Source organism: Gordonia sp. ABSL11-1 (assembly GCF_030315685.1).
Taxonomy (GTDB): domain Bacteria; phylum Actinomycetota; class Actinomycetes; order Mycobacteriales; family Mycobacteriaceae; genus Gordonia.
This window is the reverse complement of the sequence record NZ_JASXSI010000020.1, coordinates 1-57671: the sequence shown is the minus strand read 5'-3', so window position 1 is coordinate 57671 and position 57671 is coordinate 1. Positions and strand designations below refer to the sequence as shown.

Below are 57671 nucleotides of genomic sequence, written 5' to 3'. Positions count from 1 at the left end.
GTGTCCGCGCCGCGGCCGTGCTCGCCGCCGACGACGACGGATGTTCCTGCTGTTCGTCGCACGAGACATCGGCCACCGACGTCGCGCACGAGTCGTCGCCCGCGGATGATTGCGGCACTTCCAGCTGCGGTGCCTGCAGCCTGCGCGGTGTCTGCTCCAACGAGTCCGCCCAGGCCTGACCCGCGGTGTCGTCACCGCTGTCGGTCGCGCGTGCTCTGCTGCGCCGATCCCCTATCGACGGCTTCATCCTCGCCATCCTGGCCGCGGTCGCGCTCGCCGCGCTGCTGCCCGCCCGCGGGTCGGCTGCCGACATCCTCGACTGGGCCGTCGTCGCGGCGATCGCCCTGCTGTTCTTCCTCTACGGCACCCGGCTGCATCCGCGTGAGGCGCTCGACGGTCTGAAGCACTGGCGGCTGCACCTGACCATCCTCGCGTTCACCTTCGTCGCGTTCCCGGTGATCGGTCTGGCCATACGCCCGATCGTGACACCGATCGTCGGTGCCGACCTCGCTGCCGGGCTGTTGTTCCTGTGTCTGGTCCCGTCGACGGTCCAGTCGTCGATCGCGTTCACGTCCATCGCGCGCGGCAACGTGCCCGGTGCGATCGTGAGCGCGTCGGCGTCGAACATCATCGGGGTGTTCCTGACACCGGTACTGGTGGTCGCACTCATGAGCACCGACGACGGGGTGCACATCGACACGTCGGCGGTCCTCCGGATCGTCGGACAGATCCTCGTGCCGTTCGTCATCGGCCAGATCGTCCGCCCGTGGGTGGGTGGGTTCTTCGGCCGCCATGCGCGGGCGACCAAGTTCGCCGACCGTGGATCGATCGTCCTGGTCGTCTACGTCGCGTTCAGTGAGGGAGTCCGGGACGGCATCTGGTCGATCGTCGACGCCGACGAAGTGATCGCGGTCATGGTGATCTGCCTGATCCTTGTCATCGTGATGCTGGTCGTCACCCGGTGGGTGCCGCAGCGTCTGGGCTTCGAACGAGCCGACCTCATCGCCATCCAGTTCTGTGGGACCAAGAAGAGTCTCGCCACCGGGTTGCCGATGGCCACGGTCCTGTTCTCCGGCACCACGGTCGGGCTGATCATCCTGCCGCTGATGATCTTCCACCAGATCCAGCTGATCCTGTGCTCGTGGCTGGCCACCCGATACGGACGGGACGCGGACGACGTCGACCGCTTGTCCACTGCGAGGAAACGATAGTTCGTTAGACTACGCCCATGAGTGCCGACGTTTCGAAGACGGTCCGCGACACCGGAGACCCCGCACCCGTCCAGCGGGAGGTCGTGGGTGACGCCCCGACGGGCGGCGACCTCGAGGCCGCGATCGCTCATCAGGTGCGCCTGCTCCGACGCAATGCCGGGATGTCGGTGGCCGACATGGCGACGAAGGTCGGCATCTCCAAGGCGATGCTGTCGAAGATCGAGAACGCCCAGACCTCGTGCAGCCTCTCGACTCTGGCACGGCTCGCGGCCGGTCTCGACGTCCCGGTCACCTCCTTGTTCCGCGGCGCCGACGTCGAACGCGAGGCCATCTACACCGAGTCCGGCAAGGGCGCGGTGATCGTCGGACGAGGCACTCGGGTAGGCCATCACTACGAGCTGCTCGGCGGGCTGCGTGGCCAACACAAACGATTGGAACCGGTGCTGGTCACCCTGACCGACGACAGCGAGGTGTTTCCCCGCTTTCAACATCCGGGCACCGAGATGCTGTACATGCTCGAAGGTGTGATGGTCTACGGGCACGGAAACGCCGAGTACACACTGCGTCCCGGCGACTGCCTGCTGCTCGACGGCGAAGGCATCCACGGCCCGCACGATCTCGTCCGGCTGCCGATCCGGTTCCTCGCCGTCACCGCCTACCCGGACAATCACGAGTCGGAGTAGGCACCCCTACTTCGCGACATCACCCACGATGGAACAAGGGTGATGTCACACAATCGGGGTGCGTGCGTCGGCCGCCCTTTTTCCTCCGCTCGCACACCGCGCCGAACTACGCTTCGCTCATGACCCGGTGGTTCGAGCACACGATCGTCGATACCGGGCGTCTGCCGCTGTTCTTCCTCCTGGTCGCCTTTGTGCTGACCTTCCTCTTCATCAGGCTCAGCGTTCGGATGATCCGGGCGGAGGTGAGCTGGTGGCCAGGCAATGTGACCCCGGGCGGGGTGCACATGCATCACGAGTTCTTCGGCATGATCCTGATGCTGATCTCGGGATTCTCGTTCGTCGCGCTCGCGAGTTTTCACACCCCGGTGGCCAACTGCGTGCTGGCGTCGGTGTTCGGGATCGGTTGCGCCCTCGTGCTCGATGAGTTCGCGCTCATCCTGCATTTGCGCGATGTGTACTGGGAAGAGGAGGGTCGTTCATCGATCGACGCCGTGTTCGTGGCGATCGCGATCGGTCTGCTGTTCCTGATGGGCCTGCGCCCCATCGGTTTCGGTGAGTTCACCGAGTATCAGGAGGCGGCCGACACGACGACGCGGATCGTGGTGCTGGTGTTCCTGGCCGGGGTGGTCACCCTCGCGGTCATCACCCTCCTGAAGGGCAAGCTGTGGACGGGCCTGATCGGCCTCTTCTTTGCTCCGCTGCTGTTCTTCGGCGCCCTGCGGATAGCGCGGCCCAAGTCGCCGTGGGCGCGGTGGCGGTACGTCGAGCGTCCGGCCAAGCTGGAGAAGGCGATCCGCCGCGAGCGGCGATATCGCGAACCGGTCGTGCGCTGGAAGGTCGTCGTCCAGGAGGCCGTCGCCGGACGATTCGGGGTGCCCGAGCCGGACCCGACCCCTGCTGTCCTGCCTCACACGATCGTCCCGCAGCGGACTGCGCCGAACCGCATGGCCGCAGCGCTGCGCTGGCGGCGGACGCGCCGAGAGCTGAAGCGGGACCCACCCTGGCGGCTGCCGACCGCGATGGTCGTCGTCGCGATCGTCGCGGGCCTGATCTCCGTCGGCATCGACGACTCCTTCGGCATTCAGGCCCTCGACGCCGACACCACGGCAACCCTGCTGGGCGTCATCGCCGGCGCCATGGCGACCCTCACGGGTCTGGTGTTCACCGCGGTCACCCTTGCCATGCAGTTCGGGGCATCGCAGATCTCCGTGCGTGTGATCCCGATGTTCCAGCAGGACAGGGTGATGCGCGCATCCATCGGCCTCTTTCTCGCGACGTTCGCGTTCGCCGTCATCGTCGCGGTCGACCTCGCGACGGTGGCCAACGAGCAGGAAGCACCGGTGATCTCGACAGTGATCGCCATCGTCCTCACCCTCGCGAGCACATTCATGTTCATGGTGCTCGTGGCCAAGGTCGGCAGCATTCTGAACTCGTCGCAACTCCTACGCTGGATCGAGTCCGAAGGCCGAGCGGCGGTGCGCAGGCTGTACCCGGATCTGCCCGGCGAGGTCGCCACTCAGACAGCTGTCAGCACCGAGGACGTCACTCGGGATCCCGGTCCGGTGAGTCTCGTTGTGACGCTGCGCGACACGCCCTCCCAGGGGCGCGTGCTCCTCGCCATCGACTTGGCGCGCATCCAGCGTCTTGCGATCCGGTGGGATGTGCGGGTGGATCTGCTCGTCGGCATCGGTGACTACGTACCGCACAATGCCGGAGTCTTCGAGATCGTCGGCGATGATCGGTTCGTGCGAGCGCACCAACTGCTGTCGTGCCTGCTCTTCGGGGACACACATCGACCGTCCGTGAGCCCGGCCGCTGCGCTGCAGGCGATCTCGGATGTCGCTCTCAAAGCTCTGTCGCCGGCCATCAACGACCCCAGCCGAGCGGTGCAGGCTCTCGACCACACGGAGGACCTCCTGCTCTTCATCGCCCCGAGGGTCCGGGCCGAGGCGCAGAACAACTCGCTGACCCTGATCGGCGGATACCGTCGCACATGGGGCGATTACGTCGGTATCGGCACCGATCAGATCCGGCACTACGGCCGAGGATCCATTCAGGTCCAACGCAGGCTGCGGGCCCTGTTCGAGACCCTCGCCGACCAATGTCCCGGCGACCAACAAGGCCCGCTCGTGGAGCGCATGGCCGCGCTCCACGACGAGGTGGCCGACTGGTCCACCTCGCTGGACCGACGACTCGCGGAAGCCGCCGACCGTCAGGGCTACGGATCGGAATCCGGACTCATCCGTCCACGCAGACTGCAGATCAACACACGACAGACAGGAGCAGACCGATGATCATCGTCACCACCAACGACATCCCCGGCTACCGCATCGCCCACACCTTCGGGGAGGTCTTCGGACTCACCGTCCGGTCACGGCACATCGCCTCGAACATCGGCGCCGGCCTGAAGTCGCTTGCCGGCGGCGAGCTCAAGGGCATCACCAAGCTCCTGCACGAGTGCCGCCAGGAGGCGCTCGAACGTCTCGCCGCCGAAGCGCAGCAGCGAGGCGCCAACGCGGTGGTCGCTTTTCGCTTCGAGACCACGGAGTTCAGCGACTCCGCGATCGAGGTGTGCGCCTACGGCACCGCAGTCGGGGTGGAGCAACTCGCGCCGGGCAACTGACCCACGGTCCGCCGAGCCCTATCCCACCGGCCGCGACAGCGGCAGGTTCACGAAACTCGGCCGGTTCGGGTCGAGCTGAATGTGCTGCGGACGCAACTGGGACTCGTTCAGCAACGGGCGCAACGGGAGTCCGCGCGGGAAATTCATCGCGAAGACGTCGACGCGGAGTCGGTGCCCGGGCCGGACCAGCGCCTCGGTGGGCAACAGCCCGATGTCGAGGGTGACCGGCCTGCCGGGCGCGACGCGCTGCCGCGAGGCGAGGGTCAACGTGTAGAACGGGTCGATGACATCACCGTTGGGCGCGAACTGCGACCGCTGCCGGTCGTAGCCGCGCAGCGAGGCCATCACCTGTCCGGAACTGATGACCTTCGACGTGCCGTCGGGCGCGACATCGTTGAGGGTCGCGGTCCAGTAGCCGTCGGTGGCATCCATAACGGTGTTCAGGTGCAGGTTGGTGTACCCCGACACGCTCCGGGTGGTCGCCATGGGTGCCGTCGTGAAGCTGAGCGCGTTGCGTTCGGAGATGCGGGCATCCTTGGCGCAGAACGGGAACAGCGCGAGGGCGCCGGCCAACTGTTGCGCGGCGTCACGGGAACACACGGTGGCCAGGCCGGGCGAGACGGTCAGACGTCCGCGTGAATCGGGAACGCCGGTGGTGAGGCTGCCGTCGCGGACCGCATACGGTGCGGTCCCGCTGCGACGGTCGTCGAGGTAGAGACGCTGCCGCGACATCCCTGCGCGCGGGAACTGCTGGGCGGTGATCCAAGGGTCGCCGACCTGCTTGAGGTTGACGGGACCGTACGAGTCGATGCCGTTGTCGATCCCCTTGAGCCACTTGTCGAACCAGGCCTTCTGCAGCACGTCCAGCCGAGGTGGGGTGTTGGCCCGGCCCTGCTGCCCCCCACCGACGGTCAGGTGATAGCCGTCGCCCATGATGAGCTGCTTACGGCCGGGTGGCAGCGGAATCGAATTGTACATCCGCACTTCACTGTTGGTGAAGAGATCGAACCATCCGCCGTAGATGAACGTCGGAGTGGTGATCCGTTCGGCGTGGTCGACCCACGCCTTGCGTGGTTCCGAGTTGGTCGTGAGCAGCTCGTCGAGTTCCGGCGGTACCGAGGGGATGTCCGGGGTCAGCAGCGCCGCGAACAGCTGCGGATAGAACGTGAGAGGGTCGGAGATGCGGTCCGCCAACCACTTCCAGTCGAAGGTGCCGTTCAGCATCGACGCCACGTTCGGCACCATCTTGGTCGTGTTGACGAGGGTGAGCCACAGCGGCAGGAAGCCGACGCCCAGGGCGCCACCGGGCGCCACGATGTCGCGGATCAGGTCGCCCCCGGGCTCGACCGGGAAGATCGCCTTGAGGGCCGGCGGGTTCTTGTTGGCCGCCTGCAGCTGATTGATCGCCGAGTAGGACACACCGGACATGCCGATCGTGCCGATCGACCACCTCTGACGTGCCGCCCAGTCGATGACCTCGACCGTGTCGGTCTGCTCCCGGCTCTGGAACACATCCCATTTCCCCTGTGAGAAGCCGGTTCCACGAACATCGACCACCACCTGTGTGTAGCCACTGCGGACGAGATCGAGATCGGCGAGGAAGGTACGGGCACCGCCGTCGCGGAGGGTGTCGGTGAGCTGGGCGATGTCGAGCGCCCCGCTGATGGGCTTGCTGACCTGCCCGACGGTCGTCGCGATCTGGGTGAGCAGCGGTTCGAGCACGGGATGCTGGGTGACGGCCGTGCCGAGGGCCGTGATGAGTTTGGTGTACGGCGTCATGTTCACGATCACCGGGTTTCGCTTCGCGGTGGCCCGTCCCCCACGATCGGCGGGACGATACACGTTGGCGCGCAACACTGTTCCGTCACTCATCCGGATCGGCACATCCCACGTGACAGATACGCCCGAATAGGGCTGCGGGCCGTCGTGCGACGCCGCCCACCGCGCGGCCGGCACTCCACCCGACGGAGTCGCCGGCGCCGCGTCGGACGAGGGTACCAGCACGAACGACACCATTGTCACCGACAGGAGGACACCGATGGCCCCCGTGATTCTCCCCAGTCGCACGTCCAGAACCCCCCGGGTTTGTGTGGGACAAGCGACCGTAAAGCTAGCAGATATTGTGGTCTGCGTCACCGGCGGATTCTCGTGGGCCTGGCAGAACGACCGCGTGGCACCTCGCCCCGGGGGTGGACGGATGCCACGCGGCCGGGTGACCGTCGTCGTCATCCGATGCCGTTGGCGACGTCGCGATCGGTCTCGATGCGGAGGTTGCCACCCCAGTGCTTCGAGATACCCGCGGTTACAGTCGCGCTGGCCGGCGCGCAGGTCTGCTCTTCCCAGACCCGGCGTCGAACATGATCTGCGCCCTGATGTTCGGACAGTGACTGCGATCCGCGGTGGACTCCACCACGATTCGGCCCTGGTTGGTCGGCACGTTGAGAATCTTGTTCCGCTTGCGCAGCCGTGTGTACGGCTGACCGCAGTCGTGGATGTCGATGCGATGGCTCTGCACCGCCGCCGACGACGGGGGCAACGAACGTACGATTCCTGCCCTGGCGGCCGACTACCCGACTCGGTCGCGGTCGCGGTCGAGCTCAGTTGCGGGACACGTCCAGCGGGTGACTCGCGAACAGCGGCATCGGCCACGGCTGGCGGCGCAGGACCTCACCCCAGAGGTCGGCGGTCGGCGGGGCGAGGAGATCCTTGGCCAACGCCGAGGCGAGCATCCAGCTGTTCTGTTCGAGTTCGCCGTCGAGCTGGCCGATTCCCCACCCCGAGTACCCGGCGAACACGCGGACGCCCTCGATCACCTCCGACAACTCCTCCGGATCGCCGTCGAGATCGACGAGCACGACCCGGCCGTCCACCGGACGCAATGCCTCGTACCCACTGATGTCGGCGCCGAGTTTGACGACACCCAGACACAACGCGGCGTCCTGCTTGACCGGTCCGCCGACGAACAGCGCCCGCGGCGATGCCGCGAGATCGGTCCATTGAGGCAGCAGATTGTGCACCGCCGTCTGGCTCATCCGGTTGATCACCACGCCCAGACTGCCGCCGTCGTTGTGTTCCATCACGTAGATGACAGTACGGGCGAACGTGGGTTCGAGGAGGTCGGTGGAGGCGAGGAGAAGGGTGCCCGGCCGGACGCGACCGGCGGCGGGAACGGCGCGCTGCGCGTCCCGTGCCCCCTCTGGGTAGAACTCGGGGGTCGGGTCCTCGGAGTCGTCGCCGGCCACCACCACATCATCGCATGGCCGGGCGGCGGAGGTCGGTAGTCTGGATCAGTGATGTCATCGGATCGTGGCACCGCCGGATTGCGGGGTTTCGTCCGTTCGCTCGGACATTCCCCCGGTCTCGGCCGACTGTTGGCGGTCAGGCTCACCAGCCAGATCACCGACGGTGTCTTCCAGGCTGCGCTCTTCGCGTCGATCCTGTTCAACCCCGAACGGCACGCCGATCCGTTGGCCGTGGCGGGCGGACTGGCGGTACTGCTGCTGCCCTACTCGGTCATCGGTCCGTTCGCCGGCGCACTGCTCGACCACTGGGACCGACGGCACGTCCTGATGTACGCCAACGTCATTCGTGGCGTCCTGATCTCGCTCGTCGCCCTGGCGATCGCGACGGGCGCCACCGACACGGTGGTGCTCATCGGCGCGCTCGCGGTGACCGGTGCGAGTCGGTTCGTCGCGTCCGGACTGTCGGCGTCACTGCCACACGTCGCCCATCGAGACGTCATCGTGGCGACCAACGCACTGTTCACGACGCTGGGCGCGGGCATGCTCGCGGTCGGCGCCGGCATCGCGGCGGTCCTCCGCGCGATCTTCGGCCCCGACAACTCGGGTAGCGCGCTCACCACGCTCGGCGGTGTGGTCATCGCACTCATCGCCGCTGCGCTGGCGCACGGATTCGGCCGACTGCAACTCGGGCCCGACGAACCCGATGATCCGGGGCGATCCGCGGTGCACGCGGTGACCGTCGGCCTGCTGCACGGCGTCCGGGCGGTCGCCGGTTCGCGGACGGTGTCCGCGGCGTTGTCGGCGATCGGTGCGCACCGACTCGTGTTCGGCGTCAACACGCTCATGTTGCTCGTGCTGAGCAAGAATTCGGGCCTGGGCGACGGTCTCGCCGGGGTGAGTGTCGTCGCCGGGTTCACGGCGGGTGGCGCGTTCCTGGCCGCCGTCGTGACCCCGTACTCGGTCGACCGGTTCGGGCGGCGCCCGACGCTGATCACCGCATTGCTCGTCGGCGCGGTCGCAGAGCTGTCGCTGCTCACGTTCAACGCGATCGTGTTCTGTGTCTCCGCATTCGTCCTCGGTCTCATCGGGCAGATCGCCAAACTGTGCGGCGATGTGGCGATGCAGGTGGACATCGGCGACGCCGTACGCGGCCAGGTGTTCTCCGTCCAGGACGCCGTCTTCAACATCGCCTACGTCGGGTCGGTGACGCTGGCCGCGCTGGCCATCCCCGCCGACGGACGGTCACACGTTCTGCTGATCCTGGGCACCGTCGTGTACCTGATCAGCGCGGTCGTCGTGCGTTTCCTGCACACGCCGCCCTATCCGCAGCATCATCCGGTCACCGACGATCGAATCGAGGCGAACGGTCGTCATAACTGACGTCGGCGCGACCGTCCCCGTCCTCGTCGACGAGGACACGGTCGAATCGTCCGTCGCCGTCGGAGTCGACGAACAGGCGCTGCGCCACCGGCACCCCGGCGCGGCGGGTGCCGACCAGTTCGACGTCCGCGGTCCCGTCACCGTCGAGATCCTCCGAACGTCGCACGACGACAGCATCCCCGTCCGACGGCGGTGTCGTCGGCATCCTCACCGGCGGATCCGCGACGCGTCCGGGTGCCGGCGGAATCTCCGGCGGTCCCTCTGCAGACCCACCCGGTCGACGATCATCCGCCGGCGGGGTGTGCGGATCCGTCACGCGCTCTCCCCACACACCCGCACCGGAGTCCCGGTAGAACTCGTCGGGCCGGCCGTCGTCGTCACGGTCGATCGCCACCACGTCCGCGGTGCCGTCACCGTCGGTGTCCCACATCGCGTCGTCCCGACGGCCGTCGCCGTCGAAGTCGAGGCGCACGGCATCGGCGTGACCGTCACCGTCGAGGTCGGCGTCCGGGGCCGACACCCACGACGACGTCTGCCCGTCGCCGGTGCCGAACAGATACTCGATGGCCGGGTCCATGGTCTTTCGACGCACGGGAGGGCCGATCGGTTCCGTCCGGGTGCGTCACCGATGCCCGGGCACGTGATCGGTCTCGATCGTCATCCGCGGCCATGGGGGCTGACGCAACACCGCGGCCGTCCCGAGGGTCGCCGCGATCAGGCCGGTCAGCACGCCGATCATCGCAATACGGCCCTGGTCGACGGCGGGTGTCCACGTCGTCGTCCCGTCGGTCACGGTGTACGCGCCGACCGGAACGCGCGTGCCGCGAAGGCCGCGGCGCGTCACCGGGATCATGGTCGTGTGATCGTCGATGGTGATCGGGTCACCGAAGTACTCGCCGCGACGGGCCGTCGGGGTGTCGGGAACAGACATCGCATCCTCTTTCCTGGGTGGCGGTCTCGGGCCGTCCGGGACGACGGTCACCTCGCCCCTCGAGTATCGGCGTCGGTGTGCGCCCACGGTAGGTCCGTGACCGGGTGGGCCGGGCGAGGGCCGCCGACCGGCCGGGCGCCGAGGGCCGGTAGGTTCAGGGTCTATGTACGTGAGCGAACTGGGTGAACAGTGGCGCCGGTCCCGCCTCCGCCCCGAGATCGTCCACCTCGACTCCGCGGCCGCGGGCCGGTCCTCGAACGCCGTCATCGGTGCCATCTCCGCCCACCTCTGGCGCGAGACCGAACGTGGTTCGTACATCGCCGCCGAGGACCGTGCGGAGGAGATCGCACGGGACAAGCGCGATCTCGCGTCGCTCATCGGCCACACCCCGGACGAGCTCGCGTTCCGCGAGAGCGCGCGGGCGGCCCTGCGCGCATTGCTGACCTACTGGAACCTGCCGATGTCGACGACGGTGTGGGTGGCCAAGAACGAATTCGGCCCCAACCTCGTGGAATTCGAACGGCGCGGGTACGCGGTCCGGCCGCTTCCCGATGCCGACATCGCGGGCCACGTCGACACCGATGCCCTCGAGAACATGCTGCAGTTCGAGCAGCCCGACTTCCTCCACATCTGCCACATCGGCTCCGCATCCGGTGTGGTGCAGCCGGTCACGCGCATCGTCGAGATCGCGCACGCCGCAGGTGTACCCGTCGTCGTCGACATGGCGCAGTCGGCGGGACACACGCCGACGGTCACCGGCGCCGACGTCGTCTACGGCACCAGCCGCAAGTGGCTGGCCGGGCCGCGCGGAGTCGGGTTCGTCGCCGTCCGCAAGGACGCGCTCCGTGCGGTGAGCATCGAGAGTTCGGAGGCGTTCGTCGCCGGCCGGCTCGGTCTGGGTGTCGCGGTGTCCGAGTTGCTCGCGATCGGTCAGCAGCGGGTGTTCCGCGAACTCGCGGCCATCGGCCGGGCGACCCGCGAACGTCTCGACGGCATCGGCAGCTGGGAGGTTCTCGAGCCCGTCGACGAACCGTCGGCCATCACCACCCTGGCCCCGCCACCCGGGTGGCAGCCGTCGGATGTGCAAGCGGCACGCGACAAGCTGCTGTCGGCGGGGATCCTCGTGACCGGCGCCGACTCGTGGCGTGCGCCGCTGGCAACCGAGCAGTCGGTGCTACGGGTCAGTCCGCACCTCGATGTCGAACGCGAGGATCTCGATCGACTGGCCGACGCGCTGCGCACGATGGGCTACTGAGGCGGCCGACGGCGCTCAGCCGCGCAGGCTCCCTGACGCGTCCAGGATCTCCTCGATCGCCGGGCGCGCCAGGTCGGCGTCGCCGGTCACCAGCCCGATCCGGGTGCGACGGTCGAGCACGTCCTCGACGGTGAGTGCACCCTCGTGGGTCACCGCGAACTCCGCCTCCGCCCGCGTGACGTCGAGGGTTCCGGCGATCGGATCGAGCGGGCGGTCCACCCGCGCCGACGACACGACTTTCGCTGCCTCCGAACCGAATCGCGCGACCAGGGACTCGGGGAGGTCGCCGCGGTGACGAACTCCCGCAGCGCCGATGAGCGGGGTCATCGTGGTGATGCAGGCGCCCGCGGTCAGGCCACCCGCGCTGACCGCGGCGTCGACGGCGTCCTGCGCCATCCGGCGGTACGTGGTGAGTTTGCCACCGAGCACACCGATGAGCGTGCCGTCGGCCTGCACCCGGTGTCGTCGGGAGACGTCGGCGAGATCGCCTGCACCAGAACCACTCTCCGCACCCGTGTCGACCAGGGGACGCAGCCCCGAGTATGCCCCGACGACATCTGCGCGTGAGACAGGTCGGGCGAGTGCGACATTCACCGCGTCGATGAGGAAGTCGATCTCGTCGTCGTCGGGCTGCGCGACGTCGGGGATCGGGCCGGGCGCGTCGACATCGGTGAGTCCGACATGTACACGGCCGAGCTGTTCGGGCAGCGCGAACACGAACCGCGAGATGGATCCGGCGATCGGGACGGTCAGGGCGCCGGTCGGATGACCGAAGGTGGCGGCGTCGAAGACGAGATGCGTGCCCCGGCTGGGCCGCAGACGCACCGACGGATCCACGGCGCCCGCCCACACACCCGCGGCGTGGACGACGGTCCGCGCAGAGACGTCGAAACCCTCACCCGTGCGTGTATCGGTCAGGCGCGCACCGGTTCCGGTCACCTGGTCGGCGCGTGTCCGGGTGCAGATGAGTGCGCCGAACGCGGCAGCCGTGCGCGCGACGGCGACCACGAGACGGGCATCGTCGATCAGCTGTCCGTCGGTGCTGGCGGAGCCGCCGCGCAGCCCCGTCGTCGACACCGTCGGACACAGGCCCACGACCTCGTCGACGCCCAGTCGCGACGGTCCGGCGAGGACCGACGACGGCGTGCGGGCTGCTCGCCGCAGCACGTCACCGGCCCGGAACCCGGTCCGGATCAGCATCGACGAAGCACGAGAACCGTTGTCCGGGACCACCTGTCGCAGGGGCCGGATGAGGTGTGGGGCGATCGACGTCATGAGGTGATGGCGTTCCACGGCGCTCTCGTAGGCGATCGGCAGGTCGCCGCCGGCCAGGTATCGGAGGCCGCCGTGCACGAGCTTGCTGCTCCACCGCGACGTGCCGAAGGCGAGGTCGTTCGCCTCGACGAGCGCGACCGAGAGTCCACGGGTCGCGGCGTCGAGAGCCACACCCGCGCCGGTGATCCCGCCGCCGATGACGAGGACGTCGAGTGTGGTGACGCCGTCGGCGAGGGCGGTGAGGGCCGCATAGCGCTGCTCCGCGTTGAGAGCGCTCATCAGGTCGCCGTCGGCAGCAGCTCGGGTCGGCGTAGATACGACGACAACGCGTAGTGCAACTCCCGGCTCCACTCGTCGCCGAGGATCGACTCGACCAGCGCGCGCGACTGGATCGCCGACTGCGTGATCAGCAAGACCATCGACGCCATCTTCTCCGGGTCCCCGTCACGGACCTGCCCGCGCTCCTGACCGCGCGAGATCGAGTCGGACAGGATGGTGAGCACGCCCTGCTGGCTCGCACCCAGACGGTCGAAGACATACGGCATCATGAACTCGCGCTGTTCCCGCCACAGAGCGGCGACGAGTTCGTCGTCGCGCAACGCGGCCGCCACCCGGACGACGAGGTCGATCGTCGCGTCGAAGTCGGCGGTGCGCAGGGGTGTCGCGTCGGTCACCGCGGAGATGATGCCGAGGACCTCGCGGGTGAGCAGGGCACGCAGGATCTCGGACATGTCCGGCCAGCGGCGATACACAGTCGGGCGGCTGACGCCGGCCTCGCGGGCGACCTCCGCGACGGTCACCTTGCGGCCGTCCTTACGCACCAGACAGTCGCGGGCGGCGTCCAGGACCTGATCGGCGATGTCCTCTTTACAGATTGACATGATGTGTAACACTGTAACCCATGGGCGCTCCCACCCACGACCCGTCCCGCGACAGCGTCGTCGACAACCATGTCGACATCCCCGCCGACACCGCTGTGCAGACCGACGCTGTGCAGACCGACGCTGTGCAGACCGACGCTGTGCAGACCGACGCTGTGGAGACCGACACCGCTGTGCCGACCGACGCTGACGCCGCCACTGCCGGCCACCGCTCCGGCGGTGTCTCCCGCGTCCCAGGCCACGTCACGGTCCTGGCGAATCCGCATGCGCGCCACGGCGCCGGGAAGATGATCGCCGACGAGGCGGTCGCCGCCTTCCGCTCGCGAGGGGTCGACACCGAACTCATCGTCGGACGGGACGCGGCCGAGGCCGCCGAGCGCGCCGGCAAGGCCGCGCGCGGTGACACCGACGCCCTCGCGGTGGTGGGCGGAGACGGCAGCATCCGGCTGGCGCTGGAGGCCGCCTTCGGGACCGGCACGCCGATCGGCGTGATCCCCGCCGGATCGGGCAACGACGTCGCCCGCAACCTCGACATCCCCATCGAGGACGTCGACGCCGCCGTCGAATTGATCAGCCGTGGCCACACCCGCACCATCGACCTGGGGCGGGTCACCTTTCCCGACGGTCGCTCCGAACTGTTCTCCACCGTCGCCGCAACGGGTTTCGACGCCTCCGTCACCGCGCGGGCGGTGGGGATGTCGTGGCCGAAGGGTCAATCCCGCTACACCCTGGCTGCCCTCCGCGAGCTGGTCGGTCTGCGGTCGCGGCACTATCACGTGCGCGTCGACGACACGAAGCTCGACGGCGACCTCGTGTTCGCCGCCATCGGCAACACCGCCTCCTACGGCGGTGGCATGCTGATCACCCCGAACGCCTCCATCACCGACGGTCTGCTCGACGTCACGATGGCGAGCAGACCCTCCCGATTCGCCCGCCTCACCGTCGCCAAGGTGTTCCCCACCGTCTTCACCGGCCGCCACCTCGCGCACCCGATGGTGCGCACCTTGCGCGGCAGGGAGATCGAACTCTATTGCGACCCAACGGCTCTGGTGTCGATCGACGGTGACCTCGTCGGCGAGCTGCCCGCGGTGTTCGAGGTGGTGCCGTCGTCGGCGGAGGTATTCGCCCCTTCGTGACGCTCGCGGGCTCACTCCTCTCAGGGAGCAGGTTCCGCTCGCGGGCTCGCTCAGCGCTCGGAGGTGGCCGCCCACCATTCCCGCAGAGCCTGCTCGGCCTCGTCGCGGGTGAGGGGACCGCGGTCGAGGCGCAGTTCCTTGAGAAACCGCCACGCCTGACCGACCTGCGGGCCCGGCCGCAGGCCGAGGAGTTCCATGATGGCGTTGCCGTCGAGGTCGGGCCGCACCCGGTCGAGATCCTCGGCCGCCTTCAGGTCGGCGATCCGGTGCTCGAGGTGGTCGTAGTTGTCCTGCAGGCGGCGGGCGCGCCGCTTGTTACGGGTCGTGCAGTCGGCGCGGACCAGCTTGTGCAGCCGGTCGAGGAGATCGCCGGCATCGGTGACGTATCGGCGGACCGCGGAATCGGTCCAGGTGCCGTCGCCGTATCCGTGGAACCGCAGATGCAGGAACACCAGCTGTGACACGTCGTCGACGACGGCCTTCGGGTACTTCAGTGCGCGCATCCGCTTGCGGACCATCTTCGCGCCGACGACCTCGTGGTGGTGGAAGCTGACCCCACCGCCCGGCTCGTGGCGTCGTGTCGCCGGCTTCCCGATGTCATGCAGCAGCGCAGCCCATCGGAGGACCAGGTCGGGATCGCCGACCTCGAGGTCGATCGCCTGCTTCAGCACCGTCAGCGAATGCTGATAGACGTCCTTGTGCTGGTGATGCTCGTCGATGGTGAGCTTCATGCCCGGCACCTCGGGCAGGACACGTTCGGCGAGACCGGTGTCGACCATGAGATCGATGGCCTCGAGCGGGTGCTCGCCCAGGATCATCTTGTCGAGCTCGGCGCGGACGCGTTCGGCGGTGATCCGCTCGATCTGCCCCGCCATGTCCGTGATGGCGTCGAACACCCGGGGCGCGACCCGGAATCCGAGCTGGGAGACGAATCGGACCGCGCGCAGCATCCGCAGCGGGTCGTCGTCGAACGACTCCTGGGGCGTCGCGGGGGTGTCGATGACGCCGGCGAGCAGTGCGGCGAGTCCGTCGAGCGGATCGCAGAAGTCGGCCGGTCCGTCCGGGCCGATCCGGACCGCCATCGCGTTGATGGTGAAGTCGCGCCGGACGAGGTCGTCGTCGAGCGTTTCCCCGAACACCACCTGGGGATTCCGCGACACCCGGTCGTAGGAGTCGGCGCGGTAGGTGGTGATCTCGACGATCTGATCGCCCTTGCGCGCGCTGATGGTGCCGAAGTCGATGCCGGTGTCCCATTGTGCGTCGGCCCACCCCGCCAGCAGCGCCGACACCTGGTCGGGCCGGGCATCGGTGGTGAAGTCGAGGTCGCCGGACAGCCGGCCGAGGACCGCGTCGCGCACCGAGCCGCCCACGAGGAAGAGTTCGTGTCCGGCGTCGGCGAAAGCGGCTCCCAGCGGCACCAGAACGTCGGAGAGTCCCCGCAACGTCACGGCCGCCGATGCCAGCAGGCGAGTACGGCGTTCGGGGTCGGTCACGGCATGTCAGCCTACCGTCGGGGTCTCCCCCGGCCACAAATGCCGATTCGGCCATGCGGGTGTCGTCGGCGGCTCGGGGTCGGCACAGGGTCGCCGCGTGGTCGCCGACGACCCGCCGCCCTGGTCGTCGGGTGGCCCGTTCGGCCGACGTCACCGCGCCGCGGGCGCCCCATCAAGGCAAACGGCAGGTGACCAACGGCTAGCATCGAGAACGTGTCCGTCGATCCGTCCACCGACCCCTCTGACGTCTCTTCCGACGTCACAGCGGGTCGCGGTCGTCCCGGTGACGCATCCCACAGCTCGTCGTCGGACCGCACGGACGGTCCCGGCGGCCGTCGGATCACCCCCGCGGACCTGGCTCCCCCGGGTGCACTCCGGAAGTCACCGGCCCCTGACGACTCCGGCAGTGGTACGTCGCGCGGCGGTCGCCGTGGCCGCCGACGGCGGGGGCGTCGCCCGTCCCCGACACCGTCGACGACGGCCGATGTCCCGCACGCCGAACCCGAGCAGAGCGCACCGCTGAGGCCGGCCGAACGCCGGGACAACCCCAAGCCGGGTCCGATGCCGAAACGCACCACCGAGCCCGACCGGGTGGACTCCGACGACGACCTGCAGCCGACGCACACGCGCGTCTCGCCGCCGAAGCCCTCCGACCTGGTCGCGGTCACCGCGAAGATCACCAAGACCGGACTGACGCACACCGCCGGCGCCGACGGCACGCCCAGTGGCAAGACGAAGGGTCGTCGTCGCAGCGGCGGCAGCCGCCCCGAACGGGGGCAGGAACGCCTGCGGACCGTGCGCGAGACGTCCGCGGGCGGCCTCGTGATCTCCGACCTCGACCTTCCCGTCGACCAGCTCGCGGCCGCGCTCATCGGCCGTATGGATCGTCGCGGCCGGATGATGTGGTCCTTGCCGAAGGGCCACATCGAGACCGGCGAGACCGCCGAACAGACCGCGATCCGCGAGGTCGCCGAGGAGACCGGCATCGAGGGCACCGTCGTCGCGCCGCTCGGCAAGATCGACTACTGGTTCGTCAGCGAGGGTCGGCGCATCCACAAGACCGTCCATCACTATCTGTTGCGCAGTATCGGGGGTGAGCTCTCCGACGCCGACTACGAGGTGAGTGAGGTGGCATGGGTGCCGCTGGCCGAACTACCCCGGAAGCTCACGTACTCTGACGAGCGGCGACTGGCCCGGATGGCCCGCGGCGTCATCGCCGATCTCGCCGCCGACCCGAACCGGTTGGCCCAGTCCGAGGCCGAGAGCATTCGCACCGAACCCAACGCCTATGAGAGAGCCGCAGCCGCACGCAACCAGCGCCGCAACGAACCGCCGCCCCCGGCGCGGTCCCGTCGGCGCCGGAGGCGTCCCCGGCGTCCACCGGCCGACGATGCCTGACGGCCGGGTGTCACGTCGGCCGGTTCTGCTCACCTTCATCCCCGGGCCCCGAGGTCCCGGATCCCGGATCGTCCGGGCGTGCGCCGCGATCCTGACCGTCCTCACGATGCTCGTGTTGTCGTCGGCACCAGCGGCCGCCGACCCCTCTGCCACCGACCCCTCTGGCACCGACCCCTCGAGCACCGACTCCGGGACCTCGGCCACCGGCGCGACGGCCGACGCCGGCTCCGGCACCGACGAAGGGGTCGCCAGCAACTTCCTCCGACTCTCGGTGACCTCGACGTCCCCGTCAATGGTGACCAGCAGCGGCTCGAATGTCGTCACCGTCACGGGCCGTCTGGAGAACATCGGCGACCGGATGCTGCGGAACCTCTCGGTGCGTCTCGAACGCGGCGATGCCGTGTCCGACGCCGCCGGCTTACGCAGCAGCCTCGCGGTCACGCCGGTGCCCGTCAGCGCCGCGACCCCGTTCCGTCCGATCTCCATGGAGCTGCAGCCGGGATCATCCATCTCGTTCACCGTGTCGGCATCCTTGTCGGGCGAGGACGGTCTCGACATCCAGCGCACCGGTGTGTTCCCGCTGAACGTCAACGTCAACGGCCTGCCCGACTACGGCAACCGCGCCAAACTCGCGCAGTCGCGCACGCTGCTCCCGGTGCTGTCGTTGCCTCCGGACCGCGCCCGGGCCCAGCAGTACGTCGATCCCAGCGAGGGTGAGGGCGAGACCGCCGACACCGACCTCGGGGCCGACGGTTCGGTGTCGGCCGACCTGTCGAGTCCGTCGCGGCTCACGATGCTGTGGCCACTGTCGGCTCCCCCGCAACTCACTCCCGGCGTCCTCGGGGGCAGCACGCAACCGGTTCGACTCGTCGGCGACGACCTGTCGCGGTCGTTGTCGCCGGGCGGGCGCCTCGACACACTCCTCGCGGCCGCACGATCGGTGACCGGTGACGACGGTGACGACGACGACGACGGCGACTCCGACACCTCACTGCCATCGGGTTCCGAACCCGCTACCAGCCGCGACGGCGCCTCGCAGCCACCCGAGTCGTCGGCGCCGTCATCGGGGCAAGCATCGTCGGGGCAACCGTCGTCGGGGCAACCGTCGTCGGGGCAACCGTCGTCGGGGCAGCCTGCGGCCCCGGCCGGGAGGCAGCCGTCGAAACTCCAGCAGAGCATGTGCCTGGCGATCGATCCCGATCTGCTGGTGACGGTCCGTGCGATGTCGCTGGGCTACGAGGTGTCGTCGGATCCGATGGACCCGACGTCACCGGCGACGCCCGGCACCGGGCAGTCGGCGGCGGCCGACTGGCTCGCCGAACTGCGCGACGTGTCATCGCGCATGTGCACCGTCGCGTTGCCGTTCGCCCAGGCCGATCTCACGTCGCTGTCCCGGATCGCCAACTCCGGCCTGACCGACGCGGCGCTGTCCACCCCCTCGGATGTCGTCGACGCGATCCTCGGCGTGCGCAGCGTCCGGGGACTGACCATCCCGGCGCTGGGCACGATGGACGCGACCGGCGCGAGCGTGCTGTCGTCGGCGGGGATCGGCAAGGCCGTCACGTCGACGACCGGTGTCGATCCCACCCGTTCGACCCCGACCGGCGACTACCGGGTCGGTGACCTGAGTGTGCAGACCAGCGATCCGTCAGTGACCGCTGCGCTCGCCGCCGCCGGCGACGCACCCGCGACGACGCCGCTGACACCACCCGCCCAACGGGTGTCGTTCAACGACGAGTCGCCCGCGGCGCGCCGACAGGCCGCCCTCTCCGCGCTCGCCTACCCGTCGATCGCCTCACCCGGCCGTGGTGAGGGTGCGCGACCGCCGCTGCCCGTGGCCGGGCGCAGCTCCTTCGTCGTGCCGCCGACCTACTGGGCACCGTCGACCGACGATGCCAACGCCCTGTTCACCACCGCCACTGTCCTGTTGGAATCCGGCGCGGCCTCCCCCGGGCCGCTGTCGGACGTCGTCGGCGGTCTCGACAGGACGACCGCGGACGCCCGTTTCGTGCCACCGCCGGGCGTCGATCCGCTCGCCTCGCTCGGCCTGGCCGTCGACGAGCGCACCGCGACCACCATCCGCGACCACGCGGACCTGTCGTTCCAGTTGCAGGCGTCGCTGATGAGCTCTGCGGATGTGGCGGCGTCGCCGGAGCGCTACATGGCCCCGCTGCGTGAGGACCTGCTGCGGGCGGTCCGCAGTCCCGACCGCGAGGCGCCTGCCGTGCGGGCGCAGATGCGGACCCAGCGCGACGGCCGGATCGCCGCCGTCGACACCACGCTGGCGCGGATGCGGAACTCTGTCACGATCCTCGACCCCGGCGGCCGATACACCCTCGCCTCCGAGCGCAGTCCCCTGCTCCTCGTCGTCCGCAACGAGCTCTCACTGCCGATCCGGGTACGCATCGACGTGTCGGCGCCGCCGGAGCTCGACGTCGGCGACCTCGGCGTGATCGAGATCCCCGCCAACGGGACCCGGCAGATCCAGCTGCCGACACGCGCGGAGAACTCCGAGGCGATCACCGTCACGATCGGGATGTCGACGTCGAGCGGCATCTCGCTGGGTTCCCCGATCAGTCTCTCCGTCCATGCGAACGCCTACGGGAAACCGCTGTTCTACGTGACGATCGTCGCCGGGATCGCGTTGGTGCTGCTGACCGCACGACGGTTGTGGCACCGATTCCGCGGTCAGCCCGACCCCGCCGACGAGGACCGCCCCGACCCCGATGAGCACGATCGACTCCTCGCGGGCAGCACGTATCAGCAACGTCGCCGTACCCTGCATCAGGAGCACCGGGCGCTCGAGGATCCCGTCGACGAGGATGCGCCGGACCCGTATCGGTCGGAGACCGGCCGGGCGGATGCGGGACGAGCAGGACCGGAGCGAGCCGACCAGACGCCCACGCCGGGCACGACCGACCGAGAAAGGCCATGACCGACCAGGGACCACGCGAGCCGCGTCGAGCAGCACCCCGCCGGATTCCTCCGGGCGGGGCCGATGGCCCTCGGCGCCGTTCCCCCGGCGGTCCGGCACCGCTGTCCGGTCCGGTGGCCGACCAGCCGCCGCTGGCCGGCCGTGGCGGGCCCCCGCCGCCACCGCCGCGCCACATCCCCTCTCGCCCCGCTGCGGGTCCGGCGCCTCGGGGTGCCGGCACCGCGACCCGGGCGCGCGCCTCGAGCGGCCCGGACCAGATGACGAGCGGCCAGAAACCGAGCACCGAGAAACCGACCGAGCAGGGGCCGTCGAACGACCTGGCGCGCGATTCCGACTCCAGCATCCTGAGGACCAGCGGTTCGATCGCGCTGGCCACGCTGACGAGCCGCATCACCGGGTTCATCCGCACCGTCCTGGTGCTGGCCATGCTCGGCCCGGCGATCGCCTCTGCGTTCCAGGCCGCGTACGTGCTGCCGAGCATGATCGCGGAGGTCGTCCTGGGCGCCGTGCTCACGGCGATCGTCATCCCGGTGCTCGTCCGCGCGGAGGCCGAGGATCCCGACGGTGGGCGCGACTTCATCAACCGGATCTTCACGCTCGCCGTGGTGACGCTGGGCACCGCCACGGTCGTGGCGATGATCGCCGCACCGCTGCTGACGTTCCTCAACGTCGGCGACGGCGACGTCAACCGGTCCCTCACCACCGCACTCGCCTACCTACTCCTGCCGGAGATCCTCTTCTACGGCATGTCCGCGCTGTTCATCGCGATCCTGAACATGAAGGGGTTCTTCAAACCGGGCGCGTGGGCACCGGTGCTGAACAACATCGTGCAGATCGCGACCCTGGTGCTGTACGCGCTGATGCCGGGTGAGATCACGCTGAACCCGGTCCGGATGACCGATCCGCAGCTGCTGGTCCTCGGCATCGGCACCACACTCGGCGTCGTCGTGCAGGCCGGTGTCCTGCTGCCGTGGATCAGGCGCGCAGGCGTGCGGTTGGCGTGGAAATGGGGCATCGACGCCCGACTCCGACTCTTCGGCAACATGGCCCTCGCGATCGTCACCTACGTCGCGATCCTGCAGGTCGGGCTCATGATCACCTACCGTATTGCGGCGCACGCCGACGCCTCCGGCATCAGCGTGTACGTCACCCACTGGCAGTTGCTGCAACTCCCGTACGGCGTGCTGGGTGTGACGATCCTGACCGCGATCATGCCGCGACTGTCCCGGCACGCCGCCGCCGACGACGACCACGCCGTCGTCGACGACCTCTCCCTGGCCACGCGGCTGACGATGGTGGCGCTGCTGCCGGTGGTCGCCTACATGACGTTCTTCGGCCCGGTCATCGGCATCGCGGTGTTCAACTTCGGAAAGTTCGACGCCGAGCATGCCTCCCAACTCGGTTCGGTGCTCGCCTGGGGTGCGTTCACGATCATCCCGTACGCGATGACGCTCGTGCAGCTGCGCGTCTTCTACGCCCTCCAGGACGCCTGGACACCGACCGCCATGGTCCTCGGCATCACCGCGGTGAAGGTCGTGTCCTCCTATCTCGGGCCGGTGCTGTTCGACGATCCGGAGATGGTGGTCCGCTGGCTCGCGTTGTCGAACGGTCTGGGATATCTGGTCGGCGCGATCGTCGGTCACTTCCTCCTGCGCCGACGCCTGCACAACGAGAAGCTGACCGACGTCTACCGCACCACCCTCGTGACATTCGGGGTGTCGATCGGTGTGACCGCGATCGTCTGGGCCGTCTCGAATCTCTCGGGACTGCACCGCCTCACGAGTGAGGTCGGCAAGTTCGGATCACTGGTGTATCTGATCCTGACGGCGGTCGTCGTGCTCGGCGTCACCTACGCCGGACTGGCCGCCGCCCGCGTCCCCGACGTCGTCTCGATCGGGATGTCGGTGCGGCGCATGCTCGGCCGCTTCATCCCCGCCTTGGCTCCTCCTGAGCGTCCGGTAACAGAATCGGCACCGACCATCACGGTTCAGTTTCCGCGGATCAACACCGACGAGTCGCTCCCGTACTCTGGACAGGTACAGGTGCTCCGGCGATTCGACCGGGGCACCGCCACATGGCAGTCGTACTCGGTTCACAGCGGCGGGGCCGCGCGTTTGCGCGACGGCGGCGAGATGCGTCTCCATGCACCCCGTGACATGCGATATCGCAGGAGAGGAGCTCGGCGCGTGAGTGAGAATGAGATCGGGTCCACCGGGGACACCGAGATCATCCCGGACGCTCCGGACAAGGGCTCGGTGACGGTCGACGACAGGTCGCAGGCCACCCGGGTGTCGCGGGGCGACGGTGTCGACCCGGCGACCGAGCAGCTCTCCGACCCGTCGACCGCCCCGACGTCCGATACGCCCGAATCAGCCTCCGAGACAGACACTTCCGCGACCGGTTCCGATCAGACGGGTCCCGGTCCGGCAGCTGCCGGTGGGGCACGGTCCGGCACCCCCGGGCCGACCGCGCGTCCCCGGCCACGCGGTCCCCGACTGGTCCCCGGCGCGGCCGTGGCCGGCGGACGGTATCGCCTGCTCGATCACCACGGCGGCACCCGCGGACTCCAGTTCTGGCGCGCACTGGACATCAATCTCGACCGTGAGGTGGCGTTGACGTTCGTCGACGCCGACCAACTCGCGCCACCGCCGGAACGTGGTGAGTCGGCGAAGATCACCGACGAGGGTCCGCAGGGCGTGCTGTCGCGGACGCTTCGCCTAGGACAGATCTCCTCCGCCGGAGTGGCGCGCGTGCTCGACGTCGTCCGCGGTTCGTCGGGTGGCATCGTCGTCACCGAATGGGTTCCGGGATCGTCGCTCACCGAGGTCGCCCGGTCCCAGCCGTCCCCGATCGGTGCCGCGCGCGCTGTCCGCGCGCTGGCCGCCGCCGCCGAGATCACCCACCGCTCCGGCGGTGCACTGTCCATCGACCATCCCGACCGGATCCGGATCAGCACCGACGGCAACGCCGTCCTCGCCTTCCCCGGCACCCTCGCCGGCGACGACAAGTCGACCGACGTCCGAGGTCTCGGCGCCGTACTCTACGCGCTGCTGCTGGCCCGCTGGCCGCTCGATCCGGAGAACGGTACCGATCTGGTCACCACCGACGACACCACCGAGCCGGTCGGCGGGTTGCCGATCGCCGAGCCCGACGACAAGGGCAACCCGATCGAACCGCGCAAGGCACGGCCGGAGACGCCGTTCGAGATCTCGGCGGTGGCCGCTCGGGCGCTCGACGGTCAGCGCGGAATCCGCACGGCCGGGACGGTCCAGCATGTCCTCGATCAGGCGACCGTCGTCGACCTGAACACCGACATGCTCCCGGCGATCACCGGCGACGCGCCGCCGATCGCCATGACGTCACCCCAGCAGGAGAAGGCGCCCGAACAGCAGGGCCGACGTAACGTGGCACTCCTCGTCGGCGCCGGCTTGCTCACGCTGTTCATCGTGATCGCGCTGATCGTGTGGGCCACAAACATCTTCGGCTCCGACGGCGACAACACCGACATCGACTCGATCCTCACCACGTCATCGGCGCCACCGGCTCCCGGGACCGCGAGGGCCGCGGCACCTCCACCGGCCGCTCCGGCGCCGATCCCGTTGCAGGGGGTCAGCCTGGTCGACCTGTCCAATCAGCCGCCCGACAGCACGGCCAACCTGGGCAACGTGATCAGCGGCGCCGCCCCACCGTGGCGGACCGACACCTACCGTGGCTCAGCGGACTTCGGCGGACTCAAGCCCGGTCTCGGGCTGATGTTCAACCTCGGCGGTCCCAAGGCCGTCAAGACGGTGACGATCTCCTCCCCGACGCCGGGATTCGCCGTATCGATCCGTACGTCGGCGACCGCCCAACCCACCCTCGCGCAGACACGTGAGATCGCTGCGGGCACAGTGAATCAACCGCGGACGACCATCACCGTGCCCGATCCGCAGCAGAGTCCGTTCGTGATGGTGTGGCTGACGTCTCTGCCGCAAGCGCCCAACGGTTATCAGGCCCAGATCGGGCAGATCTCTATGACCGCCTGACACCGGAGGGGTAGACATAGGTGTGCTCGTCCGCCGCCGACCTGCCCCATCTCCGCCCGGCACCCGGGATCACCTGACCGGTGCCACCGTCGGCCGCTATGCCATCGGATCCGTCGGCACGGCCGGCTTCGCCACCCTCCCCGGACTCGTCCTCGTCTACTACCTGACCGACACGCTCGGGGTCGCGGCGGCCGCAGCCGGTGCGATCGTCGCCGTCGCGAAGATCTGGGATGTCCTCATCGACCCGGTCATCGGGACGGCCAGTGATCGCAGCCTCCGACGACACGGGTCTCGACGCCCGATGATGATCGTCGGGGCGGTGGCGCTGCCGATCTTGTTCGCACTGACGTTCGCGGTTCCCGCTGCGCTCGCCACGCCCGCTGCGGCACTCTGGGTCGCCGCTGCATTCCTGCTCACCGCAACGGCATTCAGCCTCTTCCAGGTCCCCTACATCGCGCTGCCGGCCGAGCTGACCGACCGCTACGACGAGCGGACACGACTTCTCACCGCACGGGTCGTCGTGCTGACCGTCGGCATCCTCGCCTTCGGTGCCGGCGGTCCCGCGCTGCGAGAAATCGGTGGATCCGATCGCGTCGGCTACCTCGTCATGGCCGTGGTCGCAGGGTGCGTGATCGGCGTCAGCCTCCTCATCGCCACCCGCAGCGCGCCCCGCGCGGCCGGCCCCCGTGGCATCACCGTCGGTGCGCAGCCGGACGCGGACACTGATTCGACGCCGCTCGCCGCGTATCGCGCCGCCGTCACCGTCCTGCGCCGCAGCCGTCCGCTTCGACTCCTCGTGGGCGCATTCCTCCTGCAGGGTCTGGCCACCGGCCTGATGCTCGCCGACGGTCAGTACATCGCCACCTGGATCCTCGACGACGAAGGTGCGGTCTCCGTGTTGTTCGCCGCCCTCATCGCTCCGGCGCTGGTGTTCGCCCCGGTGTGGGGTGCCGTGGCCCGACGCATCGGAAAGGAGTCCGGATTCTTCATCGCGACAGTCATTTTCGCCGTCGCCACCATCGGTCTGTGCGGGCTGCGGTGGTCACCCGGCTGGTGGGTGTACCCGGTGATCGGCATCGCGGGTGCCGCGTACGCCGGGATGCAGTCCCTCCCGATGGCGATGATCCCGGACGTCATCTCCGACGACGAGCGGCGGCACGGGCCGGGCTCGGCAGGCATCGTCGGTGGGGTGTGGACAGCGGGGGAGACGACCGGCATGGCGCTCGGCGCGGTGGTTCTCACGGTGTTCCTCACACTCGGCGGCTATGTGTCCTCCGAGGCGGACACCGACATCACCCAGCCTGCCGCCGCGACGACGGCGATGATCGTCGCCTTCAGCATCGTCCCTGCGGCGCTCGCGGCCGGGAGTCTCGTGCTCATACGCCGATATCCGTTGCGCCGCAGCGATATCGACAGCGATCAGCCCAGGGACAGCGATCAGGCTGGAGACGGTATCGGTGAGGGAGGGCCCAGTGCCGGATGAGATGACACCCGGCGAGACTCCTGCTGGTCGGGTCGCGGAGATCCTCGCGCGGCTGGCAGACCTGCGCGCCGACGACGCCCCCACGCACGGAGGTCGGGTGCTGTCCTACGTGTACGACTCGGGGCTGGCCGAAGTCGACGACCTCGCTCGTACCGCTGCCGCGTCGGTGCAGGCGGTCAACGGTCTCGACCCGACCGCGTTCCCGTCGGTGGCCCGCATGGAGGCCGATGTCATCGCCTTCGCCGCCGACCTCGCGCACGGTGAGGCCTGCGACGCGCAGGTCGTCGGACTGGTCACCAGCGGTGGTACCGAGAGCTGCCTGCTGGCGGTGAAATCCGCGCGCGATCGCTGGCGGGCGGGAGGTGGTACGGGCGTACCGACGATCGTCGCACCCGTCACGGTGCACGCCGCCTTCCACAAGGCCGCACACTATTTCGGCCTCGAACTCGATCTCGTCCCGGTGGACGAGCACGGAGTCGTCGACGCCGACGACGTCATCGCCCGCCTGACGCCCCGGACCGCGATCGTGGTCGTGTCGGCACCGTGCTATCCGTTCGCCGTACTCGACCCCGTCCCCGAGATCGCGGCCGCCGCCTCCCGACAGCGCATCGCCTGCCACGTGGACGCCTGCATCGGCGGGTGGGTTCTTCCGTTCTGGGCGTCGTCAGAGGCGCTGTCGCCCTGGGATTTCCGTGTCCCCGGTGTCACCAGCATCTCGCTCGACGCGCACAAGTACGGCTTCGCACCGAAGGGAGCGTCGGTCCTGCTCTTCGCCGACCGCGACGCCAAACGGTCCGCCGCCTTCGCGACCACCCGGTGGCCCGGGTATCCGGTGGTCAATCCGACGATGCTGGGCAGTCGATCGGCGATGTCGCTTGCTGCCGCGTGGGCCGTCATCGAGTATCTCGGTCCCGACGGCTTCACCACACTCACCGACAGAAGTCGATCGGCGACCGACACACTCCGGCAATGTGTTTCCGGCATCACCGGCCTCCGTGTCGTCGGCGAGCCGGTGGGACCGCTGTTCGCGGTCACATCGGACATCGCGATCCCGGCAAGCGATCGCGTCGATCCGCACCTGTGGGCCGACGCGGTGGGGGAGCGGGGCTGGGTGCTCCAGCCCCAACCGGGGCTCGCACAACAGCACGGTCCGGTCCTCCCACGTACCACCCACCTCACCATCACACCGGTCACCGCAGACGAGATCGACGGTCTCACAGCCGCCCTCGTCGCCGGCGCGGATGAGGTCCGCGGTGTGGCACCGATCGATCTGGGCGAGCTGTGCACGGTGTTCCCGTCCCTGGCCGCCGACGACGGGCTGGACGCGTCGTCGGCGGGTGCACTGCTCGCCGATCTGGGACTGGCCGGCGACGACGACGCGAGCCCGCTGCCCGATCAGCTCGCCCCCGTCATGGCGCTACTCGACATCGTGCCCCATCGTCGCGCCGAGGCGCTGCTCACCGAACTGCTCGCCCGGCTGAACGAGCGCCCGCGCTCGGAGTAGGAGACCGACATGGCACGCTTCGCAGGGTTGTCGTCACACTCGTCGTCACGCTATGCGCAGCGGCCGGCGCCGTCGCGGCCAGAAACACCGGAAACGCCATGGCGGCAACCCATCACACGGTTGCGACCTCGACCCTGGCCACCACATGTGACCACCGGCCGACGTCGGTCCCGGTGCGCTGGCACATCCCGACCGGCACGCCCACCGGTCTGGTCTGGCTCCAGCACGGATTCGCTCGCACGGCCGACCATCTGCGCGTACTCGCGTCGTCGTACACCGACAGCGGGCTCCTCGTCGCGGCCACCTCCCTCGACGCCATCAGCGTGTCCGGGTGCGGCGTCGCCGTCAACGCCACCGACAACACCGAGTTCATCCGCGACCCGTCGCTCACCTTCGCACACGGGAACCGGCCGCCCAGCGCGGTGGAACGCAGCCTCGCGGCAGCGGCGCGGACCACCGGACGTCTCGCACCGACCGTGCCGGACAGCCTGCTCTTGTCGGGCCATTCCGCGGGTGGGGAGTTCGCCCTCACCGCAGCCGACGCCGTACGCACGGCGGATCCCGCCGACTACCGTCGTCTGCGCGGACTGATGCTGTTCGATCCGGTGAATTCATTCCTGGGGAACAACTTCCACAACTCGGCGCGAGAGCTGGGAGAGGCGGGACTACGGATCCGGGTCATCGCCTCACAGCCGTCACTGTCGAACACCTTCGGTCACGGTGTGCGGTGGATCGTGCAGACGACGCGGCAGGACTTCCTCGGTGTCGCACTCACCACCGGCATCCACATCGACGTCGAGGGCGACTCGACCGACCTGATCTCCGGCCACCGTACCGCCGCCTACTACCCGGGCGGCAGCTACTACACGCTGCTGCTGTCGTCGGGCACGGTGACCACGCTGCCCGTCCGGTGAGACCTGGTGTCCACGCGAGTCGCGGTCGCCGGCGCCCATCCGGGCGGGCCGAACACCAGGCCGAGGCGGGTGCGCAGACCACGCGCCCGTCGGACATCGCGTGCGATCGCGGCGTACTCGTGGGTCTGCAGCCGCCAGATGTTGTATGTCTCCACGGGTTTCGTCAAGCCGTAGGTGGGGCGGTGTGTCTCCGGCGCGAAGGTGCCGAACATGCGGTCCCAGATGATGAACGTGCCACCGTAGTTGCGGTCGAGATACTCCGCGTCGCTGCCGTGATGCACGCGGTGGTGGGACGGTGTGTTAAACACGAATTCGACTGGTGCCCAGAGCTTTCCGATGTGCTCGGTGTGAATCCAGAACTGGTAGATCAGGTTCAGTGAGTAGACCGCGAACACCAGGGCGGGTGGAACCCCGAGCAGTGGTAGCGGCAACCACATGAGGATCCCGGCACTGTTGTTCCATTTCTGTCTCAGTGCCGTCGTGAAGTTGAAGTACTCGCTGGAGTGATGCGCCTGATGGGTGGCCCAGACCAGCCGCACCCGATGCGCGATCCGATGCTCCCAGTAGAACAAGAAGTCCAGGCCGACGACGGCGATCACCCAGCTGTACCAGGAGTCCGTCGGCAGCTGCCATGGCGCCACGTACGCGAAGATCGCCGAGTACGCGAGCAGCGCAAGCGCTTTCCACCCGGCACTGGTTGCGATCGAGACCAGCACCATGAGCAGGCTCGCACGCGAGTCCCGCGGGTTGTACGAACCGCGCTCTGACAGAGTGTCATCGGTGCGCGACGACGGGCGGTCGATGTCGGTGTGATCGAGCTTCCACGCGGCGAGCCACTCCAGCGCGACCATCGTCACGAAGAAGGGGATCGCGACCACGGTCGGCTCACGCATCGCCTCCGGGAGGAAGTCCAGCATCTCGGTTCTCCTGCTTCGGCCATCTGACACGAGAACATGTCAGATCAAGATTTCTGACACGATAGCGTGTCAGATAGAGTCCTGTAAAGGCATCCGTCGCCACCACCAGCACGGACACACCGCCGACGACCCTGGGGAGCCGATCGCATGTCCACGCCCGAAGGCCGCCGCTACGGCGGAGCCGACGCGGACGAACGTCGGGCGCGGCGTCGCGCCGACCTCGTCGCCGCGGGCGTGGACCTGTTCGGGTCGGTGGGATTCGCCGGCGTCACCATCAAGCGCATCTGTGATCACGCGGGCCTCACCCAGCGCTACTTCTATGAATCGTTCACCGATCGTCATGCGCTGCTGGCCGCGGTGTACGACGACTGCGTGGCCGTCGCACGGGCGTCGACGGTGGCTGCGGCATCGGGGTATGTCGCCGATCGCGCCGGAGCCGGTGTCGCCTCGATGGATGCGCCTGCCGTCGCCCGTGCGACACTCGGCGCCTTCGTCCGCACGTTGGCCGAGAATCCCCGGCGCGCACGGATCATGCTCGTCGAGGTCGTCGGCGTCCATCCCGACCTGGAACGGTTGCGGCTCACCGCTATTCACGGGTGGGCCGACCTGATCCTGTCACTCGCGCTCGGCGACCGCCCCGCGGAGCGATCGCAGCGCCTGACGGCGATCGGGCTCGTCGGCGCGGTGACCCAGCTGCTGGTCGACTGGCATACCAGTTCGGCGGGCGAGTTCGCGGGTTCCGACACGGCCGATGGTGTGCTGCCCCCCGACCTGTTCGAGCTCGACGCGATCCTCGACGTCTCCGTGGCCTTGTTCGTCGCCGCATACGAACGACTGCTGGACTGATCGCGGCGCCCGGGAGCCGGGTGCACGCGGGACCGGCTCGCCGAGCTCTCCGGCGCGATCCACAGGCAGGCCGGTGTCCCCAATTCTGTGGACAACGCGCAGGTCAGTGGCACTGCGAGGCGTGTGGTCGATTAGGGTTGCGCGCATGACTCGGGGGAGCGTCGACGCGCGCAGCGACGAGGACTTACTGCTCGCCCACGTCCGCGGAGATCCCGGCGCCTTCTCCACCCTGATCGAACGCCATCAGGACTATCTGTGGGCCGTCGCCTGCCGCACGAGCAGCAACGCCGACGACGCGGCCGATGCGCTCCAGGACGCCCTGCTCAGCGCCCATCGCATGGCAGATCGGTTCCGGTCCGATGCCAAGGTCACCAGCTGGCTGCACCGGATCGTCGTCAACGCCTGCCTCGATCGCATCCGCCGCAATCGCCTCCGGGCGACCGTGCCGCTGCCCGACTGGGACGTCGCGCAGTACGCCGACGAGCACGATCACATGGCCGCCGTCGACCTGTCGCTGTCGATCGGCCGGGCTCTCGACGAACTCCCCGCCGACCAGCGCGCGGCGATCGTCGCCGTCGACGTCGAGGGTCTCTCGATCGTCGAGGCGGCCGAGCGACTCGGGGTCCCCACGGGGACCATCAAGAGCCGATGCTCACGCGGTCGGCTGCGGCTGTCGCAGATCCTGGGGCACCTTCGCGACCCCTGAGGGCCACCCGGCAGAATTCTCCGCGACACCGATGGAACCGGACCGCGGCCCGGTGCGTCCTAACTGTGACGATCGACGACATCAGTCGCAGAGCGAGCCCGGTATCCACCCTCGTGGGGCGGATCCGGTCGGGGGGAGAAGTGGGAGAGTGGAACGATGATCCCGCCGGGAGCAGGGGACGATTCCCGCGAGAAGGGAACCGGTCGTGGCAACGCGACCGGTCGCGAGGACGAGCCCGGCGATAGTGGACCAGAGACGGGATCGACGAGCCTTCCCGCGCCGCCGTTCGCCCCGGAACTGCTGGCCGATCTTCACGCGGGTCTGCTGCCTCGTGATGTCGCCGACCACTTGTGGTCGCACCTCGACGACGACCCCGACGCCCGCTCGATCCTGGCCGCACTCGACCGCACCACCGAACGACTGCGCTCCACACCACCACCGGCTCGGCCCGTGCCTCCGGACGTCGCTGCGCGGACCCGCGCCACGCTCGATCGGATCAGCGCCGAGGTGTCGGCGGCCGGCGATGATCGAGTCGTCGCGCTGGGCGGTGACCGCAGCAACGCGGGGAACCTCCGCCGCACGCATCGGACGGCCTGGTGGGCGGCCGGTGGTGTCGCGGTGGCCGCCGCCATCGCCGTCGTCGTGGTGATCTCGACCGGTCTGCTCCGAACATCCGACGGCGAGTCGGATCCGGGGAGATCCGACCCCGCGATACAGGCCCAGCCGTCGGCCCCGTCGACCGTCGACGACCTGGACGCCGCAGACCGCGTGACACTGCTGTCGGTCCTCGGCAAACAACAGTTCGCGCCGTTCCCGTCGGCGGCCGCACTGCGAGAGTGCATAGCGGCGAACGGAGTGCCCCCCTCGATCGCGGTTCTCGGAACCGGTCCGGTCACCATCAGCGGGCGCGAGGGCGTCGTCATCCTGTTCGCCACCGGGGTGGCCGGACGGTTCGATGCGCTGGTGGTGGGTCACGACTGTGCGACGGGGAACCCGGCGACGATCACCCGGACGGTCATCGGTGGCTGACATCACCCGCCGACCCATCTGATCTGGTCACAGCCGGTACGTGCGTCGGCCCGCCGGGACTCACCCGGGAACATCTGCCTCTACCCTGATGTTGAGACAGCCGAGACACCGATGCCGCCGAGACCATGGCAGGCATCGTCGAGCACGGAGGACGGATGACCCAGCACGACAGCCAGCAGATCCACGACCTGATCATCGTCGGTTCGGGCCCTGCCGGATACACCGCGGCGATCTACGCGGCCCGCGCGGAGCTCGCCCCGATCGTCTTCGAGGGCACCCAGTTCGGCGGCGCGCTGATGACCACCACCGAGGTGGAGAACTTCCCCGGATTCCAGAACGGCATCCAGGGTCCGGCTTTGATGGACGAGATGCGTGAGCAGGCGATCCGCTTCGGCGCCGACCTGCGCATGGAGGATGTCGACACCATCCGCCTGGCCGGACCGGTCAAGGAGGTCGAGGTCGGCGGTGAGGTCTACCGCGCACGCGCGATCATCCTGGCCATGGGTGCTGCGGCGCGCTATCTCGGTATCGAGAACGAGCAGACGCTTCTGGGCCGCGGTGTGTCGGCATGTGCCACCTGCGACGGCTTCTTCTTCAAGGATCAGGACATCGCCGTCATCGGCGGTGGTGACTCCGCGATGGAGGAGGCGACGTTCCTCACCAAGTTCGCCCGGAGTGTGACCCTGGTACACCGTCGCGACGAGTTCCGCGCATCGAAGATCATGCTCGAACGCGCCCGCGCCAACGAGAAGATCCGGTTCGTGACGAACTCCGCGGTGACCTCGGTTCTCGGCGATACTTCGGTCACCGGCCTGGGCCTGACCGACACCGCGACCGGCGAGTCGAGCACCATCGACGTGACAGGCATGTTCGTCGCGATCGGGCACGATCCGCGCAGCGAACTGGTGCGCGGACAGATCGATCTCGATCCGGAGGGTTACGTCCAGGTCCAGGGTCGCACCACCTACACGTCGCTGCCCGGCGTCTTCGCCTGTGGTGATCTGGTCGACCACACCTACCGTCAGGCCATCACCGCCGCGGGCAGCGGATGTTCCGCCGCGATCGATGCCGAGCGCTGGCTCGCCGAGCAGGGTGATCTCGACATGGAACCCGCCGTCGAAGGTGAGTTCGTCGTCGTGGATGCCCCGGCCAACGCCTGAGGCGCTCCGGCCTGAGTGACCCGCTCGAGAGAAACCACATTCTTCCGACGTCCATAAGGAGGACACCCATGGGAGCAAATACCGTCGCCGTCACCGACGCGACCTTCAAAGACGAGGTTCTCGGCGCCGACAAGCCGGTCCTGGTCGATTTCTGGGCGACCTGGTGCGGACCGTGCCGCATGGTGGCACCGGTTCTCGAGGAGATCGCCCGTGACCACGGCGACAAGCTGACCGTCGCCAAGGTCGACGTCGACGAGAACCCGGCCATCGCGCGCGACTTCCAGATCATGTCGATCCCGACCATGATCCTGTTCGAGGACGGCAAGCCCACCAAGACGATCGTCGGCGCCAAGGGTAAGGCCGCCCTGCTGCGCGAACTCGACGGAGTCGTCGGTTCGCCGGCGTAACACCTTCACCTGCGCAGATGCGGGTCCACACGCTGGGCCCGCAGACGCAGGCACCCGATGATGGCGCCCCGAGTGGCGCCATCATTTGGTCGTGCCGTCGTGACCTGAGAGAATGCTCCGTGATTGCGACGGTGCGCTGGTGAGCACCGATCAACCGGACATTCACACCGTGCCCATCCGCCGCACTGCCAGTACGAGGAGTTGCTGATGCCGTTGTTCCGCCTCGGGGATCATGGCTCGGCTGTCGCCGAGATCCGGAACATCCTCGTCGGACTCGGGATGCTGACATCCGGCCCGGCCACACACACCCTCGCCGGGGACAACCCCTCCGGCGAGAGCCTCTCCGGCACGATCAGCGGCTGGACTCCGCCCGAGGCCGTCTTCGACGACGCCTGCGATCGGGCCGTGCGCGCCTTCCAGCAGGAACGCGGTCTCATCGCCGACGGCATCGTCGGGCCGGCGACCTATCGAGCACTTCGCGAGGCGTCCTACCAACTGGGCACACGCGTCCTGCTGTACCGGTTGTCCGCCCCGATGGTCGGCGATGATGTCGCCACCCTCCAGGGACGACTGCAGAACCTCGGCTACTACACCGGCCTCGTCGACGGTACGTTCGGGGAGACGACCCACAACGCGGTCTGCCTCTATCAGAGTGAGTACGGTCTGTCGTCCGACGGAATCTGCGGTCCGTCAACACTCCGTTCGCTCGAGCGTCTCGGCACTCGCGTCACCGGTGGGTCACCCCACGCCATCCGCGAGGAAGAGCATGTCCGGCGGTCGGGTCCGCGCCTGAGCGGGAAGCGAATCCTGATCGATCCAGGCTCCGGTGGACTGCACGAATTCTCCACGGGCGCAACCGCTGAACTCGAATCCTCGGTGCTCTGGGATCTCGGCGCCCGGCTCGAGGGCCGGATGGCCGCGGCCGGTATGGAGACCTTCCTCTCACACGATGGGCGGGGACGTCCCGGCGACGACGAACGGGCCCGGGTCGCGAACCTCATCGACGCCGATCTGATGATCGCATTGCGGTGTGGCCATTACCCGAATGAGCGGGCCAACGGTGTCGCATCGTTCTACTTCGGCAACTCGCACGGGTCGTTCTCGACCATCGGTCGCAACCTCGCCGGTTTCATCCAGCGTGAGATCGCCGCCCGCACAAGGCTTTCCGATTGCCGAACCCACGAGCGAACATGGGATGTGTTGCGCCTCACCAGGATGCCGGTCGCTCTGATCGACGTCGGGTACATCACCAACAGCATCGATGTCGAAACCCTGAACGATCCGCAGACACGCGACATCATCGCGGAAGCAATCCTGGTCGCCGTGAAACGGCTCTATCTCCTGGGCGAGAACGATCGCCCGACCGGCACATACACGTTCGCCGACCTGCTTGCCGCGGAGCGGCTCTCCAGCTGACCGACCTCTCCCGCTAATCGACCTCTCCGGCCGATCAGTTCAGCGTCGGTCGCGTAGGCCCACCGGCACCGCGGCTGGTCGCTCGCGTCCGGCGAGGTCGATCGCGGCCATCAGCACCAGGTTCTCGAGGGCGTGCTCGACCTCGTGCTTCCAGCCCAACCCTTCGTCGAGTTCAAGACGGAACCTCGGGAAACGGGGATGCGACGCCACGACGTCGAAGCCGGAATCCTTCAAGAAGTCCGCATCGATGATGCAGTCGACGCACAGATCGGACTGAGGGCTGTCATGCATCGCGCGGGTGATCTCGACGATCGCCTCGTCACCCCAGGAGCTGAGTTCACTGGAGATCGACTCGAGCGCCCCCAACTCGGTGATGTCCTCGGGATGCGAGGCCGGAAGTGTAGGGGAGGACGGTTCGGTGGCCCGGGATCCTTGACCCCGAGATTCGGCGGGCGTCCGGACGATGCCGAAGGCCTCGACGGCACGAACGCCGCGGCGCACGAGATCGGTGAGCACGCTGTCCAGCAGAATCGGTGCCGCCTCCTCGAAACCGGGTTCGGCGCGGATCGACGTCAACAAGACCGCATCCGCACTGACCGGAGACGTCGGAAAGAGCCGCGACCGGGGAACCCGACCCGGCGGAGCGTAGAACGCGGTACCGACGAAATTGCCGGTGTCTCCGTCGACGGCGACCTGACCACACGTGCCCCATTCGAGGAGCAGTCCAGAGATCCACGCCTCCTTGTCGAACTCGCTCTCGAATGACCCGAGATCACCGAACAGCTGAGTGTCGACGGCATGCGTGGACGAGGTCGGATCGACTTCCCAGAAGACACAGCGGCGGGTGTGCAGCGGCAACGACTCGAACGATTCGAGGTCGAGACGAGTGACCGCGAGATTCATGCCGACAACTCCCAGCAGACGATGCGCAAAAGTCCGAAAGTGCTGTCGGGCAATGTATTTGGAACTCTCACGACGATCCTTGCTGGTCTGCTGTCACTGTGACGTATCATCCGGGTGGCCCGGTGACGGATTTTCACGCGGTCACGAGACCCCTCGAGGGTCGATCACCCCGACGATCCGTTCCAGGTCCTCGACCGAACCGAACTCGACGACGATCTTGCCTTTTCGCTTCCCGAGACTGACTGTAACCCTCGTGTCCAGACGGTCGGAGAGTCGCTCCGCCAGATCTTGGAGGCCCGGCATCTGCATCGGTCGTCGCTTGGCGGGGGAGGAGGACGGGCCGGTACTGCTGTCGTCGCCGCGATTGGCGAGAGTGACAGCCTCCTCGGTGGCGCGCACCGACAGACCCTCCGCGACGATCCGAGCCGCAAGAGCTTCCTGCGCTTCGCTACCGATGTCGAGAGACAGCAGCGCCCGTGCATGACCTGCCGACAGCACGCCGGCCGCCACGCGACGTTGCACGGGGATCGGGAGCTTCAGCAGCCTGATCATGTTGGTGATGAGCGGACGCGAGCGACCGAGGCGGTTGGCCAGTTCCTCGTGGGTGACGCCGAATTCCTCGAGCAGCTGCTGATATGCAGCCGCCTCTTCCAGCGGGTTCAACTGCGCGCGGTGAATGTTCTCCAGCAGCGCGTCGCGGAGCATGTCGGCGTCGGCGGTCTCCCGGACGATCGCCGGGATGGCCTCGAGTTCGGCCTCCTGACTGGCACGCCAGCGCCGCTCACCCATGACGAGTTGATAGAGCACGCCGTCCGCAGTCGGGACGGGCAGTCGGCGCACGACGATCGGCTGCAGCAGGCCGAACTCCTTGATGGAGTGCACGAGCTCGGCAAGCGCTTCCTCGTCGAAGACGGAGCGTGGCTGCTGCGGGTTGGGCTGGATCTCCGACGGTGGGATCTCGCGGTAGACCGCGCCCATCTCGTCAGCGGTCGGGGTGGGGGAGCCGTCGGACGAACTCGTTGCGGCGCCGGGATGATCCTGCGTCGCCGTCGGCCCCTTGCCGATCACCACGTCGGCTGCCGCAGAACCCAGCCGCGGACCGCCCGGCGAATCATCCTCGGGCGGACCGGTCGGGATCAACGCGGCCAGGCCCCGACCGAGACCACCTCGACGCTGTGCGGCTTCTCGCTGACTCACCACTGTGCACTCCCTGCTTCCACCGTCGATGACGGTGACAGACGAACCATCTCGATGTCGGATCCTAACGGCATCGTCTGACGCCGGACTCTGGTCGACTGCGCGAACATCAGCTGACACCGCGCATCGCGAGTTCCCGCGAGGCGTCGAGGTAGCTCATCGATCCACGTGAACCCGGGTCGTACTCGATGATGGTCATACCGAATCCGGGCGCCTCGGACACTTTGACACTGCGCGGGATGATCGTCTGGAGCACCTTCTCGCCGAAGTGTCGCCGTACCTCGTCAGCGACCTGATCCGCCAACTTGGTCCGGCCGTCGTACATGGTGAGGACGACGGTCGAGACATGGAGCGCCGGATTCAGATGCGCTTGGACCAGTTCGATGTTGCGGAGTAGCTGACCCACACCCTCGAGCGCGTAGTACTCGCACTGGATAGGGATCAACACCTCTTTGGCCGCCACCATGGCGTTGACGGTGAGCAAACCGAGCGACGGTGGGCAGTCGATCAGCACATAGTCGATTCCGAGGTCGGTCAGCGTCTGCTGATCGAGGGCGTTACGGAGGCGGTTCTCGCGAGCGACGAGCGACACGAGTTCGATCTCGGCGCCGGCGAGGTCGAGGGTCGCGGGGACGCAGAAGAGCTTGGCGTTGTTCGGGCTCTGCTGGATGGCGTCGGACAGACGCACCTCGCCGAGCAACAGTTCGTAGACCGACGAGATGTCGGGCGCGCGGTGGTCGATGCCGAGTGCGGTGCTGGCGTTGCCCTGCGGATCGAGATCGATAACCAGAACACCGAGTCCGTGGAGGGCCAGCCCCGCAGCTATGTTGACGGTTGTGGTCGTCTTGCCGACCCCACCCTTCTGATTGGCGATCGTGATGATGCGGGTCGTCTGGGGACGGGGGAGTTCACCCGCACCGCCGGGCGTCAAGATCTGACTCGCCCGTGCGGCCGCCGCTCCGATCGGTGTGTCGTCGAATCCCTGGCCCGGGGTGGGGGAACCACCGCCGAGGATCGTTTCACGTGAAACACTCGGGTCCTGTTCGACCACGCTTGGACTCCTTCGCCCGACTTCATAGCCTTCGGCGCTCTGGCCCGCCCGGGGTTTCGGATCGGGAAGCTCGGCGCTATCAGTGGCCGCCGACGATTCAGCGGTCTTTCGTCTATTCTGCGCCCTCCGAGTACTCCACACCAATCCGGTCACCCCTTCTGATTCCGTGTTCGCGATCGGGCGCGGTCACGCCCGTCGCGACCCCGCTTAGTGCCCACGACTGCGGTCGTCGCCACCTCGAGGACGTCGCTTCCACACGTCTCGACATGCAGATCCGAGATCCCGGTCCGGCCGACGAGAGCCTTGTCCCGTTCGATCTCCTCGGCCGCCGACGACCCCTTGATGGCGACCAGTCTGCCGCCCTCGGTGATCAACGGCGCCGACCACTTTGCCAACCTTTCGAGTGGCGCCACCGCACGCGACGTCACCACATCCGCGCCTCCCACATCGGCTCGGACGGTCTTCTCCTCTGCCCGTCCTCGCACAACGCGGACATCGAGCCCGAGCTCGCCGACGATCCGGTGGAGAAAGTCACTACGTCGCAGCAACGGCTCGACGAGGGTCACGCTCAGATCGGGTCGAGCAATCGCCAGCGGGATTCCCGGCAGACCGGCCCCGCTTCCGATGTCCACCACTGACGTGCCATCCGTGATGAGCTCACCGAGAACTGCGCAGTTCAGAATGTGGCGCTCCCACAGGCGCGGCACCTCGCGCGGACCGATCAGTCCCAGCGTCACACCGTCGGTCGCAAGAGCCGAGTGATAGCGGCCGGCCAAGTCTGCACGCGCGCCGAACACCGCTGCGGCCGCCGGGGGAGGGGACTGATGGTCCGATGCCTCGGACTGTTCCACGTGAAACATCCTTTCACTGATGGCCTGCGATCCCAGAGCGTTTCACGTGAAACACGACCGGCTGCCACAAACCACATCCATGTAATTCTCTCTGTCGGAGACGACAAAGTCCCGGCCACCCGGCCGGGACTTTGTCTGTAGATCTTCTGCTGCGTCGCGGACGTCAGCTGGACCGCAACACGACGACTCGACGCTTCGGCTCGGCACCCTCGCTCTCGCTCACCACACCGTCGACAGCAGCAACAGCATCGTGGACGATCTTCCGCTCGAACGGCGTCATCGGGTCGAGCTCTTCACGCTCGCCCGACTTCTGCACGCGCTCGGCGACCTCGGTGCCCAGTCGGGCGAGGCGGTCACGGCGATCTGCACGCCACCGCGCGATATCCAGCATCAGGCGACTACGGTCACCGGTCGACTGCTGCACCGCGAGACGCGTCAGCTCCTGCAGCGCGTCGAGCACCTCGCCCTTGCGACCGACAAGCTTCGTCAGGTCGTCACCCCCGTCGATGCTGACGATCGCGCGGTCACCGTCGACGTCAAGATCGATATCGCCATCGAAGTCGAGGACATCGAGAAGCTGCTCGAGGTAATCGCCGGCGATCTCGCCCTCCTCGACCAGACGCTCCTCGTCGTCGAGCTCGTCGTCGTCGTCAGAATCATCGGAGTCGGAATCATCATCCGAGATCTCATCATCACCCTCAGCGCCCTCAGCCTCAGCACTCTCGGCCTCAGCACTCTCGGCCTCAGCCGTGTCGATGGCGTCGGCGCCGAGCGCCTCGGCCGCCACGGGCTCTGCGGCGTCCTCTCGGATCTCCTGCTCTTCGTGCGCAGTGGTCTCTGCTGTCATCTCACGTTCCACCTAACTCTGCTTCTCATCCAACGTCCTGTGTGCCACTCGCGCATACGGGGGAGGGGAGTGGCTGCCCTCGGATTCCCGGGTCAATGGCGTCCGCCGGGACGCCCACCTTTTCGTCGGCGCTGGCCACCCTTGCGGTTCTTGCCGGCCACGTGTGCGGTGCCCGACTTCTGCGCGGCCGACGCGTTCGGGCTCCGGGTGCCGGCCGAGCTCGCACCCGACGAGCCACCCGCCGATTCCGTACTCGCCTTCGCCGACGACGCATCCGCCTCGACATCCGCGGCCGCGTCATCGTCCGAGACGCTCGACGACGCCGACGATGACACATCAGCAGACGCCGACGACGCGGTGGTGCCGGCGTCCCGTCGGAGGAACTTCTGCAGACCGCCGAGGATGCCGGCCTGAGCTCCCGTCGACGACGCTCCGGTGGACGTGTCGGTCACCACGGAGTCGTCAACGCCCTCGGCATCGGTATCGCCTGCCTTGGCCTGCTTGCGGGTCACCTCCGGCCGGGCGCCCGGCTTCGGAGCGTTTGCCCTCTGCTTCTCCTGCTTGGCCAGCTTGGCTTCTTCCTCTTCCTTCGCGATGCGACCGAACACCAGGTGCTGCTGCCCGTAGGTCCAGATGTTGTTGCTCATCCAGTAGAGGAGGATCGCGACGGGGAAGAACGGACCGGTCGCGAGGATGCCGAGGGGGAAGATGTACAGCGCGAGGTTGTTCATCATCCGGGTCTGGGGGTTCTCCAGAGCCGCCTCCGGCTGACGGGCCACCGAGGCGCGAGAGTTCATGTGCGTCGCGATCGACGCGATGATCATCATCGGGATCACCACGATGGCGATCTGGCTCCGCGTGAAATCGATCGGCGAGCCCGGCTCGACGAACGCCTGGAACTCGGCAACGGGCTCGGTGATGAACGACGACAGCGGAACACCGAACAGACGAGAATCCAAGAAGTTCTGGACGAGTTCCGGGCTGAAGGCATAGTTGCCGAGACTGCGGGTCTCTTCCGCGGTCATGCCCAGCTGACCCATGCCGGTCGCCATACGGTTGAACGAGCGCAACACGTGGAACAGACCGATGAACACGGGGATCTGCAGCAGCATCGGCAGACAGCCGAGCAGCGGGTTGAAGCCGTGCTCTTTCTGGAGCTTCTGCATCTCCTCGGTCATCTTCACGCGATCCTTGGCGTACTTCTTGCGGATCGCCTGGAGCTGAGGATTGATCTCCTGCATCTTCTTCGTCGTACGGATCTGTTTGACGAAGGGCTTGTACAAAATCGCGCGCAGGGTGAACACGAGGAACACCACCGACAGCGCCCATGCCACACCGTTGCCGCCTGGACTGTCGGGCGTGACATGGCTGAAGAGCCAATGCCAGACCCACATGATCCAGGAGACCGGGTAGTAGATGAAGTTCAGCACGGGTCAGTTACCCCTAACCTCGGACGGTGTCATTTCTCGGTCTTGTCGTTCACTGGATGTGAAGAGTTCGCGGAACCCGCGCTCGGGCACCGGGTCGTATCCCGGCTTGTGCCAGGGTCCGCACTTGAGCAGTCGGACGAGCGAGAGCCATCCGCCGTACAGGAAGCCATGACGGGTCAGGGCCTCGACCGCGTACGTCGAACAGCTCGGTTCGAAGCGGCAGATGGGAAGTCGGAGGGGAGATATCCAGGTGCGGTAGAGCTCGATCAGGAAGACGACGACGCGGCGTGGCGCCAGATGCAGTAGGCGCAGGGGAGTGGGTCGGTCGTCTACCCGATCAGGGTCGGTCATCAGGGCACCTGGGTTTCGGTCTGCTCGTGCGTGCGGCGTATCGCTCGTGCGGCGTCGAACACCTCACGCGCACGACGCCGGGTCAACGCATCGGCGATCTGATCGGCCAGGTCGAGACTGCTGCAGCCGGCGGCCGAGGGACGCGCCCGGATCACGAGCATCGTCTCGCGTATCTGAAAGCGAGGAACGCAATCGCGAAACGCCGCGCGGAGTCGGCGCGCCGTGCGGTGACGGACCACCGCGTTGCCGACCGCCTTGCTGACGATCAGGCCGAGCCAGGGACCACCGACGGTCGCGATGTCCGCCGAGACGACACCGCCGCGGACGTCAGCCGACGAACCGCGCACGGGGACAGGCGATCCCGCCATGGGCAGGACATGGACCACGAGGTCACGCGTCGTCACCCGCACACCGGTCTTCAGCGTGCGATCGAAGTCGGATCCACGAGAGATCCGATGCGCAGCGGCCACCATCGATACCAGCGACCGGCGATGGTCGAGACCACCGCCGGAGACGTCGCTGTCGACTCAGGCGGTGAGCTTTGCGCGGCCCTTGCTACGGCGACCGTTGACGATGGCGCGGCCGGCGCGGGTACGCATCCGAAGACGGAAGCCATGCACACGCGAACGACGACGGTTGTTGGGCTGGAAGGTGCGCTTGCCCTTGGCCATGGGTGACTCCTTGTGATCCTGCGTGGTGTCGCGCCGGAAACACGCGCAACCCACATCCTTCTTGCTGGTCTGCTGATCCAGGAGCGGTGCCGAGCTGACGTCGGTTGGGGTGACGTGGGCGTCACCACGCAAATCCGCAACCTGGATGACCAGTCGAGACTACTGAGTACGACCCGGCAAATCAAACGAGGAAGCGGCAAACACCGACGACGGTGACGTCGCCCACACGCCCCGCTGGTCGACGCGATTCCCGCATTTCCATCGATCGATGGAATCCCCCGATTCACTTTGTCGGTCGGACTGCACTCTGTTAACTTCCAAACTGTTAACTCCCAAACTGTTACCTTCGGCGCTGTTCAGTTCGGCGCTGTCCTCGGAGCACTCACCCGGCGCAGAGCCAACAAAGAGACGATTCAGTGGACCTTCCGGCCGCAAGAACACTCGCGTACACCCAGATCTGTACACAGCTGTGGACAACTATGTGGACAACTCGTCGTCAGTGCGGCATGGTGACATCCTCGTGACCGAAACTGGTCGAAGTTCTCGGCAGGAGGCCTGGCAGTGATGAGTGATGCGCCCATGGCGGGTGATAGGCCGTGATGAGTGATCGCGATTCGTTCGGCGAGGTCTGGCAGAGCGTCGTCGCCGAGTTGAACAACGATTCCGCCGCGCATGACCACGAGCCCCTCACCCGTCAGCAGAAGGCCTGGCTCTCCCTCGTCCAGCCCCTCACACTCGCGGAGGGATTCGCCCTTCTCACGGTTCCGACACCCCTGGTGCAGGAACAGATCGAACGCAATCTCCGCGACACCATCCGGTCCGTGCTCAGCCGTCACCTCGGTCAACCCGTCGACCTCGGTGTGCGCATCTCGACGCCAACCGTGGAGGAACCCGCTCCCGAGCCGACCAGCCCCGTCGTCGACCGCTTCGACGGCATGCGTGCCGGCGGACCGACCCCCGACGGACTGGGCACCAACCCGACCGGCAGCGCCGACGTCCCCTCCGGTATCGCACCGTCGACCGCCCCGGTCGGATTCGACGGGCGATCACCACGCCCCGCCGGCCCCGAGGCCGCCGACTGGTCCACCTACTTCGCCGAACGTCCGACGGCCGGGCAATCGCCGTCGAGTGCGAACCTCAGCCCGAAGTACACCTTCGACACCTTCGTCATCGGCGCGTCGAACCGTTTCGCCCACGCGTCGGCCGTCGCCGTCGCGGAGGCACCCGCCCGCGCCTACAACCCGTTGTTCATCTGGGGCGAGTCCGGACTGGGCAAGACCCACCTCCTGCACGCCGCGGGACATTACGCGCAACGGCTGTTCCCGGGCATGCGGGTGAAGTACGTGTCGACCGAGGAGTTCACCAACGACTTCATCAACTCGCTGCGTGACGATCGCCGGGTCGCGTTCAAGCGCCGCTACCGGGACGTCGACGTCCTGCTCGTCGACGACATCCAGTTCCTGATCGGCAAAGAGGGCATCCAGGAGGAGTTCTTCCACACCTTCAACACGCTCCACAACGCCAGCAAGCAGATCGTGGTGTCGTCGGATCGCCCGCCGAAGCAACTCGCGACTCTGGAGGATCGTCTCCGGACGCGATTCGAATGGGGCCTGATCACCGACGTCCAGCCCCCGGATCTGGAGACCCGGATCGCGATCCTGCGCAAGAAGGCGCAGATGGACAACATCGCGGTGCCCGACGACGTGCTCGAGTTGATCGCGTCGAAAATCGAACGCAACATCCGCGAACTCGAGGGCGCGCTCATCCGCGTCACGGCCTTCGCCTCGCTGAACAACGCCGAACTCGACAAGTCCCTCGCGGAGGTCGTCCTCCAGGCACTGCTGCCGAACTCGGGCACCCTCGAGGTGAGCGCCGCCAGCATCCTCGCGATCACCGCCGAATACTTCGACATCTCGGTCGAAGAACTGCGCGGGCCGGGCAAGACCCGCTCGATCGCGCAGGCACGACAGATCTCCATGTATCTCTGCCGCGAGCTCACCGACCTCTCGTTGCCGAAAATCGGTGAGACCTTCGATCGCGACCACACCACCGTGATGTACGCCGAGCGCAAGATCCGCAAGGAAATGGCCGAGCGTCGCAAGGTCTATGACCACGTGCAGGAACTCACCGCGCGCATCAAGCAGCGCGCCGTCTAGGGCGCCCCCACTCCGCATGGGCGGAGTCGATTCGTCGTGGACACACGCAGCTCGGTCTGCGCGCGACGTTGCGTCCTGAGCGCCCGGCGCCCGCCGCGAACGCGTCATCCACGCCCTCGACGACACAACCCTCAACTCGAACCACAGGGTTTCCGCCGCTCGGATCCGGTGATGCCACCGCCGGATCCGGCTCGGAATCGTTCATCACCGGCTGTGGACAGAGTTCGGGATAACCGGGGATGTCATGTGCACCGCGCGTGGACAAAGAGGGAACAGAATGAGAACTCCACACAGCTCGTGTCATTCGCTCGACGACCATCCACCACACGTCCACAGTCATCCGCACGGGGTGAGCTGGGAGATCCGACGTTCATCCACAGATTCACAGGCCCTAATACTGAGATGGATCCCTCTCTGAAGAACATCTTTTCAAAGAAGGGCTTGTGCACAGCGCCGACGACACGGGCGCCGGGCCGGCGACACCGGCTCGCACAGTTCGCCCCAACAGCTCCCCGTCTGGCAGGCTCGTTCTACAGTGGAAATCCCAGTCGGCATCCAGACCGGGCAATCCCACCGATCCGTTGTGAGCGCGGCGGACGAGGGTGGGTGTGACGAGAGTCAGCAGAACAGAGAAGGGCAACCACCCAGCATGAAGTTCCGTGTCGCGCGTGACGAGTTCGCAGATTCCGTTGCCTGGGTGGCCCGCAGCCTGCCGGCTCGTCCGCCGGTCCCGGTGCTGGGATGTGTGGTGCTGACCGCCGGTGACACCGGTTTGGAGGTCTCCGGCTTCGATTACGAGGTGTCTGCGCAGGAGGCCGTCGCTGCCGAGGTAGCCGAGCCGGGCAAGGTGCTCGTGTCCGGTCGTCTGCTCGCCGACATCACCAAGGCCCTGCCGAACAAACCGGTCGACGTCACCCTCGACGGGTCCCGCGTCGCCATCGCCTGCGGCAGCGCGAAGTTTTCCCTCCCGACGATGCCGGTCGAGGACTACCCCGAGCTGCCCAAGCCCCCGACCGTCACGGGCACGATCCCGGCGCAGGTCTTCGCGGAGGCCATCGGCCAGGTCGCGGTTGCCGCCGGCCGCGACGACACGCTCCCGATGCTGACCGGTGTGCGTGTCGAGATCGAGGGCAACCGGGTCGTGCTCGCCGCGACCGACCGCTTCCGCCTCGCCGTCCGTGAACTCGAGTGGGAGCCGACGACCGGTGAGACCTCGGGTGCGGTGCTCGTGCCGGCCAAGACCCTCTCGGAGAGCGCCCGCACCGCGGGATCCGAGGCCACCGGCCAGATCTCGCTCGCCTTCGGCACCGGATCCGCCATCGGCGGCGAGGGCATCCTGGGCATCCTCGGTGAGACCAAGCGCACCACCACCCGGCTCCTCGACGCCGAGTTCCCGAAGTTCCGTCAGTTGCTGCCGGCCAGCCACACCGCCGTCGCGACGATCGACAGCGCGCCGCTGATCGAGGCGATCAAGCGTGTCGCTCTGGTCGCCGAGCGTGGGGCCCAGGTCCGGATGGAGTTCAGCGAGGGCACGCTGCTGCTGACCGCCGGTGGCGACGAGGCCGGCAAGGCCGAGGAGGAGCTGCCCGTGCAGTTTCACGGCGAGCCGCTGACCATCGCGTTCAATCCGGGGTATCTGCAGGACGGTCTCTCCGCGATCGGTGTGCCGTCGGTTGATTTCGGTTTCACGACGCCGAGCCGTCCCGCCGTGCTGCGTCCGTCGACCGGTGATGAGCCCGTCGCTGACGAGTCGGGCGCCTTCGTCGCACCCGACAGCGTGTTCACCTACCTGCTGATGCCGGTCCGACTGCCCGGCTGAGGTCTCTTCCCACCCGCACATCCATCTCCAACCCCGGAGGCACGACGATGCAACTCGGACTGGTCGGACTCGGAAAGATGGGTGCCAACATGCGCACCCGTATCCAGGACGCCGGACATCAAGTCGTCGGCTACGACCCGCGGCCGGAGGTGTCCGACGTCGCCACTCTGGCCGACATGGTCGCCGGCCTCGAGGCACCGCGGGTGGTGTGGGTGATGGTGCCCTCCGGTGATCCCACACGGAGCACCATCAAGTCGCTCGCCGAGCATCTCGAGTCCGGCGATCTCGTCATCGACGGCGGCAACTCCAAGTACACCGACGATCTTCCCAACTCGCAATTGTTGGGAGACAAGGGAATCGGCTACATCGACTGCGGTGTCTCCGGCGGTGTGTGGGGGCTGCAGAACGGGTACGGGCTGATGGTCGGCGGCACCGACGGCGACGTCGAGCGAGCCATGCCGATCTTCGACGCACTGCGGCCCGAGGGTGATCGCGCCGACGGATTCGTCCATGCGGGCCCCGTCGGCGCCGGCCACTACGCCAAGATGGTGCACAACGGCGTCGAGTACGGCCTGATGCACGCCTACGGTGAGGGCTACGAACTGCTGACTGCCGAGCCGCTCATCACCGATGTCGAGGGGACCCTGCGGGCCTGGACCAAGGGCACCGTCGTGCGGTCGTGGCTGCTCGAGTTGCTCGTCCGCGCGTTGCAGGAGGATCCGGGGTTCACCGAGATCTCCGACTACACCACCGATTCCGGTGAAGGACGGTGGACCGTCGAAGAGGCGATCCGACATTCCGTGCCCGCCAACGTCATCTCCGCGGCGCTGTTCGCCCGGTTCGCGTCACGTCAGGATCAGGGTTCGCCGGCGCTGAAAGCCGTGTCGGCCCTTCGCAATCAGTTCGGCGGGCATGCCGTCACCGACAAGCAGGGGCGTTCGGTGGGCGAGACCGGTACGCCATCTGCCGATTGACGTGTTCGTCCGCGAACTCCATCTCCGCGACTTCCGCTCGTGGCGCGAGATCGATCTGACGCTGCGCCCCGAACCCACGATCTTTGTGGGCCGCAACGGATTCGGCAAGACCAACCTGCTCGAGGCGGTCTACTACCTGGGCACTTTGCGGTCCCACCGGGTCAGCACCGACGGACCTCTCGTCCACAGTGGGACCTCGGCGGCGACGGTGATCGGCACGGTCGAGAACATGGGACGGGAACTGACCGTTCAGCTGCAGATCAACGCCGAGGGTGCCAACAAGGCGACCATCAACGGCAGCCCGGCGCGGCGGGCCCGCGACATCCTGGGCATTCTGCGTGCCGTCATGTTCGCGCCGGAGGATCTGTTGCTCGTGCGAGGGGACCCGTCGGACCGGCGACGGTTCATCGACGAACTCGTAGCGCAGCGTGGACCTCGTTGGGCCGCAGCACGTTCCGACTACGACCGCGTCCTCCGTCAGCGTTCCGCGCTGCTCAAGACGGCAGGTGCAGCGCTGCGGCGTGGAGGATCCGACGCCGACTCGGTCATCAGCACCCTCGACGTCTGGGACGGACAACTCGCCGATCTCGGCGGACAGGTGACCGCTGCGCGCATCGATGTCCTCCGACAACTGACACCGCACGTCACCGAGTCGTACGCGTCGATCGCTCCGCACTCGCGGCCGGCGACCCTGACCTATCGTGCCTCCGCCGGTCCAGACGTCGTGGCCTCCGACGATGTCGCCGCCTCGCCGGAACAGATCGCGGAGATCCTGCTGACACGGCTGGCAGAGCTGCGGACCAAGGAGATCGACCGCGGCGTCAGTCTCGTTGGGCCGCACCGCGACGACATCGACATCATGCTCGGCGACGACATCGCGAAGGGATTCGCCAGTCACGGGGAGTCCTGGTCGCTGGCACTCGCCCTACGACTCGGATCCGTCGAGCTCGTGCGCGCCGAGGGTATCGAACCGGTCATCATGCTCGACGACGTGTTCGCCGAACTCGACGCCCAGCGCCGCTCCCAGCTGGTGTCGTTCACCGAGTCGGCGGAGCAACTGCTCATCACCGCCGCCGTGCCCGACGACATCCCGGCCTCGATCGGCGGACGTCGGGTGGCCGTCGACGTGGTGGAGGACAATGGGACGCGGTACTCGACCGCATCCGAGGTCGCCGCCGGGGAGGGCAGCACATGACGGACTCATCAGGGCCGGGCAACTCCTCGGGTCCGCGCGAGCCCTCCGGCCATTCGTCGGGATATGAACTTGCCCGCCGCGCCCTCGAGGAAGCCCGCGCCGCCGCGCGTGCGGCCGGAAAATCCGTCGGACAAGGCCGTTCCTCTCCGATGCCCAGTGCGCGGCGGGCCGCCGGTCGTCGTCGCACCTGGTCCGGCTCGGGTCCCGACTCGCGGGATCCGCAGCCCCTCGGGCGTCTGACGGGCCGGCTCGCCAAGGAGCGCGGTTGGGAGTCGCAGATCGGTCAGGGCACGGTCCTGGGCATGTGGGACCAGATCGTCGGCCCCGACATCGCGGCACATGCGCAGCCAACGACCCTGACCGACAACGTCTTACACATCCAGGCGGAGTCGACGGCCTGGGCCACGCAGCTGCGATACATGCAGTCGACCATCCTGGCGAAGATCGCGAAGGCCGTCGGCGACGGGATGGTGACCAGTCTGCGGATCACCGGACCCAAGGCTCCGTCCTGGCGGAAGGGTCCCCGACACATCTCCGGCCGGGGGCCGCGCGACACCTACGGGTGAGAACGGTATCCAGCAATCCGTAGACGCCAGATTTGCCGTCTGTCCACAAACGGATCGCCATAGATCGAAAAAACTCGATCTACGCGCACGTTAGCGGCCCCGGATCCCCATTCCAGTGTGGGTCAGGCAGTACTATGGGGAGAGTTGTCCCGACAGGGGTGGAGATCAGCCGGCACGAACGCCGGTCTGCATACCGTTCTCGTCCGCGTCACCAGCGCGGATGGGACCGCTGTGTGTTCATCACCTGCGGCATCACCGAGACAGAAGGAGCGGACGCACCTCGTGGCCGACACCAATGACACCAACGGGTCCGACAGCGCAGCGAAGAAGCGGAAGGCCAACAAGAAGCCCGGTGAGTACAGCGCCGACTCGATCAGCATTCTCGAGGGCCTCGAAGCCGTCCGCAAGCGTCCCGGTATGTACATCGGCTCCACCGGTGAACGAGGACTGCATCACCTGATCTGGGAGGTCGTCGACAACTCGGTCGACGAGGCGATGGCCGGCCATGCCAGCAAGGTCGACGTCACCCTCCTCGAGGACGGCGGCGTCGAGGTCGTCGACGACGGCCGCGGTATCCCCACCGACATGCATGCCACGGGTGTGCCGACCGTCGAGGTCGTCATGACGCAGCTGCACGCGGGCGGCAAGTTCGACTCCGACGCCTACGCGGTCTCCGGCGGTCTGCATGGTGTCGGCATCTCCGTGGTGAACGCCCTGTCGACGCGTGTCGAACTCGCCATCGACTACGGCGGCTTCCACTGGGACCAGGCCTACGACCACGCCAAACCGACTCCATTGCAGAAGGGTGCCGCGACGCGCAAGACCGGTACCACCGTGCGCTTCTGGCCGGACCCGCAGATCTTCGAGACCACCACGTTCAGCGCCGAGACGGTGGCCCGTCGTCTGCAGGAGATGGCCTTCCTCAACAAGGGCCTCACGATCACGCTGACCGACAAGCGCGTCTCGCCGACCGTCGCCGTCGCCGAGGCCGAGATGGAAGAGGGTGACGACACCGCCGAGACCATCAAGTCGGAGGAGGAGAAGGCCCAGCACGTCGCCAAGGCACGTACCCGGACCTACCACTATCCCGACGGCCTGGTCGACTACATCAAGCACCTCAACCGCACCAAGAACTCGATCCACCAGTCGGTGATCGGCTTCACCGCCAAGGGCACCGGGCACGAGGTCGAGATCGCGATGCAGTGGAACGCCGGGTACTCGGAGTCCGTGCACACCTTCGCCAACACCATCAACACGCACGAGGGTGGCACCCACGAAGAGGGCTTCCGTGCGGCGCTGACCAGCACGGTCAACAAGTACGCCTACGACAAGAAGCTGCTCAAGGAGAAGGACGGCAAGCTCACCGGCGACGACATCCGTGAGGGACTCGCCGCGGTGATCTCGGTGAAGGTCGGTGATCCGCAGTTCGAGGGTCAGACCAAGACCAAGCTGGGCAACACCGAGGTGAAGAGCTTCGTGCAGAAGACCTGCAACGAGCACCTCGGTCACTGGTTCGAGGCCAACCCGGCCGAGGCCAAGATCATCGTCAAGAAGGCCGTCGACTCCGCCCAGGCGCGGATGGCCGCACGCAAGGCGCGAGAACTGGTGCGCCGCAAGACCGCAACCGACATCGGCGGACTCCCCGGCAAGCTCGCCGATTGCCGCAGCAATGACCCCACCAAGTGTGAGGTCTACATCGTGGAGGGCGACTCGGCCGGCGGCAGCGCCAAATCCGGGCGCGATTCGATGTATCAGGCGATCCTTCCGTTGCGCGGCAAGATCATCAACGTCGAGAAGGCACGCATCGACCGCGTCCTCAAGAACACCGAGGTCCAGTCGATCATCACCGCATTCGGCACCGGCATCCACGAGGAGTTCGATCTCGCGAAGCTCCGGTACCACAAGATCGTGCTGATGGCCGACGCCGACGTCGACGGCCAGCACATCTCGACGCTGTTGCTGACCTTGCTGTTCCGGTTCATGCGTCCACTCATCGAGCACGGCCACGTCTTCCTCGCACAGCCGCCGCTGTACAAGCTCAAATGGCAGAAGTCCGAGCCGGAGTTCGCCTACTCCGACCGTGAGCGCGACGGCCTACTCGAGGCCGGCCGCGCCGCGGGCAAGCGCATCAACACCGATGACGGCATCCAGCGCTACAAGGGTCTCGGCGAGATGAATGCCAAGGAACTGTGGGAGACCACCATGGATCCGGCGGTCCGGGTCCTGCGTCAGGTGACCCTCGACGACGCCGCGGCCGCCGACGAACTGTTCTCCATCCTGATGGGCGAGGACGTCGCCGCACGCCGCAGTTTCATCGCCCGTAACGCCAAAGATGTTCGCTTCCTGGATGTCTGAGTCCTCATCGACCTCGCGTTGCCTGTGACCCCGGAGAAGGAACTTTCATGACTGACACCACGCTGCCACCCGCCGACGGGGCAGGGGACCGCATCGAACCGGTCGATCTCGGCCAGGAGATGCAGAACAGCTACATCGACTACGCGATGAGCGTCATCGTCGGTCGTGCGCTGCCAGAGGTCCGGGACGGCCTCAAGCCGGTGCACCGGCGCCTGCTCTACGCGTCCTATGACGCCGGTTTCCGCCCGGACCGCAGCTACGTCAAATCCGCGAAACCCGTTGCGGAGACGATGGGTAACTATCACCCGCACGGCGACAGCGCCATCTACGACGCCCTGGTGCGTCTGGCCCAGCCGTGGTCGATGCGGTATCCGCTGATCGACGGTCAGGGCAACTTCGGTTCACGTGGCAACGACGGCGCGGCCGCCATGCGTTACACCGAGGCCCGTCTCACGCCGCTGGCGATGGAGATGCTCCGCGACATCGACGAGGACACAGTCGATTTCACGCCCAACTACGACGGCAAGACCAACGAGCCGACCGTTCTGCCCGCCCGCATCCCGAACCTGCTGATCAACGGTTCCGGTGGCATCGCCGTCGGCATGGCGACCAACATCCCGCCGCACAATCTCAATGAGGTTGCCGACGCGGTGTTCTGGGCTCTCGAGAACCCCGAGGCCGACGACGAGGCAACCCTCGCCGCGTGCATGGAGTTCATCAAGGGTCCCGACTTCCCCACGGCGGCACTGATCGTCGGCGGGCAGGGCATCAAGGACGCCTACACCACCGGGCGCGGCAGCATCCGGATGCGCAGCGTCGTCGACATCGAGGAGAACAAGGGCACCACCACCCTCGTCGTCACCGAACTGCCGTATCAGGTCAACCCGGACAACCTGATCCAGTCGATCGCCGAGCAGGTGAACGAGGGAAAGCTCAAGGGCATCAGCCGGATCGAGGATCAGTCCTCGGATCGTGACGGCATGCGGATCGTCGTCACGCTGCGTCGCGACGCGGTCGCCAAGGTCGTGCTGAACAACCTCTACAAGCACAGCCAGCTGCAGACGAGCTTCGGCGCCAACATGTTGTCGATCGTCGACGGTGTGCCGCGCACCCTGCGGTTGGATCAGATGATCCGCCTCTACGTGGCGCATCAGATCGACGTGATCGTGCGTCGTACCCGCTACCGGTTGCGCAAGGCCGAGGAACGCGCCCACATCCTGCGCGGTCTGGTCAAGGCGCTCGACGCCCTCGACGAGGTCATCGCGCTGATCCGCGCGTCGTCGAACACCGACGAAGCACGTCAGGGCCTGATCGGGCTCCTGGACATCGACGAGATCCAGGCCGACGCCATCCTCGCGATGCAGCTGCGTCGACTGTCGGCGTTGGAACGACAGAAGATCATCGACGAACTGGCCGAGATCGAGCGCGAGATCGCCGACCTCGAGGACATCCTGGCCAAGCCCGAGCGTCAGCGTGCGATCGTTCGTGACGAGCTGAAGGTCGTCGTCGAGAAGTACGGCGACGAGCGGCGCACCCGGATCATCGCCGCCGACGGTGATGTCGCCGACGAGGATCTCATCGCGCGTGAGGAGGTCGTGGTCACGATCACCGAGACCGGGTACGCCAAGCGGACCCGCTCGGATCTGTACCGCAGCCAGCGTCGCGGTGGCAAGGGCGTGCAGGGTGCCGGTCTCAAGCAGGACGACATCGTCAAGCACTTCTTCGTCAGCTCGACCCACGACTGGATCCTGTTCTTCACCACCAAGGGTCGGGTGTACCGGGCCAAGGCGTACGAGCTGCCGGAGGCCAACCGCACCGCCCGCGGTCAGCACGTCGCCAACCTGCTGGCCTTCCAGCCGGAGGAGCGGATCGCGCAGGTCATCCAGCTGAAGACCTACGAGGACGCGCCCTATCTGGTCCTGGCCACCCGCAACGGTCTGGTGAAGAAGTCGAAACTCGTCGATTTCGACTCCAACCGGTCCGGTGGTATCGCCGCGATCAACCTGCGCGGCGAGGACGAACTCGTCGGTGCCCAGTTGTGCAGCGCCGACGACGATCTGCTGCTCGTGTCGCAGAAGGGTCAGTCGATCCGCTTCCACGCCGACGACGAGGCCCTGCGTCCGATGGGTCGTCAGACTTCCGGCGTGCAGGGCATGCGGTTCAACGGCGACGACGAGTTGTTGTCGCTGAACGTGGTCCGCGACGGTACTTACCTCCTGGTGGCGACGTCGGGGGGCTACGCCAAGCGGACCGGCATGGACGACTACCCGGTGCAGGGTCGTGGCGGAAAGGGCGTGCTGACCATCCAGCACGATCGTCGTCGCGGCGAGCTCATCGGCGCGCTGATCGTCGACGACGACTCCGAGCTGTATGCCATCACCTCCGGCGGCGGTGTCATCCGGACCACCGCCAGGAGTGTTCGCAAGGCGGGTCGTCAGACCAAGGGTGTCCGCCTGATGAACCTCGACGAAGGCACTACCGTGATCGCCATTGCACGCAACGCCGACGAGGCGGACGACGAAGCCGGAGACTCCGGCAAGTAGCGCCCAGGAACGACCACCGGTAGCGGTTAGGGTGGGTCGTACGACCACCGAATGAGGGATTGCCAGTGAGCTCACCGAACACACCGGACGACAAGAAGCCGACCAACGGGGATTCCGGTCCTCACACGGCCTCTGGTCCGGGGCCGCAGGGGCAGGGGACCTCTCCCGGTGGCCTCGTGCCGCCGTGGCAGCGGGGCCCCAACGGTTCTCCGCAGTCGTCGGAGGGTCCCAACGGCAGCGGACGCCCACCCGGACCGCCGCCGCGCGGTGTCGTCAGCGGCACAGCTGCTGCGAGCATCAGCGGTCAGCAGGCACCGATCACCAAGCTCGATGACCCGCGTGACGGCGAAGGCCATGGTGGATCCCAGGGTCGGGGATCGACCGTCACCGCCACGGCAGAGCCGACCGAGAAGTTCGTCGAGTCGCCCACGCGGCACATCGATCGTGACAATCTGCCGGCCGAGCAGTTGCCGAATCTGGACGCGATCCATCACGTGAACACCCCCACTGCGGCGACCGCCCCCACCCCGGCGGCGCCGCGCTCGGCGCCGACCGAGATCGGTGCGACGCGGCCGCTGCGTGCCGCGGTGCAGATCCGTCGTATCGATCCGTGGGCGACGTTCAAGATCGCGGCGGTGTTGTCGGTGGCGGGGTTCCTCATCTGGATGATCTCGGTGGCGGTGCTGTATCTCATCCTCGACGGCATGGGCGTGTGGGATCAGGTCAACAGCTCGTTCGCCACGCTCGGCACGGCCGACGGGTCCACCAGCGAGGGCGACCTGATCGGCGTTGGTGCGGTGTTCGGGTGGGCAGTCCTGCTCGGGGCGGTCAACGCGATCCTGCTGACCGCTCTCGCCACCATCGGCGCCTACATCTACAACCTGTGTGCCGACCTCATCGGCGGCGCCGAGGTGACCCTGGCCGACCTCGACTGACCAGCCGTTTTGGCTGTTCTGCCTCCGGTCGGGTAATCTCACACCTCGGTTCAAGGGCCTATAGCTCAGGCGGTTAGAGCGCTTCGCTGATAACGAAGAGGTCGGAGGTTCAAGTCCTCCTAGGCCCACTGCGAGAGGTGTCGTCGACACCCGATTCGCACCCAGTCCGGTCACTGATCTGACCGGCACGGGGCCTTAGCTCAGTTGGTAGAGCGCTGCCTTTGCAAGGCAGATGTCAGGAGTTCGAATCTCCTAGGCTCCACCACTTTCCTCAATTCATCCGTTCACCTATCCACACTTTCTTCGGGTGATTCTCGCGGTATGTATCGCGCGCCTCGGCGTTCTCCAGTCAGACGTAGTCGGCCGTCATCGACCAAGCGTTTGAGGACTGATCGCGCCTGGGTCGGGGTCGTCTGGCACAACTCGGCGGCTTGGCTTCGGGTGATCGAGCCGTAGGCGTTGGCGTAGTCGGTGATCATTCGCTCCTGCTGGAGGGGGTCAATTCCCTTGACGCGCACGTAGGCGTTGCGATCCTGGGCGAGGTCATAGAATCGTGCGGTGAGATGGTATTTGCGACTTCGACCAACTCCGCGAGACTCGAGGATTCCACACTCGACCAGATGACCGAGACTCGTTTTCACGCTGGCGGAGATGAGATGCAGTTCGCCCGCCACTTCGAGACTCGTCGCCGAACCGGAGGTCTTCACTTCGTGGACGATCCGTAGTTCGTCGAGGCTGAGTGGCTCTTGGTGCTCGTTTTCCCAGGTGAGCAAGAACCGGACCAGATCGAGGTCGGCGTTGCCGAGGGGGACGGTGACGACTACCGATTCGCTGGTGCTGTGCGAGTAGTCAGGTGCGTCCCGGCCTGCGCGCAATTGCTGTTCGAACATGTCGTTGACGCCCTTGCCTCGTCGCTCTACCAAACCGGCGCGCTTGAAGGCGGCGGCGAGAATCGGGCTGCGGGGCCGCGATTGGTCGAGGATGTTCTGGGTGGTGACGCCGGGTGGAAACCCGCCGGGGTTGGCGACCACGAAAGAACTATCGGTCAACTGCACGCGAGCCGGACCCATGGCCGCATAGTCACGGTGGACCAGCGCGTTGGCCACCGCTTCCCGCCGTGTGATCGAGGGAATGAGTGGCACCTCGATCCGATGGAGCCCAGCGATCAGTTCGGTCACTGTATTGCGGGCATCGATGAGTTCACGAAGATGCTCGGCACTGCGAAGGAGAGGCTGGACAATTCTGATGTTCGTCGGTTGGTAACCGGATCGAGCATCCTGGAAGAGCACTTCTGCGTTGGGAACCCACCGTTGCACCGCTGCAACTGTTCCGAACAGCAGGATGGCGCCGATGCTGACTGGCGCGGCAATTGGTACGAGGCCAAGAGCGCGCAGTACATCCTCATCCGAGAGGTCTGCGAGCTCGTCGCCGACTCCGTGGCACAGCCGCCGAAAACGGTCGAACTCAAGGGGGTCGAGATCGCTCATGCTGGCGTCCCATGCGATTGACGCCGCGAAATCCTGTCCGCGGGTCACCATGCCCATGCTGACGATCTCGTGAGCCGTCATCGGGGCGCACTCAGGTTGGCCTGTCGACTTGAGTACGCGTTTGGTGAAGACGCCCAACTTTGTTCCGATGGGTCCTGGGTCTCCACGCGGCACATCTATGCGAATGATCTCTTGCCCATCGAGTGTCTCGAGGTAGACACCGACCGCAAGTGCGGGTTCGGTGTTGGCCTGGATGTACGCCGCAACGCGCGCAGGTTCGGTTACTCGTCCATGGCGAGGCGAGGCGCCAACTATGGTGCCATCGTCATCGACTCCGATCAGTAGTACTCCGCCATCTCCGTTCGCCAAGCACGCAACTGCCTTGGTGAGGTCCTTGTCGTTGATGTCCGAGCGTTTGAACTCGGTCGTAAAGGTCTCCCCGCCTGCGATCAGTGCGCGTAACTCCATGGGCCTATTATGCATAAGTATGGAGCGGAATGGCTAGATCGCTCACGGAACCATAACTTTTAAATCGAATGATAGGCCCTCGGGTGTGCTGGATGTCCGGGAAGTGTGTGTGCCACCGCGTTGGCAGGCCTGTATTACCCGTCGATGGTCAGGACCATTTTCAAACATCTTCCATTCTCGCCAGATGTTGTCCGATGAACTCGGCGACGTCACATCCGCGCGTAATGCGCCATCACAAAGCAGTAGACCCCATATGCCGCGAGTCCCAGCGCTGCGAGAACCAGCAGGAACTGACCGGCAGGCCACCCCGCGACCGTCTTCACCGCTCCGTCGAGGCCGGTCGCCTTCGACGGGTCCGCCGTGATCGCGGCGACCACGACGAGAATCCCCGCGCCCGCCAAGACGATGCCCTTGGCCGCGTAACCCACGATCCCGGTGACTTTCACCGCCTGGTTGTCGTCGCCGATCCGCAGGTCGTCGAAGAATGACCGCGAGACGCCCTTGTAGACGTGATAGGCGCCGACGGCGATGATGATCAGTCCCGCGACGACGAGCACGGCCTTCCCGGCCGTCGACTCCATGAGCCGGGCACTGAGGCCGGCGTTCTGCTGTCCACTGGACTTGCCCTGGCCCATCGCGAACTGGCCTGCCGACCACGCGAACGCGAGATAGACCACCGCAAGCGCCCCTGCCTTCGCACGATCGAAGACGCCGTCGTCGTCGTCGGACCGCGGTTCCGACGGATGCGGACCCACGATCGTCTCGGCGATGCGCCACAGGGCCATCGCCACGAACGCCACAACGGCCACCCACAGGGCCAGGCGACCCCCGGTCGACGACGCGAAGATCGAGAGCGCTCCCGACTGGTCGGCGCTCCCAGGGTCGCCGAACGCCAGGCGCAGAACGATGTACGCGATGAGGAGATGGAGCAGACCACTCACCACATGACCGGCACGGGCGAGACGCTCGAACCAGTCGCTGTCGGTCAGCTGATCGGCCGCATCGCCGGGACGCTTGTCGAT

General features: G+C 67.2%; 47 protein-coding genes and 2 tRNA genes (1 of these 49 running past the window's edge). 30 read left to right on the top strand and 19 right to left on the bottom strand.

Going from position 1 to position 57671, the window contains the following annotated elements:
• The 5 genes from QSJ19_RS19995 to QSJ19_RS19975 form a co-directional block, all read left to right on the top strand.
• Positions 1–179 carry the 3' end of an SdpI family protein gene (locus QSJ19_RS19995; RefSeq protein WP_286322748.1) on the top strand. 316 nt of this gene lie to the left of the window's left edge, so the window shows 179 of its 495 coding nt (coding positions 317–495); its start codon lies beyond the left edge, outside the window; its stop codon occupies positions 177–179.
• 6 nt (positions 180–185) lie between these two features.
• Positions 186–1211 carry a bile acid:sodium symporter family protein gene (locus tag QSJ19_RS19990; RefSeq protein ID WP_502876285.1) on the top strand — a complete coding sequence of 342 codons (1026 nt, stop codon included), beginning with the start codon at positions 186–188 and terminating at the stop codon, positions 1209–1211.
• A 17-nt stretch (positions 1212–1228) separates the two neighbouring features.
• Complete coding sequence (locus QSJ19_RS19985; RefSeq protein ID WP_286322747.1) at positions 1229–1894, top strand: helix-turn-helix domain-containing protein; 666 nt, start codon at positions 1229–1231, stop codon at positions 1892–1894.
• A 119-nt stretch (positions 1895–2013) separates the two neighbouring features.
• Positions 2014–4188: a DUF2254 domain-containing protein gene (locus QSJ19_RS19980; RefSeq protein WP_286322746.1), complete on the top strand. Its 2175-nt coding sequence runs from the start codon at positions 2014–2016 to the stop codon at positions 4186–4188.
• Positions 4185–4517, top strand: coding sequence for a YbjQ family protein (locus tag QSJ19_RS19975; protein ID WP_286322745.1), 333 nt, complete (start codon positions 4185–4187; stop codon positions 4515–4517). Before QSJ19_RS19980 ends, QSJ19_RS19975 begins: the two co-directional genes overlap by 4 nt.
• Positions 4518–4535: 18 nt before the next feature.
• On the opposite strand, the gene QSJ19_RS19970 is transcribed toward QSJ19_RS19975, so the two are convergent.
• Positions 4536–6533: a CocE/NonD family hydrolase gene (locus tag QSJ19_RS19970; RefSeq protein ID WP_286322780.1), complete on the bottom strand. Its 1998-nt coding sequence runs from the start codon at positions 6531–6533 to the stop codon at positions 4536–4538.
• 581 nt (positions 6534–7114) lie between these two features.
• Complete coding sequence (locus tag QSJ19_RS19965) at positions 7115–7762, bottom strand: YqgE/AlgH family protein (RefSeq protein ID WP_286322744.1); 648 nt, start codon at positions 7760–7762, stop codon at positions 7115–7117.
• Positions 7763–7810: 48 nt separating this feature from the next.
• Between QSJ19_RS19965 and QSJ19_RS19960 the strand changes: the two genes are divergently transcribed.
• Positions 7811–9139 carry an MFS transporter gene (locus QSJ19_RS19960; RefSeq protein ID WP_286322743.1) on the top strand — a complete coding sequence of 443 codons (1329 nt, stop codon included), beginning with the start codon at positions 7811–7813 and terminating at the stop codon, positions 9137–9139.
• Here the strand turns inward: QSJ19_RS19960 and QSJ19_RS19955 are convergent.
• Together QSJ19_RS19955 and QSJ19_RS19950 are read right to left on the bottom strand one after the other, a co-directional pair.
• The gene (locus QSJ19_RS19955) at positions 9099–9716 is read right to left on the bottom strand and encodes a hypothetical protein (protein WP_286322779.1); all 618 of its coding nucleotides are present in this window, start codon (positions 9714–9716) and stop codon (positions 9099–9101) included. The two genes, QSJ19_RS19960 and QSJ19_RS19955, sit on opposite strands and share 41 nt — an antisense overlap.
• A 45-nt stretch (positions 9717–9761) precedes the next feature.
• Positions 9762–10070, bottom strand: a complete 309-nt coding sequence (locus QSJ19_RS19950) for a hypothetical protein (protein WP_286322742.1) — start codon at positions 10068–10070, stop codon at positions 9762–9764.
• Positions 10071–10233: 163 nt separating this feature from the next.
• On the opposite strand from QSJ19_RS19950, the gene QSJ19_RS19945 reads away from it, so the two are divergent.
• Entirely contained in the window at positions 10234–11325 is a 1092-nt protein-coding gene (locus QSJ19_RS19945) for an aminotransferase class V-fold PLP-dependent enzyme (RefSeq protein ID WP_286322741.1), read from the top strand.
• A gap of 15 nt (positions 11326–11340) precedes the next feature.
• On the opposite strand, the gene QSJ19_RS19940 is transcribed toward QSJ19_RS19945, so the two are convergent.
• Positions 11341–12879 (bottom strand): glycerol-3-phosphate dehydrogenase/oxidase, encoded by a 1539-nt coding sequence (locus tag QSJ19_RS19940; protein WP_286322740.1) that lies wholly within the window; start codon positions 12877–12879, stop codon positions 11341–11343.
• Positions 12879–13481 (bottom strand): TetR/AcrR family transcriptional regulator, encoded by a 603-nt coding sequence (locus QSJ19_RS19935; RefSeq protein ID WP_286322739.1) that lies wholly within the window; start codon positions 13479–13481, stop codon positions 12879–12881. The genes QSJ19_RS19940 and QSJ19_RS19935 overlap by 1 nt, the downstream gene beginning before the upstream one ends.
• 20 nt (positions 13482–13501) lie before the next feature.
• On the opposite strand from QSJ19_RS19935, the gene QSJ19_RS19930 reads away from it, so the two are divergent.
• Positions 13502–14617, top strand: coding sequence for a YegS/Rv2252/BmrU family lipid kinase (locus tag QSJ19_RS19930; RefSeq protein ID WP_286322738.1), 1116 nt, complete (start codon positions 13502–13504; stop codon positions 14615–14617).
• A gap of 50 nt (positions 14618–14667) precedes the next feature.
• Here the strand turns inward: QSJ19_RS19930 and QSJ19_RS19925 are convergent, their stop codons facing one another.
• Positions 14668–16110: a CCA tRNA nucleotidyltransferase gene (locus QSJ19_RS19925; protein ID WP_286322737.1), complete on the bottom strand. Its 1443-nt coding sequence runs from the start codon at positions 16108–16110 to the stop codon at positions 14668–14670.
• A 213-nt stretch (positions 16111–16323) separates the two neighbouring features.
• On the opposite strand from QSJ19_RS19925, the gene QSJ19_RS19920 reads away from it, so the two are divergent.
• The 6 genes from QSJ19_RS19920 to QSJ19_RS19895 all read left to right on the top strand — a co-directional run bounded on the left by QSJ19_RS19920 (position 16324) and on the right by QSJ19_RS19895 (position 28369).
• On the top strand, positions 16324–17508 hold the full coding sequence (locus tag QSJ19_RS19920) for an NUDIX hydrolase (protein ID WP_286322736.1): 1185 nt from the start codon (positions 16324–16326) through the stop codon (positions 17506–17508).
• Positions 17501–20443 (top strand): hypothetical protein, encoded by a 2943-nt coding sequence (locus QSJ19_RS19915; RefSeq protein WP_286322735.1) that lies wholly within the window; start codon positions 17501–17503, stop codon positions 20441–20443. Before QSJ19_RS19920 ends, QSJ19_RS19915 begins: the two co-directional genes overlap by 8 nt.
• Before the next feature lie 257 nt (positions 20444–20700).
• Positions 20701–24468, top strand: coding sequence for a lipid II flippase MurJ (locus tag QSJ19_RS19910; RefSeq protein ID WP_286322734.1), 3768 nt, complete (start codon positions 20701–20703; stop codon positions 24466–24468).
• Positions 24469–24490: 22 nt separating this feature from the next.
• A complete protein-coding gene (locus QSJ19_RS19905; protein WP_286322733.1) occupies positions 24491–25951 on the top strand; it encodes an MFS transporter in 1461 nt (486 codons plus the stop codon).
• Positions 25941–27455 (top strand): pyridoxal phosphate-dependent decarboxylase family protein, encoded by a 1515-nt coding sequence (locus tag QSJ19_RS19900; RefSeq protein WP_286322732.1) that lies wholly within the window; start codon positions 25941–25943, stop codon positions 27453–27455. Before QSJ19_RS19905 ends, QSJ19_RS19900 begins: the two co-directional genes overlap by 11 nt.
• Before the next feature lie 98 nt (positions 27456–27553).
• Positions 27554–28369 carry an alpha/beta hydrolase gene (locus tag QSJ19_RS19895; protein WP_286322731.1) on the top strand — a complete coding sequence of 272 codons (816 nt, stop codon included), beginning with the start codon at positions 27554–27556 and terminating at the stop codon, positions 28367–28369.
• On the opposite strand, the gene QSJ19_RS19890 is transcribed toward QSJ19_RS19895, so the two are convergent.
• A complete protein-coding gene (locus QSJ19_RS19890) occupies positions 28318–29286 on the bottom strand; it encodes a sterol desaturase family protein (RefSeq protein WP_286322730.1) in 969 nt (322 codons plus the stop codon). The genes QSJ19_RS19895 and QSJ19_RS19890 overlap by 52 nt on opposite strands.
• 147 nt (positions 29287–29433) lie before the next feature.
• Between QSJ19_RS19890 and QSJ19_RS19885 the strand changes: the two genes are divergently transcribed.
• The 6 genes from QSJ19_RS19885 to QSJ19_RS19860 all read left to right on the top strand — a co-directional run bounded on the left by QSJ19_RS19885 (position 29434) and on the right by QSJ19_RS19860 (position 34850).
• Positions 29434–30132: a TetR/AcrR family transcriptional regulator gene (locus QSJ19_RS19885; protein WP_286322729.1), complete on the top strand. Its 699-nt coding sequence runs from the start codon at positions 29434–29436 to the stop codon at positions 30130–30132.
• A 145-nt stretch (positions 30133–30277) separates the two neighbouring features.
• Positions 30278–30838 (top strand): RNA polymerase sigma factor SigM, encoded by a 561-nt coding sequence (gene sigM, locus QSJ19_RS19880; protein WP_286322727.1) that lies wholly within the window; start codon positions 30278–30280, stop codon positions 30836–30838.
• Positions 30839–30994: 156 nt separating this feature from the next.
• Complete coding sequence (locus tag QSJ19_RS19875; protein ID WP_286322726.1) at positions 30995–31867, top strand: RsmA family anti-sigma factor; 873 nt, start codon at positions 30995–30997, stop codon at positions 31865–31867.
• 155 nt (positions 31868–32022) lie between these two features.
• Positions 32023–33027 carry a thioredoxin-disulfide reductase gene (trxB, locus tag QSJ19_RS19870; protein ID WP_286322725.1) on the top strand — a complete coding sequence of 335 codons (1005 nt, stop codon included), beginning with the start codon at positions 32023–32025 and terminating at the stop codon, positions 33025–33027.
• A gap of 68 nt (positions 33028–33095) precedes the next feature.
• The gene (gene trxA, locus QSJ19_RS19865) at positions 33096–33434 is read left to right on the top strand and encodes a thioredoxin (RefSeq protein ID WP_286322724.1); all 339 of its coding nucleotides are present in this window, start codon (positions 33096–33098) and stop codon (positions 33432–33434) included.
• A gap of 207 nt (positions 33435–33641) precedes the next feature.
• Complete coding sequence (locus QSJ19_RS19860) at positions 33642–34850, top strand: N-acetylmuramoyl-L-alanine amidase (protein ID WP_286322723.1); 1209 nt, start codon at positions 33642–33644, stop codon at positions 34848–34850.
• A 39-nt stretch (positions 34851–34889) separates the two neighbouring features.
• Here QSJ19_RS19860 and QSJ19_RS19855 read toward each other — a convergent pair whose 3' ends face one another.
• From QSJ19_RS19855 to rpmH, 9 genes are all read right to left on the bottom strand, one after another.
• Positions 34890–35753, bottom strand: a complete 864-nt coding sequence (locus tag QSJ19_RS19855) for a hypothetical protein (protein WP_286322722.1) — start codon at positions 35751–35753, stop codon at positions 34890–34892.
• A 141-nt stretch (positions 35754–35894) separates the two neighbouring features.
• Entirely contained in the window at positions 35895–36950 is a 1056-nt protein-coding gene (locus QSJ19_RS19850) for a ParB/RepB/Spo0J family partition protein (protein ID WP_286322721.1), read from the bottom strand.
• Between the two features lie 109 nt (positions 36951–37059).
• Positions 37060–38001, bottom strand: a complete 942-nt coding sequence (locus QSJ19_RS19845; RefSeq protein WP_286322719.1) for a ParA family protein — start codon at positions 37999–38001, stop codon at positions 37060–37062.
• A 149-nt stretch (positions 38002–38150) separates the two neighbouring features.
• The gene (rsmG, locus tag QSJ19_RS19840; protein ID WP_502876273.1) at positions 38151–38861 is read right to left on the bottom strand and encodes a 16S rRNA (guanine(527)-N(7))-methyltransferase RsmG; all 711 of its coding nucleotides are present in this window, start codon (positions 38859–38861) and stop codon (positions 38151–38153) included.
• A gap of 154 nt (positions 38862–39015) precedes the next feature.
• Positions 39016–39699, bottom strand: a complete 684-nt coding sequence (locus tag QSJ19_RS19835) for a Jag family protein (RefSeq protein ID WP_286322717.1) — start codon at positions 39697–39699, stop codon at positions 39016–39018.
• A 92-nt stretch (positions 39700–39791) separates the two neighbouring features.
• A complete protein-coding gene (yidC, locus tag QSJ19_RS19830) occupies positions 39792–41129 on the bottom strand; it encodes a membrane protein insertase YidC (protein ID WP_286322716.1) in 1338 nt (445 codons plus the stop codon).
• 3 nt (positions 41130–41132) lie between these two features.
• A complete protein-coding gene (gene yidD / locus QSJ19_RS19825) occupies positions 41133–41480 on the bottom strand; it encodes a membrane protein insertion efficiency factor YidD (protein WP_286322715.1) in 348 nt (115 codons plus the stop codon).
• Positions 41480–41953, bottom strand: a complete 474-nt coding sequence (rnpA, locus tag QSJ19_RS19820; protein ID WP_286322714.1) for a ribonuclease P protein component — start codon at positions 41951–41953, stop codon at positions 41480–41482. Before rnpA ends, yidD begins: the two co-directional genes overlap by 1 nt.
• A gap of 54 nt (positions 41954–42007) precedes the next feature.
• Positions 42008–42151, bottom strand: a complete 144-nt coding sequence (rpmH, locus tag QSJ19_RS19815) for a 50S ribosomal protein L34 (protein ID WP_124709456.1) — start codon at positions 42149–42151, stop codon at positions 42008–42010.
• A 596-nt stretch (positions 42152–42747) separates the two neighbouring features.
• On the opposite strand from rpmH, the gene dnaA reads away from it, so the two are divergent.
• From dnaA to QSJ19_RS19765, 10 genes are all read left to right on the top strand, one after another.
• Entirely contained in the window at positions 42748–44307 is a 1560-nt protein-coding gene (gene dnaA, locus QSJ19_RS19810) for a chromosomal replication initiator protein DnaA (protein WP_286322713.1), read from the top strand.
• A 649-nt stretch (positions 44308–44956) separates the two neighbouring features.
• On the top strand, positions 44957–46126 hold the full coding sequence (gene dnaN / locus QSJ19_RS19805; RefSeq protein ID WP_286322712.1) for a DNA polymerase III subunit beta: 1170 nt from the start codon (positions 44957–44959) through the stop codon (positions 46124–46126).
• Positions 46127–46173: 47 nt separating this feature from the next.
• Positions 46174–47100, top strand: coding sequence for a phosphogluconate dehydrogenase (NAD(+)-dependent, decarboxylating) (gnd, locus tag QSJ19_RS19800; protein WP_286322710.1), 927 nt, complete (start codon positions 46174–46176; stop codon positions 47098–47100).
• A gap of 1 nt (position 47101) precedes the next feature.
• Complete coding sequence (gene recF, locus QSJ19_RS19795; protein ID WP_286322709.1) at positions 47102–48295, top strand: DNA replication/repair protein RecF; 1194 nt, start codon at positions 47102–47104, stop codon at positions 48293–48295.
• Positions 48292–48861 (top strand): DUF721 family protein, encoded by a 570-nt coding sequence (locus tag QSJ19_RS19790; RefSeq protein ID WP_286322708.1) that lies wholly within the window; start codon positions 48292–48294, stop codon positions 48859–48861. The genes recF and QSJ19_RS19790 overlap by 4 nt, the downstream gene beginning before the upstream one ends.
• Before the next feature lie 282 nt (positions 48862–49143).
• Positions 49144–51216, top strand: a complete 2073-nt coding sequence (gyrB, locus tag QSJ19_RS19785) for a DNA topoisomerase (ATP-hydrolyzing) subunit B (RefSeq protein WP_286322707.1) — start codon at positions 49144–49146, stop codon at positions 51214–51216.
• A gap of 47 nt (positions 51217–51263) precedes the next feature.
• On the top strand, positions 51264–53759 hold the full coding sequence (gene gyrA, locus QSJ19_RS19780; RefSeq protein ID WP_286322706.1) for a DNA gyrase subunit A: 2496 nt from the start codon (positions 51264–51266) through the stop codon (positions 53757–53759).
• Between the two features lie 65 nt (positions 53760–53824).
• A complete protein-coding gene (locus tag QSJ19_RS19775) occupies positions 53825–54694 on the top strand; it encodes a DUF3566 domain-containing protein (RefSeq protein ID WP_286322705.1) in 870 nt (289 codons plus the stop codon).
• Between the two features lie 54 nt (positions 54695–54748).
• Positions 54749–54822: transfer RNA gene (locus QSJ19_RS19770), tRNA-Ile, on the top strand.
• A 61-nt stretch (positions 54823–54883) separates the two neighbouring features.
• A tRNA-Ala gene (locus tag QSJ19_RS19765) sits at positions 54884–54959 on the top strand.
• A gap of 19 nt (positions 54960–54978) precedes the next feature.
• Here QSJ19_RS19765 and QSJ19_RS19760 read toward each other — a convergent pair.
• Together QSJ19_RS19760 and QSJ19_RS19755 are read right to left on the bottom strand one after the other, a co-directional pair.
• Positions 54979–56649 carry an RNA-binding domain-containing protein gene (locus QSJ19_RS19760; RefSeq protein ID WP_286322704.1) on the bottom strand — a complete coding sequence of 557 codons (1671 nt, stop codon included), beginning with the start codon at positions 56647–56649 and terminating at the stop codon, positions 54979–54981.
• Between the two features lie 209 nt (positions 56650–56858).
• The gene (locus QSJ19_RS19755; protein ID WP_502876286.1) at positions 56859–57638 is read right to left on the bottom strand and encodes a DUF1206 domain-containing protein; all 780 of its coding nucleotides are present in this window, start codon (positions 57636–57638) and stop codon (positions 56859–56861) included.
• Positions 57639–57671 lie beyond the last annotated feature (33 nt).

Bases quoted from the DNA above. Each gene is read 5' to 3' on its own strand.
- QSJ19_RS19890 (WP_286322730.1), bottom strand. From the start codon at position 29,286: ATGCTGGACTTCCTCCCGGAGGCGATGCGTGAGCCGACCGTGGTCGCG.
- QSJ19_RS19860 (WP_286322723.1), top strand. From the start codon at position 33,642: ATGCCGTTGTTCCGCCTCGGGGATCATGGCTCGGCTGTCGCCGAGATC.
- QSJ19_RS19985 (WP_286322747.1), top strand. From the start codon at position 1,229: ATGAGTGCCGACGTTTCGAAGACGGTCCGCGACACCGGAGACCCCGCA.
- rnpA (WP_286322714.1), bottom strand. From the start codon at position 41,953: ATGGTGGCCGCTGCGCATCGGATCTCTCGTGGATCCGACTTCGATCGC.
- trxA (WP_286322724.1), top strand. From the start codon at position 33,096: ATGGGAGCAAATACCGTCGCCGTCACCGACGCGACCTTCAAAGACGAG.
- QSJ19_RS19945 (WP_286322741.1), top strand. From the start codon at position 10,234: ATGTACGTGAGCGAACTGGGTGAACAGTGGCGCCGGTCCCGCCTCCGC.
- QSJ19_RS19855 (WP_286322722.1), bottom strand. From the start codon at position 35,753: ATGAATCTCGCGGTCACTCGTCTCGACCTCGAATCGTTCGAGTCGTTG.
- yidD (WP_286322715.1), bottom strand. From the start codon at position 41,480: ATGACCGACCCTGATCGGGTAGACGACCGACCCACTCCCCTGCGCCTA.
- QSJ19_RS19910 (WP_286322734.1), top strand. From the start codon at position 20,701: ATGACGAGCGGCCAGAAACCGAGCACCGAGAAACCGACCGAGCAGGGG.
- QSJ19_RS19975 (WP_286322745.1), top strand. From the start codon at position 4,185: ATGATCATCGTCACCACCAACGACATCCCCGGCTACCGCATCGCCCAC.
- rsmG (WP_502876273.1), bottom strand. From the start codon at position 38,861: ATGTTTCACGTGGAACAGTCCGAGGCATCGGACCATCAGTCCCCTCCC.
- rpmH (WP_124709456.1), bottom strand. From the start codon at position 42,151: ATGGCCAAGGGCAAGCGCACCTTCCAGCCCAACAACCGTCGTCGTTCG.
- gnd (WP_286322710.1), top strand. From the start codon at position 46,174: ATGCAACTCGGACTGGTCGGACTCGGAAAGATGGGTGCCAACATGCGC.
- QSJ19_RS19875 (WP_286322726.1), top strand. From the start codon at position 30,995: ATGATCCCGCCGGGAGCAGGGGACGATTCCCGCGAGAAGGGAACCGGT.
- QSJ19_RS19760 (WP_286322704.1), bottom strand. From the start codon at position 56,649: ATGGAGTTACGCGCACTGATCGCAGGCGGGGAGACCTTTACGACCGAG.
- QSJ19_RS19885 (WP_286322729.1), top strand. From the start codon at position 29,434: ATGTCCACGCCCGAAGGCCGCCGCTACGGCGGAGCCGACGCGGACGAA.
- sigM (WP_286322727.1), top strand. From the start codon at position 30,278: ATGACTCGGGGGAGCGTCGACGCGCGCAGCGACGAGGACTTACTGCTC.
- dnaN (WP_286322712.1), top strand. From the start codon at position 44,957: ATGAAGTTCCGTGTCGCGCGTGACGAGTTCGCAGATTCCGTTGCCTGG.
- QSJ19_RS19970 (WP_286322780.1), bottom strand. From the start codon at position 6,533: ATGGTGTCGTTCGTGCTGGTACCCTCGTCCGACGCGGCGCCGGCGACT.
- QSJ19_RS19955 (WP_286322779.1), bottom strand. From the start codon at position 9,716: ATGGACCCGGCCATCGAGTATCTGTTCGGCACCGGCGACGGGCAGACG.
- gyrA (WP_286322706.1), top strand. From the start codon at position 51,264: ATGACTGACACCACGCTGCCACCCGCCGACGGGGCAGGGGACCGCATC.
- QSJ19_RS19790 (WP_286322708.1), top strand. From the start codon at position 48,292: ATGACGGACTCATCAGGGCCGGGCAACTCCTCGGGTCCGCGCGAGCCC.
- QSJ19_RS19895 (WP_286322731.1), top strand. From the start codon at position 27,554: ATGGCGGCAACCCATCACACGGTTGCGACCTCGACCCTGGCCACCACA.
- QSJ19_RS19935 (WP_286322739.1), bottom strand. From the start codon at position 13,481: ATGTCAATCTGTAAAGAGGACATCGCCGATCAGGTCCTGGACGCCGCC.
- trxB (WP_286322725.1), top strand. From the start codon at position 32,023: ATGACCCAGCACGACAGCCAGCAGATCCACGACCTGATCATCGTCGGT.
- QSJ19_RS19835 (WP_286322717.1), bottom strand. From the start codon at position 39,699: ATGACAGCAGAGACCACTGCGCACGAAGAGCAGGAGATCCGAGAGGAC.
- QSJ19_RS19980 (WP_286322746.1), top strand. From the start codon at position 2,014: ATGACCCGGTGGTTCGAGCACACGATCGTCGATACCGGGCGTCTGCCG.
- QSJ19_RS19915 (WP_286322735.1), top strand. From the start codon at position 17,501: ATGCCTGACGGCCGGGTGTCACGTCGGCCGGTTCTGCTCACCTTCATC.
- QSJ19_RS19960 (WP_286322743.1), top strand. From the start codon at position 7,811: ATGTCATCGGATCGTGGCACCGCCGGATTGCGGGGTTTCGTCCGTTCG.
- QSJ19_RS19940 (WP_286322740.1), bottom strand. From the start codon at position 12,879: ATGAGCGCTCTCAACGCGGAGCAGCGCTATGCGGCCCTCACCGCCCTC.
- QSJ19_RS19950 (WP_286322742.1), bottom strand. From the start codon at position 10,070: ATGTCTGTTCCCGACACCCCGACGGCCCGTCGCGGCGAGTACTTCGGT.
- QSJ19_RS19930 (WP_286322738.1), top strand. From the start codon at position 13,502: ATGGGCGCTCCCACCCACGACCCGTCCCGCGACAGCGTCGTCGACAAC.